Here is a 55232-nt window from a genome sequence, read left to right on the forward strand (position 1 = left end):
AGGTTGAACCGCGCGGCCCCATCGAGACCGAAGCAGCCCGCCGCCTCGCCGACGACCTCAAGAACCAGTAATCATCCGATTACCCAACACTTTCTCAGGCGGCCCGGTACACCGTGCGGCCGCGGACCACCGTGCGCAGGCAGGTGGGCAGCGGACGGCCGGGGGTGAGGTCCGGCAGGCCGGGGGTGCCGGAGCGCGGGTCGGTGGACCAGCCCGCCACCCGGCTGTCCGGGGCCTGGACGACCAGCTCCTCGGCCGCCCAGATCGCGTAGCTGGCCACCGCGCCGGGCACCAGCACGCCGTCCTGGTCGCGGCCCAGCGCCCGCCAGCCGCCGCGGGTGTGCGCGGTGAACGCGGCCCGGACCGAGATCCGGTGCTCGGGGGTGCGGTGGAAGGCGGCGGCCCGGACGGTGCCCCAGGGGTCGAGCGGGGTGACCGGGGCGTCGGAGCCGAAGGCGAGCGGCACACCGGCCCGCAGCAGCGCGGCGAACGGGTTGAGCCCGGCGGCCCGCCCGGCGCCGAGGCGCTGGACGTACATGCCGTCGGGGCCGCCCCAGGTGGCGTCGAAGGCGGGCTGCACGGAGGCGGTCAGGCCCAGCTCGGCGAAGGCCGCGATGGCCTTGTCGTCCATCGCCTCGGCGTGCTCGACCCGGTGGCGCAGCGCCCGTACCCGGGCCGCGCCGACCCGCTCCCCCGCCGCCCGGACGCCCTCGATCACGGCGGTCACGGCGGCGTCGCCGATCGCGTGGAACCCGGCCTGCAGCCCGGCCTCGGTGCAGGCGGCCACGTGGTCGGCGATCTGCTCGGCGCTCAGGTAGGAGGTGCCGGTGTGGTCGGCGTCGGCGTACGGGGCGTGCAGGCAGGCGGTGTGCGAGCCGATCGCGCCGTCGACGAACAGGTCACCGCCGGCGCCGACCGCGCCGAGCCGGGCGGCGGTCTCCGTGCCGGTGCGCCCGGCGCCACCCGACTCGCCCCAGTAGCCGAAGACTTCGGGCAGGTCGCCGTCGGCGGCGAGGTCCAGCAGGGCGGCCAGATCCTGCTCGGAGGAGATCTCGGGGCCGGCGCACTCGTGGACGGAGCCGATGCCCAGCTCGGCGGCCCGGACCAGGGCGGCGCGCTGGGCGCGGCGGCGCTGCTCGGGGGTGAGCCCGGCGAGCGCGGTCCTGCGCACCGCGTGGTGGGCGTCGCGGGACAGCGGGCCCTCGGGGTGGAAGCCGGGCCGGTCGGCGAGGCCCTCGGTGAGGGCGCGCAGCGCGCTGGTGGCGAGCGCGGAGTGCACATCGGTGCGGGACAGGTACAGCGCGGCGCCGCGGGCGGCCCCGTCCAGCTCGGCGAGGGTGGGCGGACGGCCCTCGGGCCAGCCGGTCTGGTCCCAGCCGTGGCCGATGAGGACGCCGCCGGGCTCCTGGGCGTCGACGAAGGCGGTGATCCGGGCCAGGGTGTCGGCGAGGGAGGGGCTGCCGGTGAGGTCCAGACCGGTGAGCGCCAGCCCGGTGGAGGTGGCGTGCACGTGGGCGTCCACGAAGGCGGGGGTGACCAGCGCGCCGTCCAGCTCGACGATCTCGTCCGCGACGCCGGTGTACGCCTCGGCGGCGCCGTCACTGCCGACCCAGGCGACGTGCTCGCCCTCGACGAGCATGGCGGTGGCGAACGGGTCGGCGGGGCTGTAGACGTCGCCGCCGCGCAGCAGCACGGTGCGGGGGCCCCTCCTGTCCGAGGGCGGGCAAGGAGGGAAGGTGCGTTCGGTCATGGCGACTAGTCTGCACCCCCGGCGGCTCGCGTCCGCACCCCCGTCGGTCGTGGTCAGAGCTTCGGGGGGCGGGCTTCGTACGGGGTGGAGAGGACGACGGTGGTGCGGGTGGAGACTCCGGCGGCGCTGCGGATGCGGGCGAGGAGGTCCTCCAGGTCGCCGGGGGCGCCGACCCGGACCTTGAGGATGTAGTTCTCGTCGCCGGCGACGCTGTGGCAGGCCTCGATCTCGGGCAGGCCGGCCAGGCGCTCGGGGGTGTCGTCGGGTGCGCTGGGGTCGAAGGGCTTGACCGAGATGAACGCGGTCAGCGCCAGGTCGACCGCGTCCGGGTCGATGATGGCGGTGTAGCCGCGGATCACCCCGCGCTGCTCCAGGCGCCGCACCCGCTGGTGCACCGCCGAGGTGGACAGGCCGGTGGCCTTGCCCAGGTCCGTGTAGCTCATCCGCCCGTCCTCTAGGAGCAGCTGGACGATGCGCTGGTCGAGATCCTCCACAAGGCGCAAACCTACCCGGTCGGGGGCGCACCTCGGCACGCGCGCGGGGTGAACGGCGCCCGGCGGGCATGTGCCCGGGGCAATGTGGCGAAGGACACACCCCGTGCATCACGGTACGGCGGAGCGCAGGGTTATGTATCCGCAGTTCAGGGAAGTGCTGGTTGTGGCCCTGGCCGACCCGGCCGGGCCCGATCCGAGGGGGATCACCATGCCTGCTACTGACCGGCGTTCGCTGAGCGCCGACGACGTTCACGATACGGCCGACCGCGAGGACCTCGCGGTCGCCCACGACCGGCTGCCGGGGGTCGACCCCGGCGAGGCCGACACCTGGGAGATCGTCCGGGTGCACTGCCCCGCCTGCCGCCGTCCGATCGCCCTGGTGGGCGACGAGGAGCGGCTGCCGCAGCACGCGGTGCTGCGCACCGCCTGGCACCCCTTCTCCCCCACCGTCTGCCCGGGCTCCGGCGCGCCGACCGACGACCTCACCGAGGTGGACCTCCCGGACGACGCCGACGCCCCCGGCCTGGAGGCGCTGCTCGCGCTGCCGGCCGAACTCGACTGGCGCACCCAGCCGTTCTCCCACGCGGTGGCGCACCGCCCGGTCCGGGCGACGCCCGCCGCGGCGCTCCCCGTCGTGCCGGAGCAGCGCTCCCGGGCCCGGCTGGCCCGCCGCTGACCCGTCCGCGAACGCGAACCGCCGGGCGTCACTCCGCACCCTGGAGTGACGCCCGGCGGTGGTTCCCGGGGCCGCGGCCCGACCGTGGCCGGCCGGTGGCCGGCGGTCAGCCCTTGGTGAGGTGACGGCCGATCACCAGGCGCTGGATCTGGTTGGTTCCCTCGACGATCTGCAGCACCTTGGCCTCGCGCATGTAGCGCTCGGCCGGGAAGTCCTGGGTGTAGCCGTAGCCGCCGAGGACCTGGACGGCGTCGGTGGTGACCTTCATCGCGGTGTCCGTGCAGAACAGCTTGGCCATCGCCGCCTCCTTGGAGAACGACAGCCCGGCGTCGCGGCGGCGGGCGGCGGCCAGGTAGAGCGCGCGGCCGGCCTCGATCTGGGTGGCCATGTCGGCGAGCATGAAGGACAGGCCCTGGAAGTCGGCGATCGGCCGGCCGAACTGGCGGCGGGTGCCGGCGTACTCCACGGCGAGGTCCAGCGCGGCCTGGGCGACGCCGATCGCGCAGGCGGCGATGCCGAGGCGGCCGGAGTCGAGGGCGCCGAGGGCGATCTGGAAGCCCTGGCCCTCGCTGCCGATCAGCCGCTCGCGGGGGACCCGGGCGCCGTCGAAGTGCAGCTGGGCGGTCGGCGAGGAGCGCATGCCCATCTTGTGCTCCGGCGGGGCGGCCGACAGGCCGGCCTGGTCGCCGGGCACCAGCAGGCAGCTGATGCCGCGCGCGCCGTCCTCGCCGGTGCGCACCAGGGCGCTGTAGAAGTCGGCCTGCCCGCCGTGGGTGATCCAGGCCTTGGTGCCGCTGACGACGTAGTCCTCGCCGTCCAGGTCGGCGCGGGTGCGCAGGGCGGCGGCGTCGGAGCCGGACTGCGGCTCGGAGAGGCAGTACGCGCCGAGCTGGTCGCCGGAGAGCATGCCGGGCAGCCAGCGGTCGCGCTGCTCGTCGGTGCCGTAGGTGGCGAGCGCGTGGCAGGACAGGGTGTGCACGGAGACGCCGAGGCCGACCGCGAGCCAGCCGCCGGCGAGCTCCTCCAGGACCTGCAGGTAGACCTCGTAGGGCTGCTCGCCGCCGCCGTGCTTCTCGTCGTACGGGAGGGACAGCAGGCCGGCCTGGCCGAGGGTGCGGAAGGCCTCGCGGGGGAAGCGGCCGGCGGCCTCGTCCTCGGCCGCGCGGGGCTGGAGCTCGCGCTGGACGAGGTCCCGGGTCAGGCTCAGGAGTTCCCGGGCCTCCTCGCTCGGCAGCTGGCGGTCCACGGCTTTCGCGGGTGCGGGAGTCATGGCGGCTGGTCGCCTCTCGATCGGGCGCCGGGCCCCGGTGTGGCGGGCGCGGCGCGGCTGTGGCAGGTCGGCCCGACCGGCACCGGATTGCGGTGAACGGCCGTTCACAGGCGTGGCGAAGTGAGTATGCCCGATCGGGGCGCGTCCGTCACGACCTGCGGGGAATCACTGTCCGTAGTGGAGTGCGCGCCCCCGTACAGTGGCCGGTGTGGCTGCTTCCCCTTCGCCGTACGAGCACTCCGGCTTCCCCGACGGGTCCGGGCCCGGGTACGGGTCCGCCGTCGGGTCCCGCGACGGGTACTCCCGGGGGCGTTCCGGCGACCGTCCGGCCGTGGCCCTGAGCCGGCTGGCCGGGGAGCTGCGGGCCCTGGCGCCGTCCTGCGGGCCGGTGCGGCTGGTCGCGGTGGACGGGCACGCGGGCTCGGGCAAGACCACCTTCGCGGGCCGGCTGGCGGCCGCGCTCGGGGGCGCCCCGGTCGTGCACCTGGACGACCTGGCGACCCACGCCGAGCCCTTCGACTGGACGGGGCGCCTGCGCTCCCAGGTGCTGGAGCCGCTGGCGGCCGGGCGGGACGCCGAGTACCGGGTCTACGACTGGACGCGGCGGCGGTTCGACGCGTCCGCGCCGGTGCCGGCGGCGCCGGTGGTGCTGGTGGAGGGCGTCGGGGCGGGACGGCGGGCGGTGCGGCCGTGGCTGGCGCGGCTGATCTGGATGGAGCTCGGCGCCGAGGACGCCCGGCGGCGCGGCGAGGAGCGGGACGGGCCGGAGCTGGCCGAGTTCTGGGAGGGCTGGGCGCGGGCGGAGGCGGCGCACTTCGCGGCCGACCCGAGCCGTCCGTACGCCGTCACCCGGGTCGACGGGGTGACCGGACGGATCGCCTCCGGTACCGTCGGTGAACCTTCAACAAGCCCTTGACCTGCAGTATCGACACGAATTAGGTTTACCTGCGTTGCCGGATCGTTTGATCCCGCAACCATTGACGCGGCACCTCCGGCTTGTTCCCCCGTGAGCCGGAGGTGCCGCCTCTCCTCCCCCGCGCCCCCGCGCACGGCCGCGCCGGATCGGCACGACGACTCCGCGACGCCCGACCGGCTCCTCCGCGAGGCCGGCCGCGGTACCCGGCGGTAGCCCAACCACCGTGCGCCGGATCGGATTTGACCTGGCGCTGCACCCTTCCGGATCAGCCTCGCCCCGGTACGATTCCTCGCAGGCGCATCTGCGCCCGGGGGGCTCTCGACCATCGGCCGGCTCCGTACGGACCCCTGGTCCCGGCAGAGTGGCCGCGGGCGGGCCCCGATGCACACCGCGGGGGGCGTGAGTGACGACGGTGGACGGTTCCGACAGCGACGACGCGGGCGGCCAGAGCATCAACCGGCTCGCCGACCGCGCCTGGCTGCGCGCCATGGACGCCTACACGGCGGGGGCGTACGCCCGCGCCGAGGAGGAGTTCCGCGCGGCCGTCCGGCTGGACCCGGGGATGGCCGACGCCTGGCTCGGCCTGCACGCGCTGCGCAGCGACACCTCGGGCGCGCTGCTCGCGATGCACCGCCACCAGAAACGTTTCGGCGAGCAGCGCAGACGTCACCGACGGCCCCTCAGCTCCTGGTACTGGCTGGGCTGGTGGGTGCAGCCGGTGCTGGAGGACTCCCGCGACCTCGCCCTGGCGCACGCCTCGCACTGGCTGGACGGGCGCCACCTGACCGAGCTCGACCAGGCCCTCCAGCAGTGCCCGCCGCCCGCCGAGGACCCCTCGGTACGCTTCCTGCACGCCTGCCGCTCCTACCTGGTCAAGGACTGGGAGCAGCTGATCCGGGACACCGACCGGCTGCTCGACGACCCGCTGCTGGGCATCGAGGCCGGGCTGTTCGCCGGAATGGCCCGGGTCCGGCTCGACATGTGCGCCCAGGCCCAGGCCCCGCTGGCCGCCTCGCTGGCCCGCTGCCGCTCCGAGCAGCCGCAGCGCAAGGAGCTGCGCTACTGGCTGGCCCGTGCCTACGAGGGCGCCGGACGCAGCGCCGCCGCGCTGCCGCTGTACCGGGCGGTGCACCGGGCCGACCCGCAGTTCATGGACACCGCGGCGCGGCTGGCCGCGATCTCCGCCGAGGACGCCCTCGGGGACGCCCTGCTGGACCTCTCCGCGGGCGGCCGCGAGGGCGCCGGGCCGGCGGGCGGGCCGGACGACCTGCTGGACGACGCCTACGACGTGGCCGGCCCGGGGGCGTACCCGCTCGACCCCGCGCCGTACCCGCAGCCGCTGGCCGAGGCCCTGGAGACCACCGAGACCCTGGAGGCCGTCGAGGTGCTCGGGACCGCCGAGGTGCTCGGGACCGCCGAGAGCGCGCCCGGCGACGGCGCGGAGGAGGCCCTGGAGGGGACGGCCCCGCAGAGCGCCGGCGAGCGCACCGGCACCGGCACCGCCGCCAAACCGGCCGGCGCCCTGCCGCTGCCGGTGGCCTTACGGGCCGAGGCGGCCGCCGGGGCGCTGCCCGCACCGACGGCCGGATCACCGCTCGGGCAGCGCGAGCTGGACGCGGCGCTGGCCGAGCTCTCGCTGATGGTGGGCCTGGAGCCGGTGAAGCGGCAGGTGCGGGCGCTCTCCGCGCAGCTGCGGATGTCCCGACTACGGGCCGAGCAGGGCCTGCCGGTGCAACCGCCCAAGCGCCACTTCGTCTTCTCCGGGCCCTCCGGGACCGGCAAGACCACCGTGGCCCGGATCCTCGGCCGGGTCTTCCACGCCCTCGGACTGCTCTCCGGCGACCACCTGGTCGAGGCGCAGCGCGCCGACCTGGTGGGCGAGTTCCTCGGCCAGACCGCGGTGAAGGCCAACGAGCTGATCGACTCCGCGCTGGACGGCGTACTCTTCATCGACGAGGCGTACAGCCTCTCCAACTCCGGCTACAGCAAGGGCGACGCCTACGGCGACGAGGCCCTGCAGGTGCTGCTGAAACGCGCCGAGGACAACCGGGACCGGCTGGTGGTGATCCTGGCCGGCTACCCCGAGGGCATGAACCGGCTGCTCGCGACCAACCCCGGCCTCAACTCCCGCTTCACCACCCGGGTGGACTTCCCCAGCTACCGGCCCGGCGAGCTGACCGCGATCGGCGCGGCCCTCGCCGGGCGCGACGGCGACGGCTGGGACGAGGACGCGGCCGAGGAGCTGGCCAGCATCTGCACCCACGTGGTCCGCGAGGGCTGGATCGACGAGCTCGGCAACGGCCGCTTCATCCGCACCCTGTACGAGAAGTCCTGCGCCTACCGCGACCTGCGGCTCTCGCTGCTGCGCCAGCCGCCGGGCCGCGAGGACCTGGCCACCCTGCGGCTGCCGGACCTGGTCCAGGCGTACGGCGAGCTGATCGACGGCCGGGGCTGAGCGCGGGGCCCGTGGTCGGACACGCTGGAGGGGTCGCTCAGGCCGCGGCCGGGCGGTGGTCGGGGTCGTGCACCTCGCCGACCAGCTCCTCCACCACGTCCTCCAGCATGGCCACGCCCAGTGTGCGGCCCTCCGGGTCGAGCACGGCGGCCAGGTGGCAGGCGGCCCCGCGCATCGCGCCCAGGGCGTCGTCCAGCGGCAGGGTGCCGCGCAGCACGGTGATCGGCCGCCACAGCCGCGCCGGGACCGGCTCGGCCCGGTCCTCGACGTCCAGGATGTCCTTGAGGTGCAGGTAGCCCAGGTAGCCGTGGACGGCCGGGTCGCCGTCGGTGACCGGGAACCGCGAGAAGCCGGTGCGCAGGGCCAGTTCCTCGATCTGCGCGGCGGTGACCGAGGTGTCCACGGTGACCAGTTGCTCGGGGCGCAGCAGCACGTCGGTGACCGGGCGGCGGCCGAGCTCCAGGGCGTCCTCCAGGCGTTCCTGGCGCCCCTCGTCCAGCAGCCCGGCGTCGCGCGAGTCGGCGAGCAGGTACATCAGCTGCTCGGTGGTGGCGACCGACTCCACCTCGTCCCTGCTCTCGACCTTGAACAGTCTCAGCACGCCGTTGGCGGAGGCGTTCAGCAGCCGGATCGCCGGCGCCAGCCGGCGGGCCAGCCGGTCCAGCGGCGGGCCCAGCCAGAGCGCGGCCTTCTCCGGGCCGGCCAGGGCCATGTTCTTGGGCACCATCTCGCCCATCACCATGTGCAGGAAGACCACCACGGCCAGCGCGATCCCGTACGACAGCGGGTGCATCAGGCCGGCGGGCACGCCGAGCGCGTGGAACGGGCCCTCCAGCAGGTCGGCGATGGTCGGCTCGGCGAGCGCGCCCAGGCCCAGCGAGCAGACGGTGATGCCGAGCTGGGCGGCGGCGAGCATCGCGGAGACGTTGGTCAGCGCGTGCAGCACCGTCCGGGCGCGGCGGTTGCCGGCCTCGGCGAGCGGCTCGATCTGACTGCGCCGCACCGAGACGACGGCGAACTCGGCACCGACGAAGAAGGCGTTGCCGAGCAGCAGCAGGATCGCGGCGGCCAGCTGGAGCACGGTGGTCATCGGGCCCCGCCCCCCTCACGGCCGCTCCGGTCGCGGCGGCTCCGCGCACGACCGGCCCGCTCACGGCCGGTACGGTCACGGCCGGCGCGGTCGCCGTCGCTCCGGTCGCCGCCGGTGCGCTCGACGCGGACCCGGCTGGTGCGGTGGCGTTCGACCGCCTCCACGGTGAACCGCCAGCCGGGCAGCTCCGCCTGCTCGCCGGGGGCCGGCAGCCTTCCGAGCAGGCCGGCGACCAGCCCGGCCAGGGTCTCGTACGGGCCGTCGGGGGCGTGCAGGCCGATGCTCTCCAGCTGGTCGGTGCGGGCCCGGCCGTCGGCCGCCCAGACCGGGCGGCCGTCCACCGGCGGCAGCGGCACCAGCTCCGGGGTGTCGGCCGGGTCGTGCTCGTCCTGCACCTCGCCGACGATCTCCTCGACGATGTCCTCCAGGGTGACCACGCCGGCCGTTCCGCCGTACTCGTCGACCACGACGGCCATCGGCTGCTCGCGGCGCAGCCGTTCCAGCAGCACCTCGGCGGGCAGCGTCCCGGGCACCAGCAGCGGCGGTACGACGAGGTCGGCGACCCGGACCCGCGGGCGGCGCTCGGCCGGGACGGCCAGGGCGTCCTTGAGGGCGACGGTGCCGGTGACCTCGTCCAGGTTGCCGGCGTAGACGGGGAACCGGGACAGGCCGGTGGCCCGGGTCAGGTTGAGCACGTCGGCGGCGCTGGCGTCGCGCTGGAGCGCGGCGACGTCCACCCGCGGGGTCATCACGGACTCGGCGGTCAGCTCGCCCAGGCCCAGGGTGCCGACGAAGAGCCGGGCCGACTCCTCGTCCATCACGCCGGCCCTGGCCGAGTGCCGGGCCAGCGAGACCAGCTCGGCGGGCGTGCGGGCGTGGCCCAGCTCCTCCTGCGGCTCGACGCCGAAGGCCCGTACGGTGCGCTCGGCGGAGCCGTTCAGGAAGCGGATCAGCGGCCGGCAGACCAGCGAGAACGCCATGTGCGGGGCGGCCACCGCGCGGGCCACCTGGAGCGGACGGGAGATCGCCCAGTTCTTCGGGACCAGCTCGCCGATCACCATCTGCACCACCGTGGCGAGCAGTATGCCGATCACCACGGCGGCACCGCGGGCGGCACCGTCGGGCAGCCCGAGCCCGGTCAGCACCGGTTTCAGCAGGACGGAGAGCGCCGGCTCGGCGAGCATGCCGACCACCAGCGAGGTGACGGTGATGCCGAGCTGGGCACCGGACAGTTCGAAGGACAGGTGCCGTACGGCCCGGGAGACCCGGCCGGCCCGGGTGTCACCCGCCCCGGCGGCGCGCTCCACCTCGCCGCGTTCCACGGTCACGAAGGCGAACTCGGCGGCCACGAAGAGGCCGTTGGCGAGGATGAGCAGGAGGGCCGCGAGGAGCAGCAGCCAGGCGGTGGTCACGGCGCCGCCTGCCTTCCGGCGGCCGGAAGCGGGGCGGCGCGGGTACTACCGGACGGACCGTCCATCGAGGGGTGGGTCACTCCTCAGGTCGCTCTCGGGCAGCCCGATGCTTCTGCCCTGATCCCAGCCTAGACGAAATCCCCGCGACGGTCGGGGGCGCGTCCTGGCCGTCCCGCGCCCCCGTGGAGGGCGGCCGGAGGACGGACCCTCGGCCGGACAGGGCCTAACGGTCGGCGGCGGCGTGCCCGTCGACCAGGTCGCGCAGCGCGCGGGCGGCGGAGATCGCGTCGTCCTTGCCCACCCCGCGCTGGATGCCGACGACGGCCAGCGAGGTGCCGTCGGCGAGGTCCACGGTGACCCACGGGTCGCCCTGGCGGAAGTTCACCTTGACGATCTCCGCCCAGGCCAGCCGGCGACGGCGGACGAAGTTGACCACCGTGACGCCCTCGGCGTCCGCGACCACCTGCGGCCGGGCCAGCATCAGACCGACGCCGGCGAAGGCCAGACCGCTGCACACCATCATGATCCGGTCGTTGAGCTGCCAGTTCGAGGGGAGCGCGACGGCGATCACGGCGAACAGCACGACCATGACCGCGCAGGACGCCAGCAGCACGGCCCGGGTGCGGCGCGGGGCCCAGGTGACGGGGAGCTCGACGGGGGTGGACACGTGGGTACTCCAGGGAACGGGGCGGGGACGCACCGTGCGTCCCCGCCCCCTATTGAACCTTCGCTCACCTCGGCGCCGTACGCCGGGGTCCCCCGGTCGGCGGGCGCCCGGCGCCTCGGCGCGCGCCCCGCGGCGCAGGTCGCCGCGCGGGCGGCGGGTGCTCCAGGGGCGCGGCCCGTCGCGCGGGCGGCGGGTGCCTCAGAGGCGGCAGGCGTGGATGTTGGTGACCAGGATGGCCCGGGCGCCGATGCCCCACAGGTCGTCCATGATCCGCTGCGCCTCCTTGCGGAGCACCATCGAGCGGACGGCCACCCAGCCCTCGGTGTGCAGCGGGGAGACGGTCGGCGACTCCAGGCCCGGGGTGAGCGCGACGGCGGCGCCGACGTTCTCGGCGCGGATGTCGTAGTCCATCAGCACGTAGCGGCGGGCCACCAGCACGCCCTGGAGACGGCGCAGGAACTGGTCCACGGCCGCGTCCTCACCGGCGCCCTTGGGGCGGATCACCACGGCGTCGGAGATCAGGATCGGCTCGCCGAACACCTCCAGTCCGGCGTTGCGCAGGCTGGTGCCGGTCTCCACCACGTCGGCGATCACATCGGCGACGCCCAGCTGCACGGCGGTCTCCACGGCGCCGTCCAGCTTGGTGACGGTGGCCTTGACCCCGTGGTCGGACAGGTGCTGCTCGACCAGGCCGGTGTAGGAGGTCGCGATCCGCAGGCCCTCCAGGCCCTTCACGTCGTCGACGTCCACGCCCTCGGGGCGGGCGAACCGGAAGGTGGAGCCGCCGAAGCCGAGCGCCAGCACCTCCTCCGCGTTGGAGTGCGAGTCCAGCAGCAGGTCGCGGCCGGTGATGCCGACGTCGAGGCGGCCGGAGCCGACGTACACGGCGATGTCGCGCGGGCGCAGGAAGAAGAACTCGACCTGGTTGTCCGGGTCGACGAGGACGAGTTCCTTGGCGTCCTTGCGCTGGCGGTAGCCGGCCTCATGGAGCATCTCCGCCGCGGGACCCGAGAGAGAACCCTTGTTGGGGACGGCGATGCGCAGCATGGGAGGTCAGTTCCTTACCTGTCGGGGTGGGTGTGCTGGGGTCGGGACCGGTCGGAGGTGGGTCGGTCAGAGGTACTCGTAGACGTCGTCGAGCGTCAACCCGCGGGCGATCATCATCACCTGCAGGTGGTAGAGGAGCTGCGAGATCTCCTCGGCGGTCTGCTCGTCCGACTGGAACTCGGCGGCCATCCAGACTTCGGCGGCCTCCTCGACGACCTTCTTGCCGATCGCATGGACGCCCTGCTGGACGAGTTGCGCGGTACGGGAGGACGAGGGGTCGCCGGTGGCGGCCTTCTGCTGGAGCTCGGTGAAGAGCTCCTCGAATGTCTTCGAAGCCATGATGGACTCACCTTAAGGCGTGCGGGCTGACAGGCGGTAAACGATTCCGGACCGTGGACAGTCCGGTGGACGTCCACGGTCCGGAGGGGTGCCGCGGGGTTCCGCGCGGGGCGGCTCGGAGCAGGCGCGGGCCTCGGCCCGGAGCAGGCACGGGCCTCGACTCAGAGCACGCACGGGCCTCGGGTCAGAGCGCGCGCAGGGTGACGGCGGTGGCGACGGCCGCGGTCACGGCCTCGTGGCCCTTGTCCTCGGCGGAGCCCGGCAGGCCCGCGCGGTCCAGCGCCTGCTGCTCGTCGTCGCAGGTCAGCACGCCGAAGCCGACCGGCACCCCGGTGTCGACGCTGACCTGGGTGAGGCCGGAGGTGGCGGCCTGGCAGACGTAGTCGAAGTGCGGGGTGCCGCCGCGGATGACCACGCCGAGGGCGATCACCGCGTCGAAGCCCTTGTCGGCGAGGCGCTTGGCCGCGACCGGCAGCTCGAAGGTGCCGGGCACCCGGAGCACGGTGGGCGCGTCCACGCCCAGCTCCTTCAGGGCCCGGTGGGCGCCGTCCAGCAGGCCGTTCATCACCTGGTCGTGCCACTGGGCGGCGACGACCGCGACCTTGAGGCCGGCGGCGCCGTCGATGGTCAGCTGGGGTGCTCCGTGGCCGCTCATGTGCTGGTCCCTTTCGGTGGTGCTTCGGTGGTGCTTCGGGGATGGTTCGGGTGGCGGGGTGGCGTGCGGGTCGGTCAGGGCGTGCGGGGTCGGTCAGGAACCGAGGCCTGGCAGCTCGTGGCCCATCCGGTCGCGCTTGGTGCGCAGGTAGCGCAGGTTGTGCTCGCCGGCCGGGGTCTCGACCGGCTCGCGGCCCTTGACCTTGAGCCCGTGCTCGGTGAGCGCGGTGAGCTTCTGCGGGTTGTTGGTGAGCAGGGTCAGCGAACGCACCCCGAGGTCGCACAGCATCTGGGCGCCGATGCTGTAGTCGCGGGCGTCGGCGGGCAGGCCGAGGTCCAGGTTGGCGTCCACGGTGTCGCGCCCCTGCTCCTGCAGCTCGTACGCGCGCAGCTTGTGGGCCAGGCCGATGCCCCGGCCCTCGTGGCCGCGCAGGTAGAGGACGACGCCGCGGCCGGCGGCGGCGACCTTCTCCAGCGAGGCCTGCAGCTGGGGGCCGCAGTCGCAGCGCAGCGAGCCGAACACGTCGCCGGTCAGGCACTCGGAGTGCACCCGCACCAGGACGTCCTCGCCGTCGGGCAGCCGGCCCTCGGCGTCCAGGCCGCCGGCGACCAGCGCGATGTGCTCGACGCCGTCGATGGTGCCCCGGTAGCCGACCGCGGTGAACTCCCCGTACGCGGTGGGCAGCGCGGTGACGGCGGCCCGGTCGACGTGCAGCTCGGTGCGGCGGCGGTAGGCGATCAGGTCCTCGATGGAGACGATCGCCAGGCCGTGCTCGCGGGCGAAGGCGACCAGCTCGGGCAGCCGGGCCATGCTGCCGTCGTCGTTGACCACCTCGGCGATGGCGCCGGCCGGGTGCAGGCCGGCCAGCCGGGCGAGGTCCACGGCCGCCTCGGTGTGGCCGGGGCGGACCAGCACGCCGCCCTCGACGGCGCGCAGCGGGAACACGTGGCCGGGGCGGGTGAGGTCGCCCGCGTCGGTGCCCGGGGAGGACAGCAGCCGGACGGTACGGGCCCGGTCGGCGGCCGAGATGCCGGTGGAGACCCCCTCGCGGGCGTCCACCGAGACGGTGTACGCGGTGCCCTTGCGGTCCTCGTTGACCTGGGTCATCGGGGGCAGCTTGAGCCGGTCGAGGTCCTCACCGATCATCGGCGCGCAGATGACGCCGGAGCTGTAGCGGATGGTGAAGGCCAGCAGCTCGGGGGTGGCCGCGGAGGCGGCGAAGACGATGTCGCCCTCGTTCTCGCGGTCCTCGTCGTCCACCACGATCACCGCCCGGCCGAGGGCGATGTCGGCGATGGCGCGCTCGATCGGGTCGAGGACCAGGTCGAGGGGCTGCTCGGCGGACGGCTCGACGCTCTGGTCGGCGGTCGGGCCGGGCTGGTCGGCCGTCGGGGACTGGTCGGCGGTCGGGCCGGACTGGTTGGCGGTCATGCCGTGACTCCCTGGGGGACGGAGGCGGACGCGGTGCGCGGCTCGCGGGTGCTCAGCCACCAGGAGCGGAGGCCCAGCAGCACCAGGACGAAGTAGATGGAGTAGGTGAGGCCGGAGAAGGCGTAGCCGCTGCTGAAGGCGAACGGGACGCCGACCAGGTCGACGGCGACCCAGGCGAACCAGAACTCGACCCAGCCGCGGGCCTGGGCGAACATCGCCGCCAGCGTGCCGGTGAAGATGTAGGCGTCCGCCCAGGGGCTCCAGGACAGGCTCGGGTTGGCCAGGAACAGCCAGGCCAGCGCTCCGGTGGCGGCGGCGGTGCCGGCCACCAGGGCGGCCCGCTCGGGCCAGGTGGCGAACCGGACGTCGATCCGGCCGCTCTCGCCGCGGCCGCGCTGCCACTGCGTCCAGCCCCAGGCCGCCGCGACGATCACGATCAGCTGCTTGCCGATCAGGCCGGGCACGTGGCCGTTCAGGTAGGCGGCGATCAGGACGACGCCGGAGAGCAGCTGGACCGGCCAGCTCCACACCGAGCGCCGCCAGCCGAGCGCGAGGGCGCCCAGGCCGAGCAGGTTGCCGATCATGTCGGCCCACTTCACCTGCTCGCCGAAGGCGGTGAAGGCGACACCGGTGAGCGCGTTCACCGGTCCTCCCCGGCGATGGTGTCGGGCAGGGTGCGGGAGTCCAGGAGGCGCTCGACGTACTTCGCGAGGACGTCCACCTCCAGGTTGACCGGCTCGCCGACGGCCTTGGCACCGAGCGTGGTCAGTTCGAGCGTGGCCGGGATCAGCGAGACGGTGAACGAGTCGATCGCCGCCTCGACCACGGTGAGGCTGACGCCGTCCACGGTGATCGAGCCCTTATCCACCAGGTAGCGGGTGATGGACCGCGGGAGGCTGAACCGCAGCACCTCCCAGCGCGGTCGGCCGTCGGCGTCGAGGTCCCCGGGCTCGCGGGAGAGCAGGGTGCCGGTCGCGTCGACATGGCCCTGGACGAGGTGCCCGCCGAGCCGGGCGCCGAGCGCCATCGCCCGTTCCAGGTTGACCCGGGAGCCCGTCCCCAGCGCGCCGAGGCTGGAGCGGTGCAGCGTCTCGGCCATCACGTCGGCGCTGAACTCGCCGGTGCCGGCGGCCAGTTCCTCGGGGCTGTCGACGACGGTCAGGCAGACGCCGTTGACCGCGATGGAGTCGCCGTGGCGGGCGTCCTGACAGACCACCGGGCCACGCAGGCGGATACGCGAGGAGTCGCCGATCTCCTCGATCGACACGACCTCGCCGAGCTCTTCGATGATGCCGGTGAACACCCGGGTTCTCCTCGCGCTTGGGGCGCGGACTCCGGGGCGGCACTGGGAGAGGACACGGACGGGCACCGGCGCGTCGGGGCAGGCGCGCACCCGGCGTTCCACGTCCTGCCGGCCGGTTCGGACCGGCCCGACGGGGAAGGCGAGAGCTCTCCTGTCGTACACACCGTCTCCCGGGGTCCGACGAGGGACCACGGGTACTGCTCTTCGTCCGCCGCGCACGCCTCCCATCCGGACTTTAACCGTCGGTCCAGGAATTTCACCTGGTCAACCGGCCGCTGGCTGCGGACGGGTCGCGGACTGTAACCGCCGGTTCGGATTTTCACCGACCCCGGAGTGCGCTGAACGTCACTGCTACTTCTGCCGTCATTCTGCCATGATCCGCGAGGGGTCAGGGAGAGGGTTCCGCTGTGGCCTGTTTCACGCGGGGGCCGGGAATGCGCGGGGCGGCTCCGCGGGTGCGGGAGGGCGCGCGGGTGCTGGGGTGCGCGGGGCGCTGCCGGTCGTGCGTACGGAGGGATCACGTCGCGCCGGGGCGGGTTCACGTCGCGCCGGGGATCGGGGTGAAGTGGGTGACCTCCGGCGGATGCGCGAGGTAGCGCAGCTCGCCCTCGGACCACACCGGGCGGATCCGCCACATCGGCCCGGCGTACCCGCGCAGCGAGTCCTCGTCCCGCCAGCGGCTCACCACCAGGACCCGGTGGCCGTCGCCGGTCATCGAGCGCAGCAGCTCGCCGCCCAGGCACCCGTCCGTCCGCCCGAGCTGTGGGATGACCTGTGAGGTGAGGACGGCACAGAACTCCTCGATGTGCCCGGCCATGACCTGCGCGGTCCAGATCCTGACGATCACGGCGACCACCTCCCACGGAAGCCCCTGGCCCCATTATGGGCGGGAAACCGCTGGTGGGGAGGGGTCCGGGGACAATGTTCGTGAGCGCCGTACGACGCTGGACTAGATTGCCGGTATGACCATCAGCTCGGAGTCCACGGTTCCGTCAACCACCGATCAGGGCACGCCCGGCGGCCTCTTCGCGTCCCTCGCCGCCGACGCCCTGCGGGAGCCCGCCCAGCTCCGCGAGATCTACGAGCAGCCGGGCGAGGCCGCGCGGCGCAAGCAGGTCGACCACCTCCACGAGGTGGCCCGCCGGCTGATCGCCTGCTCCTCGCTGGTCCTCATCGCCTCCACCGACGCCGCCGGGAACTGCGACGTCTCGCCGCGCGGTGGACCGGCCGGCCTGGTGTCCGTCCTGGACGACCACACCCTGGCCATCCCGGACGCCACCGGCAACAAGCGGCTCGACACCCTGCACAACGTCCTGGAGACCGGCCGGGTCGGGCTGATCTTCATCGTCCCCGGCCGCGACACCACGCTCCGGGTCAACGGCCGCGCCTGCGTCTCCACCGACCCCCGGCTGCTGGAGCAGCTGACCGCCGTCGGCAAGCCGCCGCGCAGCGCGATCGTGGTCGGCGTCGAGGAGGTGTACGGGCACTGCCCGAAGGCGTTCCTGCGCGGCAACGCCTGGAAGCCGGAGAACTGGCTGGCCCCGGACGCCCAGCCCAGCTCCGCCGAGGTCACCCTCTCCCACCTGCGGGACCCCTCGCTCACCATCGAGATGATCGAGCAGGCCGAGCGGGAGGCGCTGCTGTACCGGTACGAGTGAGCCGGCGCGGCGGGTGTGCCGGTGCGGCGGGTGTTCCCCCTGCGGTCCCGGGATGCAGCGGGGACGTCCGCCGTTTTGAATGGGCGGGTGGAGTGTGTCTTCTGCGCCGTGGTCGCGGGTGAGGAGCCCGCGCACCGGGTGCTCACGGACGAGACCGCGGTGGCCTTCCTGGACCGCCGGCCGCTGTTCCCCGGGCACGTGCTGGTGGTGCCCCGGGCCCACCACCGCACACTGGCGGACCTGCCGGCGGCGGAGGTGGGCCCCTTCTTCCTACGGGTGCAGCGGGTTGCCGCCGCCGTGGAGCGGGGGTTGGGCGCCGCCGGCAGCTTCGTCGCGGCGAACAACCGGATCAGCCAGTCGGTGCCGCACCTGCACGTCCACGTGGTGCCGCGCAACCCGAAGGACGGGCTGCGCGGCTTCTTCTGGCCGCGTGGCCACTACCCGGACGAGGCCGAGGCGGCCGAGGTGGCCCGGCGGCTGCGCGAGGCGCTGGACGACTGACCGCAGGCCCCCGGGTGCCCGCCGGGCACGGCCGTTCGGGCGCCGTCACTCGGGCAGCGTCGTTCGGGCACCGCTGTTCGGGCAGCGCCACTTGGGCAGTGTCACTTCGGCAGCGTCGTTCGGGCAGCGTCGTTCGGGCGCGGTCAGGAGACGCGCACGTTGTCGAGCACCCAGTACCAGTTGTTGCTTCCGGTGTAGCGGAAGCGCAGGCGCAGCCCGGTGGCGCCGGCGGGGACGGCCAGGGTCAGCGTCTGCGGGCCGTTGACCTCGGCGTCGTAGCTCTTGACGAGCACCGGGGCGCCGCCGTCCCAGACCGCCAGCACCTGGGCGGTCTGGGCGCCCTCCTGCTGGTAGTAGGTGGTGTAGCGGACCGTCACGGTGCCCCGGCCGGCCACCGGGTAGCTCGGGCTGACCAGGGTCGAGTCGTAGGTCCCCTTGAAGCTCTTGTCGGCCCACTCGTCGGAGTCCGCGACGGCGAAGACGTTGCGCGAGCGGACGTTGAGCTCGCGGTACTGGTCCCGCTGGGCCTTGGTCCAGAACTCGTCGGTGGTGAACGACCAGCCGCGCCACTCGGTGACGCCGCCCGTGCCCATCGCGGAGTTGTCGACCGACCAGCCGCTCGGCGGGGTGTGGGTGAAGCCGAGGACGCCGGCGGCGATGCCGGTCTCGTCCACCCGCCCGGTGAGCAGCGGGCGCAGCGCGTCGAAGTCGTCCGGGACGAGCGAGCCGATCGGGACGCCGTCCAGGTTCCAGGCCGGGTCGATCGCGATGCCGAGGTGGGCCAGGGCGGTCGGCGCGATGTCGACCATCCGGACGTCGTGGCGCACCGAGCCGGCCGCGAAGCCGCCGCCGTTGGCGATCACGAAGGTCTGCCGCTCGCTCCAGGTGGAGCCGCCGCGCCCGCCGGTGTCGGTGTGCCCGTGGTCGGCCGTCACCATGATCAGCCAGTCCTCCTGGGCGTAGCCCGCCCGGCCGCGGACGGCCGCCACCAGCTGGCCGACCTGCCCGTCCACGCCCTTGATCGCGTCCAGGTAGGCCTGGCTGGCGGCGCCGCCGGAGTGGCCGGCGTGGTCGACGTTGTCGAGCTGGACGAAGACCGCGTCCGGGTTCGCGTCGCGCAGCCGGGCCACCGCCCGGGAGGTTGTACCGGCGTCGTACTCGGCGCCCGGGGTGGCGACCCGGGTGTCCACCGCTCCGCCGTAGACGGTGTCGGCGATCGGCGCCCAGGAGGCGACCACGTACGTGGCGAGCGCGGGGGCGGCCGTCTCCACCCGGGTGAGGAAGTCCGGGTAGGTCGCGAAGGCGGGGGCGGTGAAGTCGTTGTCGCGCACGTTGTGCTTGTCCGGCCAGACACCGGTGGCGATGGTGGACCAGCCCGGGCCCGAGGAGGTGCCCGCCATCGGGCTCGCGTAGAGGCTGCTGGCGGCGGTGAGTCCGCCGGCCATCAGGGCGTCCAGGTTGGGCGCGTCCGCGTCCTTGATACGGGTGAGCATGGCGCCGTCCAGGCCGATGACCAGGACCTTCGGGGTACGGGCGGCCGCGGTGGTCCCGGCGGTCGCGGCCCGGGCCGGGCGGGCGAGGGGGACGGCCGCCGCGGTGGCCGCGCCGGCCAGGGCGGCGGCGGTGCCGAGGAGCAGGCTGCGCCGGGGGATTCCTGCAGTCACGTCGCTCTCCTGTTGCTGCGTCATGGAGGGGGTCGGTGCGTCGGTGTGGAGCGGTGACCACGGTCGGAGCGGCGGGTGGACGCAGCGCGCCGGGACCGGGGCCCGGGCGTGAACAGCTCTGGAATTCGGTCCAGACCCGTTATCGTTTTGTGACTGTTGAGGCGGGAGGGGGTGGGGAGGACGGGGGCGGGCGGGAGGGGCGCGGAGGGGCCGCCGGGGCGGCGCTCCGGGCTCAGTCGGCCGCGTCGAGGCGGGTGGTGAAGCTGAAGCGGTCCCCGCGGTAGAGCGAGCGGACCCGCTCCAGCGGCACGCCGGCGGAGTCCCTGGTCAGACGATGCAGCAGCAGCATCGGCAGGGCCGGGGGCGTACCGATGAGCAGCGCCTCGCGCGGGGTCGCCAGCACCGTCTCGATCCGCTCCTCGGCGGCGCCCAGCTCGATGCCGCCCACCTCGCGCAGGAACGCGTAGAAGGAGCCGCCCGGGTCGAACTCCCGGTCCAGCGCCGGCACCCGGGCCACCGCCAGGTACGTGCTCTCCAGGCCGATCCGCTCGCCGTCCGCCAGCAGGACCCGTTCCAGGTGCCAGGCCGGCACCCCCTCCGCGATGCCCAGCTGGCGGGCCAGCACCGGATCGGCGGGCAGCCGCTCCAGCCCGATCAGGTCGCGGCCCGGCAGGTGCCCCTGGCGCCGCACGCCCTCGGTGTAGCTGGCCAGCGAGAGCGGCTGCTCCAGCTTCGGCCCGGCGACCACCGTGCTGCGCCCGCGCCGGCGGACCCGGCCCTGGAGCAGCAGTTCGCGCAGCGCCTGCCGCAGCGTCTCGCGCGCCACCTCGAAGCGGGCGGCCAGCTCGCGCTCGGTGGGCAGCACCCCACCCTCGCCGAGTTCGTCGAGCAGGGCCTCCAACTGGCCCTTCACCGCGTAGTACTTGGGCACCCGGCCGTGCTCCGGGATGCCGGAGCGGATCGCCTCGCCGGGGCCGCCGCGACCACTGCCGTGCTCCGGCGCCGCGCCGGGGGTGTCGACCATCCGGCCATCCTTCCAGACGGGGCGGCGGTGGGGCCGTGCGGGTACGGCGGGTGCGGGTGAGGCGAGGCGGGCGCGACAGGTGTGGTGGGGCGGGCTCCGTGAGGCGGGTGCGGCAGGTGCGGCGGGGCAGGGCGGACGGGGATCGTCGCCCGCCGCCGGCGGCCGGGATGGGCAGGAACGGGGCGGGTCACGTGTGCATTCCGGGCCCGTATGCACCAAAGCGGGCGAAGCCCCTTGACAGGTATAGACCACTCCGCTTGAGTCTTCGTCAACCCCCCGTACCGGCGCGTAGCCCGGCCGGCCCGCTCCCCACGCAGGGCCCCAGGGGGTCGCGGCCCTCCCTGTCGCCTGGTCCGAGTCCCACTACCGTGCGGCCCCACACCGCACAAGGGGTGATGAAGTGTCAGTCAAGCGCATAGTCGCGTTGCTCTCCGCCGTCGTCACGGCGCTGGCGGTCGCCATGCTGCTGCCGTCCACCTCGGTCGGCGCCAGCGCGTGCGCCACGCCGTGGAGCGCCAACGCCGTGTACAACGGCGGCGCGTCCGTCTCGTACAACGGGCACAACTGGACGGCCCGTTGGTGGACCCAGAACGAGACCCCGACGACCTCGGGATCCGGCGTCTGGAACGACCAGGGCGTCTGCGGCGGCGGCTCCAGCCCCTCGCCCACCGCCAGCCCGACCGCCCCCGACGGCTGCCTGTTCCCCGACTGGGTCGCCGGGCGGACGTACACCGAGGGCACCGTCGTCCGCTACACCAACGGCCTCTACTACCGGGCGCTGCACGACAACCCGGGCTACGACCCGGTCATCAGCACCTGGTACTGGGCACCCCACCAGTGCACGCCGTACCCGACGCCCACCGGCTCGACCTCGCCGACGCAGACCGCCAACCCGGGCGGATTCCCGGTCAGTGAGGCGCAGTTCAACCAGATGTTCCCGAACCGCAACCCCTTCTACACCTACCGCGGCCTGCTCGACGCCCTCGCCGCCTACCCGGCGTTCGCGGCCACCGGCACCGACACCGTCCGCAAGCAGGAGGCCGCCGCCTTCCTCGCCAACGTCAACCACGAGACCGGCGGCCTGTACTACGTGGTGGAGCAGAACACCGCCAACTACCCGCACTACTGCGACACCACGCGCCCGTACGGCTGCCCCGCCGGCCAGGCCGCGTACTACGGCCGCGGGCCGATCCAGCTCAGCTGGAACTTCAACTACAAGGCGGCCGGCGACGCCCTCGGCATCGACCTGCTGAACAACCCCAACCTGGTGCAGAACGACCCGGCCGTCGCCTGGAAGACCGCGCTCTGGTACTGGAACACCCAGACCGGCCCCGGCACCATGACCCCGCACAACGCCATGGTCAACGGCCGCGGCTTCGGTGAGACGATCCGCAGCATCAACGGCTCCCTGGAGTGCAACGGCGGCAACCCCGCCCAGGTCCAGAGCCGGATCAACTCCTACCAGAGCTTCACCCAGATCCTCGGTACCGTCCCGGGCTCCAACCTGAGCTGCTGAGCGGTCCGGGCCGCTGAGCGGTCGACCGCCCTCCGCCGTGCCCCCGCCACCGTCCTTAGGTGCCGGGGGCACGGTGCTGCCCGGGGCGTGCGCAGCAGTGCGTTGCGTAGCGGGGCGGGGCCGGTTGGCAGGGCGGGGCCGGTTGGCAGGGCGGGCCCGGTTGGCGGGGCGTACCAGCGAGGATGGGCAGGTACGTACGCGTCGAGGAGGATCGGCGGGGGTCGGAATCATCGCGACGGGGGACGACGGGCCACTCCGGCGGCCCCTAGGCTCGCGGACATGAGCGATCTTGGCAGCCTGGTCCAGCGCACCGCCGACGGACTCGTCGGACCGCACGTGGGGGTGGTCGTCGCCGCCCTCGCCGGCGACGACGTGGAGATACGCGGCGCGGGCCGCGCCGGCGCCGCGCCCGACGCGACCCTCGGACGCGGCGAAGTCCCCGGCGCCGACACGCTGTTCGAGATCGGCTCGGTGACCAAGGTGTTCACCGGTCTCACGCTCGCCCGGCTCGCCCTGGCCGGCTCGGTCACCCTCGACGAGCCGCTCGCCGACCTGGTCGCCGACGCCATGCCGGCCGGTACCGCCGTCCCCGTCAAGGGCGGCGAGTCGATCGCCCTGCGGCACCTGGCCACCCACACCTCCGGACTGCCGCGACTGCCCGCCGGCATGCTGCTGCCCGCCCTCATCAACCCGCGCAAGCCCGACCCGTACGCACGGTGCACCAGCGACCGGCTGCTCGCCGGGCTCGGCCGCACCCGCCTGCGCGCCAGACCCGGGCGCAGCTTCCGGTACTCCAACCTCGGCTCCGGACTGCTCGGCCTGGCGCTCGCCCGGCGGGCGGGCCTCGGGTACGAGGAGCTGATCACCCGGGAGGTGTGCAAGCCGCTCGGCCTGGCCGACACCGTGGTGACGGTGGACGAGGATCAGGCCGCCCGGCTCGCCCGGGGCCACTCGCCGGGGCGCCGGCCGGTCCCGGCCTGGCACCTCGCCGACCTGGCCGGGGCCGGGGCGCTGAGGTCCACGGCCGCCGATCTGGTCGTCCTGCTGCGCGCCCAGCTCGCGGCCGACGGGACCACCGGAGAGGCCGGGGCCGCCGAGGAGGGCGGGAGCGCCGGGAAGGCCGGGCGCGCCGGGGAGGGCGGGCGCGCCGGGGAGGGCGGGTCGCTGGCGGAGGCGATCACGCTGACCCGCGAGGTCAAGCACCGGGTGAACCCGTTCGCCTGGGCGCACCTCGGCTGGCTCGGCCACCGGCTCCACCCCCGCCAGGGCGGCCACCTGCAGATCTGGCACAACGGCGGGACGGGCGGCTTCGCCTCCTTCGTGGCCTTCGACCCGGAGAGGCGGGTCGGGGTCATCGCGCTGGCGAACTCGCGCCGCTCGGTCGACCCGGCCGGGACCAAGCTGCTGCGGGTGCTGCAGAAGGAGTACGCCACGGCGTCCTGAATCGCCCGGGCGGGGCTTCCGGGGCCGGCCCGATCAGCGCGGCTCAGGGAGGGCCCGGCCGCCGCGCCCCCCCTCTGCGCGGGTGAGCTTGCTGCGACGCCGGTCGGCCTGGGCTTGCCCAGGCGACCCAGGCATCCTGGGTCGCCCGGATGCCCCGCTCCTCGCCGAGGCCGCCGGGGTGGCGGGCCGGTCGGCCACCGGACCGCCGGGTCAGCCAGCCACCGGACCGCCAACGTCGCCGAGCCGCCCGGACGCCCGGCCCGCGCAGAATATGTAGACCGGTCTACCTTCCGTGGCCGCCCCGCCAAAATATGTAGACCGGTCCACCTCCCACACCCACTCCCGCCGAAATATGTAGACCGGTCTACATGCCCTGAAAAATATGCAGACCGGTCTACAGAACCCTTCACCGCGCGAGCGTCCCGTAGGGACCGCGTGGGAAGATGGCAGGGCTGGTAGACGATCTCCGGGCGGTTCCCTGGCCATGGCGGACGAGCATCAGAAGACCGGCGCACACCACGGCGACTCGCCGGGCGGCGGCATCACGTACGGCACCGGTGCGGGCGGGTTCCGCGCGGAGCGCCGCAGTGATCCGCGCCCGGCCGCACGGAGGGACCCGTTGCTGATGGTCCCGATTGCGACCGCGCTGATCGAGGCGGACGGCCGGATCCTGCACTGGAGCAACGACGCCGAGGCGCTGCTCGGCTACACCGCCGAGGAGGCGATCGGGGCGAAGGCCGCGCAGCTGCTGGCCTCGGACGATCAGCGCTCCGGCGTGGTGGAGCTGTTCCAGGAGATCGTGGACGGCCGCGGCTGGTCCGGAGTGTTCCCCGTGAAGCACCGCGACGGGCACCACGTGAACCTGGAGTTCCGCACCCACCCGATCGCCGGCCCGGGCGGGCAGCCGCTGGTGCTGGCGGTCGCCTCGGACGTGACGACGCTGCGCCGGATCCAGGCCGACCTGGCGGTGCTGGACGGGTTCTTCACCCAGTCGCCGGTGGGGATGGCGGTGTACGACTCCGATCTGCGCTTCGTCCGCCTGAACGACGCGCTCGCGCGGGTGAACGGCCTGTCGGTCGAGGAGCACCTCGGACGCCGGCTCGCCGAGTTGCTGCCGGGGATCAACGGCGAGGAGTCCGAGGCGGTGATGCGCGAGGTGCTGGAGAGCGGCATCCCGGTGCTGGACACCCGTTCGCACGGCCGCACGCCCAGCGACCCTGACCACGACCATGCCTGGTCCGCCTCCTACTTCCGGCTGGAGGAGCCGGGCGGGCGGGTGCTCGGGGTGAGTTCGACGCTGGTCGACATCACCGAGCGGTTCCGCGCGGACGCCCGGGCGGCGCGTGCCCAGGAGCGGCTGGCGCTGCTGGTGGACGCGACCGCCTCGATCGGCACCACGCTCGATCTGCGGCAGACCGCACGGGAGTTGGCGGACGCCATGGTGCCGCGGGTGGCGGACATCAGCGGGGTGTTCGCGCTGGAGGCGCTGGTGGCCGGGCGCAGCGTGGAGCCGCTGGACCCGTCGTCCCCGCAGCAGGTGCGCCGGCTGGCCCTGGCGACGACCGACCGGGAGTACCCGGCGGAGGCGCTGCCGGTGGACGCGGTGTACGAGGTGGCGCCGGACTCCCCGTACGCGCGGGCCATGTCGAGCGGGCGGACGGTGGTGGTGCCGTCCTGGGAGCTGCCGCCGCTGAGCGAGACGATCAACGAGAGCCGCAAGCAGGCGTTCGTGGGCGACCGCCCGCGCTCGGTGCGGATCACGCCGCTGGTGGCGCGCGGCACCACGCTGGGCATGGTGGTGTACTCACGGCGCGGTGACCGGGAGTCCTTCGCGGCGGCGGACATCACGCTCGGGGACGAGCTGATCTCGCGGGCCGCGGTCGCGATCGACAACGCCCGGCTGTACCTGCGCCAGCACCAGACCGTGCTGGCCCGCCAGCAGGCGCTGCGGGAGGCCAAGGCCGCGCAGGAGCGCCTGGCACTGGTGAACGTGGCCTCCACCCGGATCGGCACCACCCTCGATCTGGCTCAGACGGCAAGGGAGTTGGCGGAGGTGGCGACGCCGAGGCTGGCCGACGCGGTGGTGGTGGAGGTGCTGGACGACCTGGTGCGCGGCGAGCGCGAGGCCCGGACCTCGGCGGACGGTTCGGCGGTGCTGCGCCGGATGGCGTTCCACTCGGCGGAGCGTTCGACGCTGCAGCCGATCGCGCGGGTCGGCGGGGTGCAGCGGTTCGTGCCGGGCTCGCCGTACGCATGGAGCCTGGCGAACCGCAAGCCGCTGCTGGTGCCGCGGATGGACGAGGAGGGGATGGCCTGGTTCTCGGACGATCCGGTGCGCACCCTGGCGGTGCGGGAGCAGGGGGTGCGTTCCTTCATGGTGGTGCCGCTGATCGCCCGGGGCGCGCCGGTCGGGGTGGCGGGCTTCTACCGGACGATCGTGGACCGCCCGTACGAGGAGGACGACCTCGCGCTGGCCGGGGAGTTGGCGGTGCGGGCGGCGGTGTCGATCGACAACGCGCTGCTGTTCACCCGCGAACGGGACGCGGCCGCCGCCCGGCAGCGCGCGCTGGACGAGGCCTGGGCCGCGCAGCAGCGGCTGTCGCTGCTGAACGAGGCGAGCACCAGGATCGGCACCACGCTCGACCTGCACCGCACCGCCGAGGAGTTGGTGGAGGTGGTGATCCCGCGCTTCGCCGACTTCGTCACCGTGGACCTGCGGGACACGGTGCTGAGCGGCGAGGAGCCCGGGCCGGTGCCGGCCGACGGTTCGGTGCTGATGCGCGCGGTCGCGGTGGGCGAGGTGGGCCCGGAGGGCACCATGGCGGCGGCCGCCGACCAGATCGGCGAGACCTCGATGTCCGCCAAGATCTACGCGGAGAGCCTGCGGACCGGCCGCGCGATCCTGGTCTCGGAGGTGGACGAACCCGCGCTGACGCGGATCGTGGCCTCCCCCGACCGGGTGCAGCCGGGGCTGGACGCGGGCGTGCACTCGTACCTGATGGTGCCGCTGCTGGCGCGCGGACTGGTGCTGGGCGGCGCGGAGTTCATCCGGATGGGCAATCCGGTGCCGTTCGGTCCGGCGGACCGCGCGCTGGCCGAGGAGCTGGCGGCGCGCACCGCGCTGGCGATGGACAACGGGCGGCTGTACCGGCGGGAGCGGGACACCGCGCTGACCCTGCAGCGCAGTCTGCTGCCGCAGGAGATCCACCGCTCGCTGGGCCTGGAGATCGCCTACCGCTACCAGCCGAGCAGCGTGGTCAGCGAGGTGGGCGGCGACTGGTTCGACGTGGTGCCGCTCTCCTCCGGACGGGTCGCGCTGATCGTCGGCGATGTGATGGGCCACGGCATCCGGGCCGCCGCCACCATGGGCCAACTCCGCACGGTCGCACGGACCTTGATCACCCTGGACATGGACCCGGCGCGGGTGCTGCAGCGGCTGGACGAGGCGACCTCGGCGATCGGCGAGGGCCAGTTCGCGACCTGCGTCTGCGCGGTGTACGACCCGATGGACCGCAGCTGCACGGCCTCCTGCGCCGGCCACCTGCCCCCGGTGGTGACCGACGCCGACGGCGACGCCCGGCTGCTGGAGCTACCGCCCGGCGTGCCGCTGGGGGTGGGCGGGGTCACCTTCGAGAGCGTGGAGTTCACGCTGCCCGAGGACGGCATCCTGGCGCTGTACACCGACGGGCTGGTGGAGCGCCGGGGCCGGGACCTGGACGAGGGCCTGCGGTTGCTGTGCCGCACCATCGCCGACCGGCGGCGTTCGCTGGAGCAGACCTGCGACGCCGTCCTGGCCGAACTCACCGGCCGGACCAGCGAGGACGACATCGCCGTGATCATGGCGCAGGTGCGGCCGGTCGGTTCGGAGCGGATCGCCACGCTGTCGCTGACCGGCGACCACGCGATGGTCGCGCACTCGCGCCGCTTCACCCGGGAGACGCTGGCGGGCTGGGGGCTGGGCGCGCTCTCCGACTGGGCCGAGCTGCTCACCAGCGAGCTGATCACCAATGCCCTGGTGCACGCCGGATCGCCCACCCAGCTGCGGCTGTTCTGCAACCGGCTGCTGACCGTGGAGGTGGCCGACGAGGACACCCACGCGCCCCGGATGCGCCGCGCCCGCGAGGAGGACGAGGGCGGGCGCGGCATGCACCTGGTCAACGAGTTGGCACACCGCTGGGGCAGCCGCTCGACCCGCAACGGCAAGGTGGTCTGGTTCGAGCTGGAGCTGCCCCCGGGGACGGCCGCCACCGGCTGAGCCGGCGGGCCGTCACCCGACGCCCGGTCGGCCGGCGTCCGGTCGGCTGGCTTCCGGCCGACCAGCCGTCATCGTCCCGGATTCCCGTGCGGCAGCAGCAGGTTGACGTCGCCGAACTCGTGCCACAGGTAGCGGTGACGCAGCGCCTCGGCATAGCAGCGCTCCAGCAGCGGCCGGCCGGCCACGGCGGCGAGCATCAGCAGGTGGGAGGCGCGCGGTTCGTGCCAGCCGGTGAGCAGACCGTCCACCGCACGGACCCCGCGCCCCGGGGTGATCACCAACTCGGTCCAGCCCTCGGCCTCGTGGACCGTGCCGTCCGGACCGGCGGCCGATTCCAGCGCCCGGACGACGGTGGTGCCCACCGCGATCACCCGGCCGCCGCCGGCGCGGACGTGCCCGACCAGCGCGGCCGTGGCGGCGGGAACGTGGAACCACTCGGCGTACGGCGGCTCGTGCGCCTCCGGCGAGGCGACGCCGGTGTGCAGGGTGACCGGCGCGACCAGCACGCCCCGCCCGGCCAGCCGGGCCACCACCTCGGCACTGAACGGCCTTGCGGCGCTGGGCATCTCGCTGCTGCCGGGGACGGTGGCGAAGACCGAGCGGTACGCCCCGATCGGCCAGTCACGGTCCACGTAGCCGTACCGGATGGCCTTGCCGTGGCGCTCCAGGTACGCCAACGGCTCCTCGGGAAGCAGGAGTTCGGCGTGCCACAGGCGCGGGGTGAACAGGGCGGAGAGCCGCGCGCGGCCACCCGCGGGCAGCGCCACCCGCAGTCCCGGGCGGGCCGGTGACTCCTCCGGCGGGTACATCTCGGCGGCCGCTCCCCCGCCCGGGAGCCGGCGCAGCTCCACCAGGAAGGCGCCCCGCCGGTCCGGCCGGGCGGAGGAGAGGTGCACCGCGACCGGAGTGCCGTCGGGCAGCCGGCCGGACAGCGCGGCGGGAACGGTGGCGGAGTTGTTGACCACCAGCAGGTCGCCGGGGCGCAGCACCTCGGGCAGCTCGGTGAAGCGGCGGTGCTCGACCCGGATCCGACCGGACCCGCCTTCTCCGTCCCCTCCGCCGGACGCGTCGGCGCCGCCGTGGCCGCCGACCCCGCCGTGGCCGACCAGCATCCGGACGCCGTCGCGGGAGGCGCCGCGGGCCTCCGCCGGTGCCCGGGCGGAGAGTTCGGGCGGGACGGTGAAGTCCGGGCCGGCCGCTCCCCCGTACGCCGGGTCCGGTTCGTGACCCGGCGCCCCGCTGCGGCCCGGGCCCGCGTCGTGGCGCCCCGGACCGGTGTCGTGATCCGGTGCCCCGCCCGGACCCGGTCCGGTGTCGCGGTCCGGTTCGAGGAGGGTGGCCATCACCCACCCACCGGAGCGGCGAGCAGGTCGGCGGCCCGGTAGCGGCCCGAGGCCGGACGGTCGTGGAGCAGCGCGAGCAGGGCGGGGACGACGGCCTCCGGCGGCTGGGTGGCGGAGAGGTCCTCGCCCGGGGAGGCCTCCTCCAGCATCCGGGTGCGCATGTCCCCCGGCTCGAACGACCACACCCGCAGCCCGGTCTCCTCGCGGCCGAGGACGGCGGAGGCCTGGTCGAGCGCGGCCTTCGAGGCGCCGTACACGCCCCAGCCGGTGTACGGGACGACGGCGGCGTCGGAGCTGATGTTGAGGACGGTGCCGGCCCGTTCGCGCAGTTGCGGCAGCAGCAGCTGGGTGAGGGCGAGCGGGGCGAGCACATTGACCTCGAAGGTCTCCAGCACGCCGGGCAGCGGGTGGTCGGCCAGCCGCGGCATCGGGCCGCCCGCGAGGTCGTGACCGGCCAGCGTGCCGGCGTTGTTGACCAGCAGGTCGGCCCCGCCGAGCGCGGCGGCGGCCGAGGCGAGACGGGCGCGGTGGCCGTCGTCCACCACCGAGCCGGCCAGCGCGGTGACCTTGGTGACGGCGGCCAGTTCCGCCTCCACGGCGGAGAGTTCGGCCCGGTCACGCGCTGTGATCACCAGCTGCCGGCCCTCGGCGGCGAGCGCCCGGGCCAGGGCCCGGCCGAGACCGCGCGAGGCGCCGGTGACCACGGCGACGGAGGTGCTGTAGTACTGCGGCGATGCGTTCATGGCCTCACGATCCCTCCGGCACGGCCCCGGCCGGATCGGCCGCCGGGCCGGAGGAGGACCGGACCTTGGGACTACTCCGGGTGACCTAGGGCCCCGGCACGTTCCGCACCCCCGGCCCCGGCCTGCCCCGGGCGGTCGGCCGCCCAGGCCGCCGGGTCGGACCACGCGGCGAGCGTGCGACGGCTCTCGAAGCGACGCTCGGCGCCCGTCAGCGGATCGGTGAACTCGACCACCGAGGCGAGCAGTTGCAGCGGACGGCGGAAGTCGTCCGGGGCCGTCTCGGGCAGCACCACCGGGTAGACCGGGTCCCCGAGGATCGGCAGCCCCAGGCCGCTCATGTGCAGCCGCAGCTGGTGGGTGCGCCCGCTCAGCGGCCGCAGCCGGTAGCGGCCGAGCCCGCCGCGCCGTTCGACCAGCTCGATCCGGCTCTCGCTGTTCGGCGGGGCGTCGACCTCCCGGGCGGCGATCACCCCGCGCTCCTTGACGATGTGGCTGCGCACCGTGCGCGGCAGGCCGACCGCCGGGTCGTACCCGGCCACGGCCTGGTACTCCTTGCGGACCAGCCGGTCGCGGAAGAGCGTCTGGTAGGCGCCGCGGTCCTCCGGCCGCACCACGAACATGGCCAGGCCCGCGGTCAGCCGGTCCAGCCGGTGCGCGGGGCTGAGCGCGGGCAGGCCGAGCGTGTGGCGCAGCCGGGAGAGCGCCGTCTCGACGACGTGCCGGCCGCGGGGGGTGGTGGCGAGGAAGTGCGGTTTGTCGACCACCACGAGGTGCTCGTCGTGGTGCAGCACGTCCAGCTCGAACGGGACGCGCACCTCGTCCGGCAGGTCCCGGTAGAGCCACAGGTGGCCGCCGGGCCGGAACGGCTCGTCGTACCCGAGGGGGCCGTCCGTGCCGACGATCTCGCCGCCGCGCAGCAGGGCGTCGATCCTGGCCGGGTCGACCGTGGGCAGCCGGTGGCCGAGGTAGGCGCGGACGGTGGGCCAGGGGCCCTCGACGGGCAGGCGCAGGTGCACCGGGTCGACCCCGTTGCGCTGCGGGAGGGGCGCGGGCGGCCTCGTACTCTTGCGTCTCATCTCCCGGCCAGCCTACGCGGGCCGGCCTACGCGGTGGCCCGCGCCCGCCCGCCGGCCGCACCCCCTGGGCGCGGGCGCTCCCGAGGTGCCGACGGCGGTGCCCCCGGTGGAGAGTGGACGGTGAAGCCGCCCGCCCCCGCAGGAGCCGCCCGTGTCCGGAGACCGCCGCCAGGACGGTGCCGCCGCACGGCAGCGGACGGCCCGGCAGGGCGGCCGTGCCGAGCGGCGGGACGCCCGGCGGCAGGACACCGCGCGGGAGGGGCCGCCTCCGCTGCACCTGCCCCGGCGGGCCCGGCTGCTGCTGGCCTGCTCGGTCCTGCTGCTGGTGGCGGCCGCCGTGGCGGACCTGCTCTCGGGCCCCGAGACCACGGTCTCCCCCGCCCTCGCCGCCGTGCCCATCCTGTCCGGCGCGACCAGCCGGCGGGCCCGGGTGCCGCTGCTGGCCGGTGGGGCCGCGCTGATCGGGGTGGCGCTGCTGGAGCTCAACAACCGCGGGCTGCCGGAGTCCGTCCACGTCACCGCCGTGGTCGCGGTGGTGGCCGCCACGCTGGCGAGCACCGCGAACGTCGTCCTGGTGGCGGCCCGGGAGCGCGAGCTGTACCAGGTGCGGACGGTCGCCGAGGCGGCGCAGCGGGCCCTGCTGCGCCCGCCGCCGGAGCGGGTGGGGCCGCTGCGGGTGGCCGTGCGGTACGCGGCGGCGGCGGCCGAGGCGCGGATCGGCGGCGACCTGTACGAGGTGGTGGAGACCCCGTACGGGATCCGGGTGCTGCTCGGGGACGTGCAGGGCAACGGCCTGCCGGCGGTGGAGACGGCGGCGGACGTGCTGGGCGCGTTCCGCACGGCCGCGTCCGCCGAGCCGGACCTCGCCCGGCTCGCGGAGCGGCTGGACGCGGTGCTGGGCGCACCGGGCAAGGAGCGGTTCGCCACGGCGGTGCTGCTGAACGTGCCGCCCGCGCACGGCGACGACGGGCTCCCGGCGGCCGAGGTGGTCAACTGCGGGCATCCCCATCCGCTGCTGCGCCGGGACGGGCGGGTGAGCGAGCTGGAGCCGCCCGAGCACGCACCGCCGCTGGCGCTGCTGGGCCTGACCGGGTTCGACCACTACCGGACGGGCGGGTTCCGGCCGCGCGGCGGGGACCTGCTGCTGCTCTACACGGACGGGGTGTCCGAGGCCCGGGACGCCGCCGGCCGCTTCTACCCGCTGGCCGAACGGCTGGCCGAGCTGACCTCGCACGACCCGGACGCGCTGCTGGACCGGCTGCTGGCGGACGTGCGCGGCTACGTGGCCGGCGGGCTGGACGACGACGCGGCACTGCTCGCACTGCGCTGGGACCACTGAGCACGGGACCACTGCGCTGGGACCACCGAGCGCGCCGGACACCGAACAGCCGGCACCCACCCCCGCCCCCGCCCGTGGCCGACGCCGGTTGTACCAGCGTCGATGTCAGTGCCCCGTGCGAGGCTGTCCGGCAGCCGGTCGGCCGCCCGTACGGGGGGTCGCCGGAGCGGTCGGGATCATCGTCGAGGGGAGCACGTCATGGGCACCACGGTGAGCGGGGCGTTCGAGGTCACGTCGTGGGATCCGCAGGAGACGGACGAGCGGCCGGGGGCCACCCTCGGCCGGGTCCTGCTGGGCAAGACCTTCACCGGGCCGCTGGCCGGGACGAGCACGGTGCAGATGCTGTCCGTGATGGACGGCACGGGCGCGCCGGCCGCCTACGTCGCGGTGGAGCACTTCACCGGGGAGCTGGATCGCCGCAAGGGCTCCTTCGTGCTCCAGCACAGCGCGCCGGGCAGCCACGGAGAGCGGCTGGCCGTCCGGGTGGTGGCGGGGACGGGCACGGAGGAGCTGGCCGGGCTGACGGGCTCGCTGGAGATCGTCGTGGACGAGACGGGCGGGCACACCTACGCACTGGAGTACGACCTGGGCTGATCATCACACCGAAGGCCGATGCGAGCGCCGGGCCCAGAACCGGGCCGCGGGCCAGAACGGGGCCGAGAACCGGGCCCCGGGCCGAACGATCGCCCCGGACACGACCGGGACACGATCCGGGCGCGGTACCCGCGCGACCCGCCCCCGCGCTGACACGATGGTGCGATCAGTAGACCATCGGATGCGGAGGGTGAGCGATGGGTCCCATGACGGCCACGGACGGCGTCCCCACGGTGGATCAGGTGATCGAGCGGCTGCGGGAGATCGGGGCCGGGGCACCGCCGGCGGACGGCGTCACGGTGTTCAACCGGATGTACCTCACCGTGACCGAGCTGGTCGGCGCCTGCCTCGGCCAGGGGTACTTCGTGGACCCGGACGCCATGGCGGTGCTGGACGCGGTGTTCGCCGAGCGGTACCTGCTGGCCGTCGACGCCCTGGCCGCCGGGCAACGGGTGCCCGCCTGCTGGCGACCGCTGTTCGAGCTGCGCGCCCACCCGGGCGTCCACCCGCTGCAGTTCGCGCTGGCCGGGATGAACGCCCACATCGAGCACGACCTGCCGCTCGCCGTGGTGGACACCTGCCGGCTGCTGGGCCGCGCGCCGGCCGACCTGGCGGAGGACTACGACCGGATCAACGCCCTGCTGGCGCGCGCGGAGGCCGAGGTCCGGGAGCAGCTGATGCCCGGCCCGGACGCGCTGGAGTCGGCCGGCGCGCTCACCCACCTGGTGAGCGCCTGGTCGATCGACGCGGCCCGGGACGCGGCCTGGGCGAGCGCGCTGGCGCTCTGGGAGCTGAGGCGGGTGCCGTTCGCCGCGTCCGCGCTGGCCGCCGCCCTGGACGGCTCGGTCGGCCTGGTCGGCCGTGCCCTGCTGACCCCGCTCGACCCCGCGGACGCCGCCGACATCGCCGACACCGAGAACACCGCGGACACCGAGGACACCGAGGACGCCGCCCCGAGCACCCCGGTCACCGGCCCGGCCGGCCGGCTCCCCCTCGCGAGGAGCCGGCCTGCCGTGGCCTCCTAGCGACCCTCGGGGCCGCCGGGAGGGGCCGCCGGAAAGGGCCCGCCGGGAGGGGCCGGATCAGGCCCAGCTGGAGTGCAGCGGCTTGCCCTCGGCGTACCCGGCGGCGCTCTGGATGCCGACCACGGCCTTCTCGTGGAACTCCTCCAGGCTGGAGGCGCCCGCGTAGGTGCAGGAGCTGCGGACGCCCGCGACGATCGAGTCGATCAGGTCCTCCACGCCCGGGCGGGCCGGGTCGATGAACATCCGCGAGTGCGAGATGCCCTCCTCGAACAGCGCCTTGCGGGCCCGGTCGTACGCGGAGTCCTGGGCCGTGCGGTTGCTGACCGCGCGGGCCGAGGCCATGCCGAAGCTCTCCTTGTACTGGCGGCCGTCGGCGGTGGTCTGCAGGTCGCCGGGCGACTCGTAGGTGCCGGCGAACCACGAGCCGATCATCACATTGGACGCGCCCGCGGCCAGCGCCATGGCGACGTCACGCGGGTGGCGCACACCGCCGTCCGCCCAGACGTGCTTGCCGAGCCGGCGCGCCTCGGCGGCGCACTCCAGCACGGCCGAGAACTGCGGGCGGCCGACGCCGGTCATCATCCGGGTGGTGCACATGGCGCCCGGGCCGACTCCGACCTTGAGGATGTCGGCGCCCGCCTCGACCAGGTCGCGGACACCGGCGGCGGAGACCACGTTGCCGGCCACGATCGGCACCTGCGGGTCCAGGCCGCGCACCGCGCGCAGCGCGTTGATCATGGACTCCTGGTGGCCGTGCGCGGTGTCGACCACCAGCACGTCGGCACCGGCCTCGATCAGCGACTTGGCCTTGCCGGCCACGTCGCCGTTGATGCCGACGGTAACGGCGATCCGCAGCCGGCCGCCGTCGTCCACGGCGGGCGTGTAGAGGGTGGCGCGCAGCGCGTTCCTGCGGGTGAGGATGCCGACCAGGCGGCCCTCGCCGTCGACGACCGGGGCGAGCTTGCGGTGGCCCTCGTTGAGCCGGTCGAAGGCGGTGCGCGGGTCGATGCCCGCGTCGAGCAGCAGCAGGTCGCGGGACATCACGTCGGCGAGGCTGGTGAAGCGGTCCACGCCCTGGCAGTCGGAGTCGGTGACGACGCCGACCGGCCGGCCGTCCTCGACCACGACGAGCGCGCCGTGGGCCCGCTTGTGCAGCAGGGACAGCGCCTCGGCGACGGTGGCGCCGGGCTCCAGGGTGATGGCGGTGTCGTGCACCAGGTGGCGCTGCTTGACCCAGCCGATCACCTCGGCGATGACCTCGGTCGGGATGTCCTGCGGGATGGCCACCAGGCCGCCGCGGCGGGCCACGGTCTCGGCCATCCGGCGGCCGGCGATCGCGGTCATGTTGGCGACGACCAGCGGGATGGTGGTGCCGGTGCCGTCGTTCGAGGAGAGGTCGACGGCCTGCCGGGAGCCCACGGCGGAACGGCTCGGGACCATGAAGACGTCGTCGTACGTCAAGTCGTACGAGGGCTGCAGGTCGTTCAGGAAGCGCATCGGAAGTCTCCGTCTCCGGCTGTGGTGATTTCGCCCACGGGGTGGGCTGGGCCGGGAACGGGCGGACGCACTTGGCTCCCTTGACCCGTGCACCAATGCTCGCTCAAGCACGGGGGCAAACGCCAGTTCGGCGGACAGTCCTGAAGGTCCGCACGAGGTCCGGTCCGCGAGGAGCCTCCCCACTTGTACGAACCTACAGGAACGTCGTGGGCGGGCCCCCGAGGACGGCTCTTCGCCCCCGCGGGGCGCGCTCCCGTAGCATTCACGCGGTGAACGGTGTGGCGGAGACGGAGAGCGCGGCAGGCATGACGGCGGGTACGGCGGGTACGGACATCCAGGAGCCGGTCCGGGAGCGGATCGAGGAGCAGGACGGCACGGAGGAGATCGACTTCGGTCCGGGCCTCGACCCCGAGCGGCTGCGGCTGTGCCTGGAGGTGCTCGCCGAGCTCGACGAACTGCACGTCGACCACCCGGACGCGATCACCGTCCGCCAGGCGGTCGGCGGCATATTCCGTACGCTCAAGCAGCGTCGGCGCCAGGAGACCCGGGCGCGCAAGACCGCCAACGACCGGGCCGTCACCGCCCGTACGGCCACCGGCGCGCCGACCCGGATCGACGACGAGACCGCGGGCGCGTTCGGCCTGACCACCGTCACGACCACCGAGATCGCCGGAATCCTGGAGCGGCCGCGGTCCTGCTACACCTGCAAGGGCCGGTACGTCGAGGTCGACGCGTTCTACCACAACCTCTGCCAGCCCTGCGCGGCCAAGAACCGGGCCCGCCGGGACGCCCGGGCCGACCTCACCGGCAAGCGGGCACTGCTGACCGGCGGGCGCGCCAAGATCGGCATGTACATCGCGCTGATGCTGCTGCGCGACGGCGCCCACACCACGATCACCACGCGCTTCCCCAACGACGCCATCCGCCGCTTCACCGCGATGCCGGACAGCGCCGAGTGGCTGCACCGACTGAAGATCATCGGGATCGACCTGCGCGACCCGGCACAGGTCCTGGCGCTGGCCGACGAGGTCGCCGCGGACGGCCCGCTGGACATCCTGATCAACAACGCGGCGCAGACCGTGCGCCGCCCGCCGGAGTCCTACCGCGAGCTGCTGGCCGCCGAGTCCGCGCCGCTGCCGGCCGGCGAACTGCCCGCCTCCACCACCATCGGCCGCTTCGGCAGCGGCAGCGTCGACCTGCCCGCGCTGCCCGCGCAGGCGGACGGCGGACAGCGGATCTCCGCCGAGGACGTCACCTCGCTCGCGCTGGTCACCGGCTCGGCGACGCCCGCCCGGATCGAGGCCGGCACCGCGATCGACGCCGGCGGCCTGGTGCCCGACCTGGCGCCGACCAACAGCTGGGTGCAGACCGTCAACGAGGTCGGCCCGGTGGAGTTGCTGGAGGTCCAGCTCTGCAACTCCACCGCGCCGTTCATCCTGATCAGCCGGCTGCGCCCGGCGATGGCCGCCTCCGCCTCGCGCCGCAAGTACGTGGTCAACGTCTCGGCGATGGAGGGCGTGTTCGCCCGCGGCTACAAGGGCGCCGGCCATCCGCACACCAACATGGCCAAGGCCGCGCTCAACATGCTCACCCGCACCAGCGCGGAGGAGATGTTCCGGACCGACGGCATCCTGATGACCGCCGTCGACACCGGCTGGATCACCGACGAGCGCCCGCACCCGGACAAGATGCGGCTGGCCGACGAGGGCTTCCACGCCCCGCTGGACCTGGTCGACGGGGCCGCCCGGGTCTACGACCCGATCGTCCGCGGAGAGCAGGGCGAGGACCTGTACGGCTGCTTCCTGAAGGACTTCGAGCGCGGCCAGTGGTGACGGCCGCGCCGGTGACGGCGCGGTGACGACGGTGACGACGGTGACGACGGTGACGACGGAGGGGGACCGGATGGGCGTGGCACCGATGCTCGGCGCGGGAGTGATCGTGCCGACCGGCGACGGGCGGGTGCTGATCGGCCGCCGCACCACGGCCGGGGAGCCGCCCACCTGGAGCCTGCCCGGCGGCAAGGTGGACCACCCGGGCGAGTCCTTCGAGCAGGCCGCCGCCCGGGAGCTCGCCGAGGAGACCGGCATCGTGCTGCCGGCCTCCGCGATGCGCGTCCTGGCGGTGCTGCTCGACCACGAGCTGGGCCGCCCCCGGCTGACCGCGGCCGTCCTGGCCCCGGCCAGCCTCGCCCCCGCCGAGGTCACCGAGCCGCACGCCTGCGCCGGCTGGGAGCGGGTCCCGGTGGACGCGCTGCCGGAGCCGATGTTCTACCCGTCCGGCCTGGTGCTCGGCAGCTGGCTGGGCCGCGGCACCCCGCCGCGCGACGGCACGTACGTCTACCCGGTGACCGGGTAGGCGTACGGCTCGCGCGGGCCCGGGCCCTGGACGGCTCGGCCGCGGCCGTCTCAGCCGTAAGGACCCGGCGGGCCCCGCGGGCTCAGCCGCTGCGGGCGGCCTCGGGGCCGGTCAGGCGGCGCAGCAGCGGGAGCGTCGAGGCGATGATCCCGAGCGAGGCGGCCAGCCCCAGGCCCACCAGCGCGAAGTAGACCGCGCCCGGGGTGACCAGCTCGTAGTTCATCTGCGCCTTCAGGAACAGGTGCGCCGTCAGCAGGCCCGTCCCGGTGGCGAGGAGGGACACCACCAGCAGCGGCACCGCGGTCTCCAGCCCCACCACCCGGCGCAGCAGGCCGAGCGGCACGCCCGTCAGCCGCAGCAGGGCGAACGGCCGGCGGCGGTCGGCGAGCCCGGCGACCACGCTGACCGCGAGGCTGCAGCCGGCGATCGGCAGGGTGGTGAGCATGACGACGTTGGCGAGCTGGCGCCAGCCGGCGAGCTCGCGCTGGCTGGTGGAGGCCCAGTCGCCGACGGTCCGGGAGCGGTGTTCCGGGTAGGCGCGGGTCAGCAGGGTGCGGACGCGTTCCTTGGCCGCCGTGGAGCCGTCGGTGGTGGTGTAGAGCATCTGGACCGGACGGCGGGCGAGCTCGTCGGCGGTGAGCGGGACGGCCTTCCACTCCTTGCCGCCGTTGCTCTCCAGGTCGGAGAAGACCCAGACCGGTACGGCGACCACCTCGGCGCCGGCCGGGCAGCGGCCGGCCACCGGGACCTTGGCGAGGTCCGCGCAGGAGACCAGGTGGGAGAGCATCCGGGGGTCGGCGGGGTTGGCCCCCAGCCGGTCCTGGTCCGGGTGGACCACGGCCGTGCCCCGCACCCCGGGCAGCGCGGCCAGGTCGGCGAGCAGCCGCTCGGGCAGCCGCTGCGTCATCGGCGGGTCGTCGAACAGCGCGCCGTGCACGATGGCGGCCCGGGTCTCGACGTCGCCGCTGAGCTCACCCCGGTGCTCGTTGATGGTGCCGATGATGCCCACCGTGGCGCTGGTGACGAACAGCGCCAGGACCAGCCCGCTGACCGAGCGGAAGGCTCCCCTCGGGTCGTCGGCCATCCGCCGGACCGCGATCAGCGCGGCCGGACGGCCGATCCGGCCCGCCATCGCCCGGGCGGCGACCATGGTCAGCCAGGGGCCGGCGACCACCAGGCCGATCATCACCAGGAAGAAGCCGGTCAGGTACGCGACGGTCTGCGCGTCCGTGGACTCCGGCCGGCGCCCGACGAACCAGGCGAGCTCGCCCAGCCCGGCCGCCAGAGGGCCCAGCCGCCAGGCCCGCGGCGGCGGCGGCGTGACCCGGCGGCTGACGCCCAGCGGCGAGATGGTCACCCGGCGCAGGGCCAGCCAGGCGGCGGCCGTCGCAGCGACCGGCACCCCGAGCGCGACCGCGAGGACCTGCGGGACCGTCAGCGTGAGGTCCTCCACGAAGAACCGGTCACCGGTGAACGGCACGGTCGCCACCAGCGGACGCAGCACCAGGAACAGGACGAACCCGGCGGCCGTCCCCGCGACCGCGGCGAGCGTGGACTCCACCGCGGAGATCACCGCGACCTGGCCCGGGGTGGCGCCGACCAGGCGCATCGCCGCGTAGCGCTGCTCGCGACGGGCGGCCGCGAGACGGGTGGCCGTGCCGATGAAGACGGTCACCGGGAAGATCAGCGCGGCGGCGACCACGGAGAGGGTCAGGGTCATGGCGTCGCCGCGCACGCCCAGCCCCGGGCAGTCCTGGCACTCCTCGGGGAGCGAGGTGGCGATCGCGGTGACCGGCTTGGCGCCCGGCCTGGCCGAGACCTTCTCGACGGTGCCGCCGACGACCGCGACCAGCGAGTCCGGGGACTGCAGGGCGGCGTCGCCGAGTTCGCCGGCCAGGGTGCCGGGGAAGCGGTCGCCGAGCTGGTCGGCCGGCAGCTCCCGGACCAGCTTCGCCAGCGCGGGCGAGGCGTAGTACTCGCCGGGGGCGGGGAGCTTCGTCAGGCCGGGCGGCACGGGCGCGGTCGGCCCGGTCGGGGCGACCTCGAAGAGCCGCAGCTCACGCCCGTCGTGGTAGTCGGAGCGCTGGGCCCACCAGAGCGGGTCCACCGCGGCCGTCTCGGTGGCGCTCACCGAGCCGGAGTTGTACCAGAACAGGCGGTCGTTGGCCTTGTCGACGGCGTTGATGCTGGAGAGGGTCGACAGCAGCAGGCCGACGCCGATCGACACGGCCGCCCCGATGATCAGCAGCCGGGTGAGCGCCTCCTTCCCGCCGCTGAGGGCCAGGCGCAGGGCGAAGGGGATCACGAGGCGACCCGATCCGCCGGGCGCAGAGCGGTGGCCCGGCCGTCGCGGACGACGGCCTCCCGGTCGGCGTAGGCGGCGACCCGGGCCTCGTGGGTGACCACGATGACGGTGGTGCCCTGTTCACGGGCGGAGCCGACCATGAGGTCCATGACCTGCTCGCCGGTGAGCGAGTCCAGGGCGCCGGTCGGCTCGTCCGCGAAGAGCACCTGCGGGCGGGCCACCAGACCGCGGGCGAGCGCGACGCGCTGGGCCTGGCCGCCGGACAGCTCGCCGGAACGGCGGCGCTCCAGCCCGTCCAGGCCGAGCCGGGCGAACCACGGGCGGGCCTCCGCCAGCGCGGCCGACCGCCGCTTGCCGCCCAGCAGCAGCGGCAGCGCGACGTTCTCCTCGGCGGTCAACTCGGGCACCAGCTGGCCGAACTGGAAGACGAAGCCGAAGGAGTCCCGGCGCAGGGCGCTGCGCCCGGTCTCGCCGAGGTCGTCGATCCGGCGGCCGTTGAAGTGCACCTCCCCCGAGCCGGGGGTCAGGATGCCCGCCAGGCAGTGCAGTAACGTCGACTTGCCGGAGCCGCTGGGCCCCATGATGGCGAGGACCTCGCCGGCGTCGACCGCGAGCGAGGCCCCGCGCAGCGCGGGCGTCTCGCCGAAGGACAGCGTGATGTCACGGGCTTCGAGCAGCGGGGCGGTCATCGGCGCACCGCCTCGGCGAGGGCGTCCAGGCGGGCGGTGGTGAGGTCGATCCAGCGCAGGTCCGCCTCCAGGTGGAACAGCCCGTGGTCGGCCAGCAGGGCGTCCAGCATCTCGCCGCTGCGGCGCAGTTGGGTCAGCTCGCGCATCCGCTGGAGGTGCGCGGCACGCTGGGTGTCGAGGTACTCCTCGGCGCTGCGGCCGAGCATCAGCGCCAGCACCACCTTGGTGAACAGGGTGGTCTGCAGGTGCGGCTCGGGCGCGATCGGTTCGGTCAGCCAGGTCTCGAACTCGGTCACCCCGGCCTCGGTGATGACGTAGCGCTTGCGGTCCGGCCCGTCCCCGGGCTCGGCGTCGGCGGCCACCACCTTCCCGTCCCGCGCGAGCCGGCCGAGGGTCGAGTAGACCTGGCCGTACGGAAGGGGCTTGCCGCGACCGAACAGCTGGTCGTAGTCGCGCTTGAGGTCGTAGCCGTGGCTGGGCTCGCGTTCGAGCAGCCCGAGAAGGGTCAGTGGAACACTCATGGGAAGACCATACACCGAGGGTATACCTCCGGTGTATACATCCGGGTGACTCTTCTCGGACCGGGTGACCGGGGCCGCCGACTGCCGGCGCTTGCGCCTGCCCCTGGGGGAGGGGACAGAGTGGCCGGGTGCACGACGACTTGATCACCATCGGGGAGCTCTCGGCGCGGACCAGGCTGAGTCCCAAGGCGCTGCGGCTGTACGGGGACCGGGGGCTGCTGGCCCCCGCCCGGACCGATCCGCGGACGGGGGTCCGCCGGTACGGGCCGGAGCAGGTGGAGCGGGCCCGGCGGATCGCGCTGCTGCGCGGGGCCGGGATGCCGTTGGCGGACGTCGCCGCGGTGCTCGATCCCGGGGGTGAGGAGTCGGTGCGGCTGTTGGACGCGTACTGGCGGCGGGAGGAGAACGCCCACGCCGCGCGCCGGGAGATGGCGCGGTACGCACGAACCGTTCTGAGCGGAGAGGAACCGACCGTGCAGCAGAGCACGTACACGATCGCCGAGCGAGACGTCCCGGAGCAGCAGGTGGTGTCCATCCAGGGGCACGCCGACGCCGCCAGGCTTCCGGACTTCCTGGCGGAGGCCACCGAGGAGCTCTTCGCCCATCTGCGGGCGGTGGGAGCCTGCCTGTCCGGACCGGTCTTCGCGATCTACCACGGGCATGTGGACCAGGACTCCGACGGCCCGGTGGAGGTCTGCGCGCCGACCGCCAACGCGGTCGCGCCGGCGGGGCGGGTCGGCGTGCGCATCGAACCGGCCCGCCACGAGGCGTTCCTCGAACTGCCCCGGGAGGCCGGAGGGTTCGCGGGGATGCTGGCCGCCCACAACGCCGTCCAGGACTGGCTGACCGCCCGGGGGCTCGGCCACTGCGCCTCACCCCGGGAGGTCTACCACCCGAACCGGGCCACCGCGGCGCACGACGAGCACGCGCTCGACGTCGCGTACCCGTTCATCCCCTCCGCGTAGGGTCCGTCAGGCGGGCGGGACCTTCCACTGCTGGGCCTTGTTGCCGGGGGTGCAGGTGACCATGGTCACCGGGTTGCCGGCACCGTTGTCGGTCAGGCAGGTGGAGCCCATGTAGTCCTTGAGGTAGAAGGCGCCCGAGGTCGGCGCCGGGGACACCGTCCAGTTGGTCATGAAGCTGAAGCCCGGCGACAGCATCACCTTGTTGCTGCCGGTGTCCTGGACGAGGACCGGGCCGCCCAGGTTGCAGGCGTTGAACTGGTGCCAGCTGCTCGGGACGGTGTGGACCCAGCCGTAGCTGCTCGCGCCGCCCATGACCAGGACGTTGCCGCCGCTCAGGTCGGACTGGGCAAGGCCGGCCCGCAGACCGTCGCCGACGTTCACCAGGTAGCCCCAGTTGGTGCCGCCGCAGCCCTGCGGGACGGTTTCGGTCACCGGCGGGGGTGTCTGGGCGGGCGGGGCACTGGGGGCGGGGGGCTGAGCGGGCACCGCCGGCGGGTTGGCCGGGGCGGTGGCGCCGGGGCGCGGGGCGGAACCGCCCTGCCCGCCGGCAGCGGCTCCGCCACCCGACCCCGAACCGCCGACGGCCCCGGCGCCCGTACCGCCGGCCGCGCCACCGACCACTGCGCCGGCGCCGGCACCGCCGGCCGGGTTCGGGTTGACGGGCTGGCCGGGGACGGCGGCGGCGGGGTCGGTCGGGACGGGCGTGGCCCCGGGTGTCACCGGGGTGCCGGTGGGCGGCGGCGTGGCGGCGTCCGTCGCGGCGGAGGCGGTGACGCCGGGGGTCGTCCCGGCGACCGCGGCGGGCGGCTGCCCGCCGGCCCGGCCCGCCTCGGAGCGGAAGGGCGCCAGGTCGACGATCATCGCGGTGCCGGCGCTCACCGTGATGATCACCGGGATCACCACGGGGACGAACAGCCGGCGCCGGGTCCGGGCGGCCGCGGTGTCGGCCTCGGGGCGCGCGGCGGGCCTGCCCTTGCCGCCCTCTTCGCCCCCGGTGGCCTTGCCCTTGCTGCCCTCCTCGCCCTCGGCGGCCTTGCCCTTGCCGCCCTTCTCCCCCGCCGGGGCCTCGGCTCGGGGAGCTTTCGGAGCATCGGCCGGCGGCACCACCGCGGCGGCCGGCGGCGCGTCCGACACCGCGACCGGGGCCGCGCCGATCGCCGCCCGCGCCGCGGCCGCCATCGCCGCGGCGTCGGCGAACCGGTCCTCCGGCTGCTTGGCGAGTGCGGTGGTGAGGAAGTCCCGGACGGGCCCGGGCAGGGTGTCCGGCAGTTCGGGGAGGGGTTCGCGGATGTGCTTGAGCGCCACCTCCAGCACGCTCTCCCCGCTGAACGGCGTCTCGCCGATGAGGAGTTCGTAGCCGACCACGCCGATCGAGTAGAGGTCGCCGGCCGGGGCGGCGGCGACCTTGCCCTCGGCCTGCTCGGGGGCCATGTACAGGGCGGTGCCGAGGACGGTGTGGGAGGCGGTGATCTTGGTGCTGGCGATGGCCCGGGCGATGCCGAAGTCGGTCACCGTGATCTCGTCGCCGGCCCGGACCATCAGGTTGGACGGTTTGATGTCCCGGTGCACGATGTCCTGCCGGTGCGCGGTGTGCAGCGCGTCGAGCGCCCGGGCCAGCAGGCCGAGCGCCCGCTCGGGCGACATCGGACCGCTCTCGGCGAGGACGGCGTCCAGCGGCCGGCCGTCGACGAGCTCCATGACGATGTACGCGGCGCGCTCCGCGCCGTCCTCGTCCCCGGCATCCCCTCCGCCGAAAACGCCCCCGGTCTCGCCGTAGTCGTGGACGTCCACGATGCCGGGGTGGTTGAGCGCGGCGAGCAGTTGGGCCTCGCGCCGGAAGCGCATGGCGAAGGTGCCGTCCTCGAACAGCGCCTGGTGCAGGAGCTTGACGGCGACCTGCCGTTCCAGCACCTCGTCCTCGGCGCGCCAGACGGAGCCCATCCCTCCGCCGCCGATGCGCTCGGTCAGCCTGTAGCGCCCGCCGAGCACGGTCCCCCGACCGCTCATCCTGTGTTCGCCTCCTGTCGTTCCCCGACCGGTTCCGTCCGATGTGCGGACAGTCTGCCAGAGGCCGTCGAGGCCGACACCGTTGCCACCGCCCCAGCTGAGCACCCATCAGGAACCAGGCCCGCACCCGCCCCTCCCGCACCACCCCCGTCCGGAAGTTGGATCACTGTTAACCCTGCCGCGACCTGCCGATTCCCGCCCGTCCGCGCGCCCGGGGGTGCAATGATCACGGACCCCGCCCGGCCGCCCGCGGACCTCGCCCCGCCCCTCGACCGGCGTGAATAATGGTCTATACCAATGAGGTACTGTGGCGCCCGGAGCTGTCAGAAACACGGCTGTGGGGGCCTCATGACCGTCCATCACCTTCCGCTTCCTCCTTCCGATCAGGAGCTCTACTGGTACTTCGGACCACAGCGCCGCTGGGTGCTGGTCTGCACCTCCCTCGCCTTCGCCTTCACCGCGGCGACCATGTTCACCTTCTCGCTGCGCACCCCCGCCCTCTGGGTCTTCCTCGCGGTCCTCGCGCTCAACGTCGTCGCGCTCGCGCTGTCGTCCGTCAACAGCCTGCGAGGGCGCCGGCTGACCCGGCAGTCGCACGAGGTCCTGGTCAACGCCTGGAACCCGGCCGAACTGCCCACCGTCGACCTCTACCTGCCGACCTGCGGCGAGCCGCTCGACGTACTCGACAACGCCTACCGGGCGGTCCGCGCACTCGACTGGCCGGACGCGCTCACCGTCTGGGTGCTCGACGACGGCGACCGGCCCGAGGTGGCCGAACTGGCGGCCGCGTACGGCTACGCGTACGTCGTGCGGCCCGACCGCGGGCACCTCAAGAAGGCCGGCAACCTCAACCACGCGCTCACCCTGAGCACCGGCGAGTACATCGCCATCCTGGACGCCGACTTCGCGCCCCGGCCGGACTTCCTGCGCCACCTGGTGCCGTACCTCGCCGACCCGCGGATCGGCATCGTGCAGAGCCCGCAGTGCTTCGACACCGACGGCTCGATGGACTGGATCCAGCGCGCCGCCGGCTCGGCGCAGGAGTGGTTCTTCCGCTGGATCCAGCCCTCCCGGGACGCCAGCGACGCGGCCATCTGCTGCGGGAGCAACGCCGTCTACCGGCGGGCGGCGGTCGACGCGGCCGGCGGCTTCGCCCGGCTCGACCACAGCGAGGACCTGTTCACCGGGCTCGCCCTGTACGAACGCGGCTACCGCACCCTGTACGTCCCGGTGCTGGTCGCCAAGGGCACCTCGCCCGACAACCTCGCCAGCTTCGTCAACCAGCAGTACCGCTGGGCGATGGGCAACCTGCACCTGCTCGGCTCGCCGGTGCTCAGGCGGATCGGCGCGCCCTGGCGGATGCGGCTCTGCTTCCACGAGGGCGTCGTCGGCTACCTGGCCGCGACCGTGAACGTGTTCGTCGCGCCGCTGCCGCCGCTGGTCATGATGTTCTGGTACCCGGAGCAGATCCGGCCGTGGCACGTGCTGCCGCTGCTGGCCCCGCTCTGGCTCTGGCACGTGCTGCTGCCCCGGGTCAGCCGCACCCGCTGGCGGATCGAGGTGATCCGCTCCAACGTGCTGATGAGCGTCGCCGCCGGGGCCGCCTTCTGGCACACCCTGCGCGGCCGCAGCGCCGCCTGGGTGCCCACCGGAGCCGGCCGCGCCCGGCCCGGCGGACTGGCCCGCCGGGTGGTGCAGGTCTCGCTGCTGTGGCTCTGCGCCTCGCTCGGCGCGGCCGCCGTCGGCCTCGCGCTGGCCGTGGTCCGCAACGGCTGGGAGCCCACCTGGGGGCTCGCGCTGTACCTGGCCGTGCAGTGCCAGATCGGCCTGCCGCTGATCCGCGACCTGGTCGCCGAACTGCGGCCCGCCCGTGCCGACGGCCCCCGCGCCGCCGGGCCGGCCCGCGCCGGGAACGCCCTGGTCGGGCGGCCCGCGCTCCGCCTCCCGTCCTTCCGGACGTCCACCGCCACAGGAACGACCCCGGCGGCGACCCCGGCCACCGGGCAGCCGGCCGGGGCGGCGGCCGGCGGGATGCTGCCGCGACGCTGGCCCGAGGCGCTGGCCACCACCGTCACCCTCGTCCTCACCGCTCTGCTCGCCTCCGGCTGGGTCAGCCCGATGCTGCCCTGGCTCGGGTGAAAGGCCGTCACGCCGATGTCCGAGAACCTGGTCCCGGAGCTCCGTCCGGAGTCCTACACCATCCCCGGCCCGCCGCCCGGCGACCCCGGCACCCGGAGCTCCGACACTCCGGGCGCCGGGCCGCACGCGGCCGGCTTCCGCCCTGACATCGAGGGCCTGCGCGCGGTCGCGGTCCTCGCCGTCCTCGCCTTCCACGCCTCCGTCCCCGGCCTCGCCGGCGGCTTCGTCGGCGTGGACGTCTTCTTCGTCATCTCCGGCTACCTGATCACCGGCCTGCTGCTGCGCGAGGCCGTCACCACCGGCCGGATCCGGCTGGGCGAGTTCTTCTCCCGCCGGGCCCGCCGACTGCTGCCCTCGGCCGCCGTCGTCCTCGCCGCGGTGGCGGTGGCCGGCGCCTGGCTCACCGTCCCGCTGCGCCGCGCCGACCTGGAGCACGACGTGCTCGGCGCGGCGCTCTCGGTCGCCAACTGGCGCTTCGTGGCGCAGCGGACCGACTACCTGGCGGCCTCCCGGGACGAGAGCCCGCTGCTGCACTTCTGGTCGCTGGCGGTGGAGGAGCAGTTCTACCTGGGGTGGGCGCCGCTGCTCGCGCTGCTGGTGTCCCCGGCGGTGCGCGCCGCCCGCCGCGGTACGGCCGTACGGGCCCTGGCGGTCGCGGCGGCGGTGCTGCTGACGGCGGGCTCGTTCGCCCTGGCGCTGCGCTGGACGCACGACTCGGTCTCGCTCGCGTACCTCGGAACGCCGTCCCGGGTCTGGCAGTTCGGCGTCGGCGCGCTGCTCGCCCTGCTGCCCTGGCACCGGTTCACCCGGCGAACCCCGCGGTTCCTGCGACCGTTGGCCGGATGGGCCGGGGCGGGGGCCGTGGTCTGGTGCGTCCTCGCGTACGACGCCACAACCCCCTACCCGGGGTACGCCGCGCTCGTCCCGACCCTGGGCACCGCCGCGGTCATCCTCGCCGGCGTGCCCGGCACACCCGGAGCGTCCGGACCGAGCCCCCTCGGGGTGGACCGGCTGCTTGCCACCCGGGTGCCGAGGGCGATCGGCCGGCTCTCCTACAACCTCTACCTGTGGCACTGGCCGGTCCTGGTGCTGGCCGCGGCCCGCTTCGGCCCGCTGGGCTGGCCGGCCAAGGTGGCGCTGACGGCGGCCTCGGCACTGCCCGCGGCGGCGGTGCTGCGCTGGGTCGAGCGGCCGCTGCGGCGCAGCCGTACGGTCTCCGAACTACCCAGGCGCGGGCTGTCGTTGGGGCTTTCGGCGGTGGTGGTCCCGGTGGTGCTGGCGCTGGTCGTCGGCACCGGGACGCTGCGCCAGCTCGGCCCGGCCGGGCCGGTCGACCTGCTCGGTCTGCCGCCCGGTTCACCGGACGGCACCTCCCTGCTGGTGCGGACCGCGAACGCGGCCAAGGGCGGCCCGATCGTCCCCGACCCGGTGCAGGCCCGGAAGGACTTCCCGCCGGACGGCGCCTGCGAGGTGGACCCGGCCGCGACCAGCAGCCCGGCCTGCCTGTTCGGCGTCCCCGACAGCCCGGACCGGATCGTGCTGCTCGGCGACTCGCACGCCGGGCAGTGGTTCTCCCCGATGCTGGCGCTCGCAGGCCAACGGCACTGGGCACTGGAGGAGTTGGTGAAGCAGGGCTGCCCGCTGCCGGAGATCCCGGTGGTCAACCCGCAGCTGGGCCGCGCCTACCGCGAGTGCGACACCTGGCGGGCCGAGAGCCTGGCCCGGATCCAGCGCGGGCCCAAACCCCGCCTGATCGTGGTCGGTTCGCTCAACCGGTACACCGACGACCGTGAACTCCTGCTGCGCGGCTGGGAGAAGACCCTGGCGCCGCTGCGCGAGCTCGGCGTGCCGATCGTCTACGTCCAGGACACCCCGGTGCCCGGGACGGACGTCCCGGCCTGCGTCTCCGGCCACACCGACGACCCGGCCGCCTGCGAGTTCCAGCGGTCCGCGGCGCAGTGGCCCGACCCGCTGGCCGAGGCGATCGCGGCCGGCCGACTGCCGGGGATGCGCACCGTCCAGGTGAACTCGGTCATCTGCCCCGGCTCGGGCCGCAGTTGCCCGGCGGTGCTGGAACGCGTCCTGCTGTACCGCGACGACTCGCACCTCACCAATGCGGCGGCCGTGCTGCTCACACCGCGACTGGAACGGCTGATGGTGGAGGCCGGGGCACTCCCCGCCGTCACCACCGGGGCCGGAGGCGTCACCGGGGCCGGAGGCGTCGGAGGCGGCGGCACCGCCGCTCCCGGGCCGGACGGCTGGACCCGGGTCTTCCGGGACGACTTCGACGGCCCGGCCGGCAGCCGCCCCTCGGCCGCCGACTGGCAGTACGACCTCGGCACCTGCTACCCCGGCTGCCCCGCGCCGCAGTGGGGCACCGGCGAGATCGAGACGATGACCGACTCCACGGCCAATGTCCGGCTGGACGGCGGCGGCCACCTGGAGATCGTGCCCACCCTGGAGAACGGCCGGTGGAGCTCCGGCCGGATCGAGTCCCGGCGCGCGGACTTCGCGCCGCCGCCGGGCGGGGTGCTGCGCATCGAGGCCTCGCTCGCCCTGCCGGACGTCACCGGCCCGGCCGCGGCCGGCTACTGGCCCGCCTTCTGGACGCTCGGCGCCGAACTGCGCCAGGGGTACACCGGCTGGCCGGCGATCGGGGAGCTGGACGTGATGGAGTCGGTCAACGGCCGGGACGCGGTCTTCGGCACCATGCACTGCGGCGTCCTGGACGGCGGCCCCTGCCGGGAGCCGAAGGGGCTGGGCTCGGGCGAGGTCCCGTGTGCCGGCTGCCGTTCGGCCTTCCACACCTACGCGGTGGAGGTCGACCTCACCCCGGGCGCGGAGCAGGTGCGCTGGTACCTCGACGGCCGGGAGTACCACCGGGTGGCGGCCGCCGGGATGGACCGGGCCACCTGGGACCGCGCGGTGGACCACGGGCTGTTCCTGATCCTCAACGTGGCCGTGGGCGGCAACCTGCCGGCCGCCATGGGCGCCGCACCCGGGCCCGCCACCGAGCCGGGCCACGCCCTGCGGGTCGACCACGTCACCGTGTCGGCCCGGGCGGGCGCCCGTCCGTGAGCCGGGGCACCGCAGTGAGCCGGGGCACCCGTCCGTGAACCAGGGCGCCAGCACGTGAGGCACGCCGGGCCCGGCCGCACACCCGTCACAGGGTGCGCGGCCGGGCCCGGGCGCGCTCAGGGCACCGCGTCGTACGTGTAGAGCGCGGAGGCGTCCAACACGCTCGCGGGCGTGGCCGAGGGGCCGATCGGGGAGACGATCGGGTCCGAGAGCCGGTGCCCGAGCAGCAGGTCCGGCTCGTCGTCACCGGGGAGGTAGCTGCGGCCGTGGCGGGCCATCCAGCCCTCCCAGAGCCGGTCCACGTTGCAGTGGTGCAGGTGGAACACCGGGTCGTTGGGCGAGGCGGCCACGCCCATGTCCCGGCCGACCCAGCCGTGCACCTGGTTGTGCAGGCCGCCGGGCGGCCGGAAGCCCTCCAGCCGGTTGCGGAACCCCCTCGACCTGCGGTCCCAGGGGGCCTTGTCGTACGTGGCGAGGTCCGGGTCGGCCATGGTGTCGAAGAGCGCCGTCACCTGGGCGGGCGTGGGCAGCGCGGTGCCGTTCGCGGCGAGCGCCCGGTTGAGCCCGCGGTTCGTCCGGATCAGGGTGAGGGCCGAGTCGGTGGCGATCCTGACCCGGAAGCCCGCCGGGTCGGCGGGGTCGAAGCGGAACGGCCCGTCGGTGACCGGCTGTCCGCTGCCGCCCAGGCAGTCCGGCTTCCACAGGGCGCTGTCGGCCGGGCGGCCCGGCGCCGCGTCCGCCGTCCAGTCCCAGTACGGCAGGCCGAAGCCCGGATCGCCCAGCACCCGCTGCAGGTTGACCTCCAGCAGGATCAGCATGACGCGGTGCCAGGGCAGGAAGATCGGCCCGCGGTGGGCCGCGTTGCGCAGGTTCGGGTCACCGCCGGGCGGCACGGCGGTGCGCATCGCCATCACGTGCCAGATCACGAACAGGTCGTAGGTGCTCACCGGGGACGGTGTGCCGCCGATCCCGAAATCGCTGGTGGTGCGGGTGGAGTCCTCCCGCTTCAGCCGCAGCACGCCCTCGGTGTACGCGTCCCGGACGGCGGGGTCGCTCAGGATGTTCCTCCGCTGGACGGCCACCTCAGCCACCCCCGTGCCCGGGGCCGCCGTGCCCGCCACCGCCGTGACCTCCGGGGCCGCCACCATGACCGCCGTCCCCGTGCCCGCCGTGCCCCCCGTGCCCGCCGTGCCCGCCTGGGCCGACCGTGCCGGGGAACTCGTCGGGGTAGTGGTCCACCAGTGCCCGCACCGCGTCCAGCGCCGAGAGGAACTGGTAGGTGGGCAGCGCGTGGCAGTGCACCTCGCCGTCGTCGTCCACCCCGAGGTGGGCCGCCACCGGCCGCCCGTCCACGGTGATCTCGTAGGTGGTGGTCACGACGATCCGGTGGCCCTCGTACAGATCCGTGCGGACCGTGGTGGCCGGGCCGGGGTGATGGGCCGTCGGCGGCTGCGGCAGTCCGCTCAGGTACTCGCCCAGCCGGGCCGGTTCCGCGGCGGCCCTCAGGTCGTCCAGATCCATCGCTCTCCTCGTGTGCCCATTGCGCCTCCTCGCACGACCGCGGCGACGCCTCGGGTGACCGCCGCATCCGCTCGCGTGACCGGGCAACGACTCGGGTGACCGCCGCAGCGCCTCGCGTGACCGCCGCAGCGCCTCGCGTGACCGCTCCGGACCACCGTGCCGCAGAACCCCGGGCCCCGCAGCTCGGCGAAATTCCCTGCTCGCCCGGGCGGCCCGCTGGCATGCTGGTGCCGTGGACGGACCGGAGATCTGGATCGACTTCGCCCCCGAGCTGCGCCCCTTCGTCGGTGTGCGCCGCCGCGAGGGCCGCACGGCGGTGCGCACCGACGGCGCCGCGACGCTCGGCCATGTGGTCGAGTCGCTCGGCGTGCCGCTCACCGAGGTGGGCACCCTGCTCGCCGGCGGCGGGCCGGTCGGGGCCTCGCACGTGCCCCGGGCCGGCGAGGAGATCGAGGTGCTCGGGGTGCGCCGGCCGCAGCCGCTGCCCGGCCCGCCCCGGTTCCTGCTGGACGTGCACCTCGGCACGCTGGCCCGCCGGCTGCGGCTGCTGGGCGTGGACGCCGCCTACGAGAGCGTGGACATCGGCGACCCGGCCCTGGCCGCCCGTTCGGCCGCCGAGCGCCGGGTGCTGCTCTCCCGCGACCGCGGTCTGCTGCACCGGCGCGAGCTCTGGGCCGGCGCGTACGTCTACAGCCACCGCCCGGCGGAGCAGCTGCGCGACGTGCTGTCCCGCTTCGCTCCCCCGCTGGCCCCCTGGACCAGGTGCACGGCCTGCAACGGCACGCTGCGCGCCGCCGCCAAGGAGTCGGTGCAGGGCCGTCTGGAGGACGGCACCGAGCGCTCGTACGACGTCTTCGCCCAGTGCGCCGACTGCGCGCAGGTGTACTGGCGGGGCGCGCACCACGCCCGGCTGAGCGGGATCGTGGCGGAGGCGGTGGCCGAGTTCGGCGGGCCGGACGCGGACGGGGCCGCCGGCGGGCCCGGCCCGGACGGCGCTGCCGGGACTGCCGGGACTGCCGTGGGGAGTGCCGCCGAGGACGCCGGCGAGGGCGCCCTCACCCCTTGAGCACCCCGAGCGGCACCAGCCGGGCCACCGTCCGGCCCAGCCCGTTGCGCTCGCCCGCCGTGACCACCGCGTCCACGTCCTTGTAGGCCTCCGGGGCCTCCTCGGTCGCGCCGCGCCAGGAGGTCGGGCGGGCCGAGACCCCGGCGGCGGCCAGCTCGGAGCGCAGGTGGCGGATGTCGATCTCACGCTGCGCCCGGTGCCGGCTCCAGACCCGGCCGGCGCCGTGGCAGGTGGAGTCGAAGGCCTCGTTGCCCCGCACCCCGACCAGCACGTACGAGGCGGTGCCCATGGTGCCGGGCACGAACACCGGCTGCCCGGTGCCCGCGAGGTCGGCGGGCAGCCCGGGGTGGCCCGGCGGCAGGGCGCGGGTGGCGCCCTTGCGGTGCACACAGAGCAGCCTGGTGTGTCCGTCCACCCGGTGCCGTTCCAGTTTGGCCAGGTTGTGCGACACGTCGTACAGCAGGTCCAGGTCGGCGCCGGTGGTCTCGCGGAACGCGGCCCGGGCGGCGGCGGCCAGCAGGTGCCGGTTGGCACGGGCGTAGTTGGCGGCGGCGGCCATGGCGCCGAGGTAGCCGCGGGCCTCCGCGGAGTCCACGGGGGCGCAGGCGAGCTGCTTGTCCGGGACGGAGATGCCGTGGCGGTGCATCACCGCGCCCATCCGCTGGACGTGGTCGGTGCAGATCTGGTGGCCGAGGCCGCGCGAACCGCAGTGGATCATCACGCACACCTGCCCGGTGCGCAGGCCGAAGGCGCGGGCGCTCTCCTCGTCGTAGATCCGGTCGACGGCCTGCACCTCCAGGAAGTGGTTGGCCGAGCCGAGGCTGCCGACCTGGCCGCCGCCGCGTTCCAGGGCGCGCTCGCCGACCTGGGTGACGTCGGCGTCGTCCACCGCCCCGCCGTCCTCGCAGCGGTCCAGGTCGCGCGGCACGCCGTGGCCGCGTTCCACCAGGTAGCGGGCGCCGCCGCGGAGCACCTCCTGCAGCGGGCGCCGGCCGCCGGGTCGCCAGAGGCAGCCGCGGCCCAGGCCGCGCGGGATCAGCGGGTCCAGCCGGTCCAGCAGCGCGGGCAGCACCGCGCGGACGGCGTCGCGCTCCAGCTCGCTGGTGAGCAGCCGCACCCCGCAGGAGATGTCGAAGCCGACGCCGCCGGGCGAGATCACCCCGCCCGCGGCCACGTCGGTGGCGGCCACCCCGCCGATCGGGAAGCCGTAGCCCCAGTGGATGTCGGGCATCGCGTACGAGGCCCGGACGATGCCCGGCAGGGTGGCCACGTTCGCCACCTGTTCGAGCGCCCGGTCGCCCTCGTCCAGCGGCAGCAGCTCGTGCGGGGCGAACACCACCCCGGGCACCCGCATCGCGCCGACCCGTTCGACGCGGTGGCGCCACGGGGTCTCCTCGACCAGTCGGACCTCCATGCCCGCCGTCCTTTCCCTTCCGGGCCCCGGGCCCGTCCGACAGGCCCTCGCGCCGCCCGGTCACACGTCGAGGGTGACGTGGCAGCGCCAGCCCTCGGGTCCACGGGTCATCCGCAGGCCGTGCAGGGCCACCGCCTTGGGCACCGCGCCGACCTGTTCGACCAGGTCGCTGTCGACCACGGCCAGCCGCAGCAGGGCGCCGTCGGCGGTGGGCAGCAGCGTCACCTCGGCCGGCAGTTCGCCGGCCGTCTCGGCGCGGAAGATCATCTCCTCCAGCGCGGCGACCAGCAGCCGCTCGTCGTCGTCGGCGCGCAGCTCGTACGCACGCGGGACGCTCGGCAACCGCGGCGGGATCCGCGCGAAGCCCTCGACCGCGCCACGCACCGCCTCGGCCACGCACTCCTCCCGCCCCGGGGCCCACGCCTCGACGGCGAGGTCCCCGGTGTGCGGCACGCTGCGGTGCCCCGTCGGGCCGGCCGGTCCGCTCACCCTTCCAGTGTGGCCCCGGCGCACGCCCTCCGGCCCGGTGCCCGGCCCCTGAGACGGCCCGGGGTCAGAGAACGGCCCGGGGTCAGAGGCCGGCCGCGGCGCGGATGGTGCGGGCGGTGGCCTCCGGGTCCGGGTCGGTGACGGCGAGGCGGACGAAGGGGGCGGGCCGGCGCAGGTCCACGCAGACCACCGGCCGCCGGGGCCGGACGGCCGCGAAGTCCTGCCCCTCCGGCTGCGGCCGGCTCCCGAGGCTGAGCGCGCCGGGGATCCAGGTGCCCCGCCCCCGGACGCCGCGCAGGGCGCGCCACCAGTCGCGCTCCACGGTCACCCGGACGACGGCCGTCAGCGGGACCCGGACACCGCCACGGCCCGCCGCGAGCCGCTCCCACCGGGCGAGCCGCACCACGAGCTCCTCGCCCTCGACCACCAGCCGTGCCATCGGCCCTCCGTTCCGCTGCCCGGCCGGCGGGGCCGGTACGTCGCGACAGCCCAGTACAGCGGCCGTCCCCGGCCCGGTCCAGGCGGCGCGCGCGGCCGCCGCCGAGGGTGGGGCCGGCCGCGCTACCCAAACAACTCCCGCACCGCACGGATCTTTCCCTCCGCCGGCCGGGCCGCCCACGGACGGCCGCTATCGTGAGCGCCCCGCTCAGGAGAGGACGCCGTGACCACACCCCGCCGCGCCGAGCCAGCACCCCTCCCCACGTCGGCCCGCGCGGTCGCGGCGCTGCTCGCGGCGGCGCCCGCCGTGGTGGTGGTCACCGGGCCGGCCGGGGCCGGGCGCAGCACGCTGGTGGCCGAGCTGGCCCGGCTGCCGTTCGAGGGCGGGCGGCCGGTCCTGGTGGGGCGGTGCGCCGATGACGGGGCGGGGGCGTTCCCGCTGGGCGCCGTGGTGGAGGCGCTGGCGGGGGCGGGCCCGCTGCTGCCGGGGGCGTCCGCGCTGGCGGCGGTGACCGGGGTGCTGCGCGGCCTGCTGCCCGAACTGGCCGACCGGCTGCCGCCCGCGCCGCCGGACCTGCCGGACCTGCCGAACCTGCCGGACCTGCCGGGCGTACCGGAGTTGCCGGACCTGCCGGAGCCCTCCGGGGCCTCGCCGGCGGGCGGGGCGTCGCACCGGGAGTTCCGGGCCCTGTGCGCGCTGATCGAGGTGGTGCGGCCGGTCCTGGTGCTGGAGGACGTGCACGCGGCGGACCCGCTGACGGTCCGCTTCCTGCGCCATCTGGTGGCCCGGATGCCCGGGCGGGCGTCCCTGGTGCTGACCGCGCGGTCCTCGGCGGCGGCCGGGCCGCTCCTCGACCGGGTGCTCGCCGCGGCCGCGCCCGAGGTGGCCGTGACGGAGCTGGAGCTCGCCCCGCTGGACGCCGGGGAGGTCGCGGCGCTGGCCCGGCGGCTGCTCGGCACGGACGGGGTGAGCCCGGCCTTCGCCGCCGAGGTGCGACGGCGCACGGGTGGCCTGCCGGGCCTGGCGGCCGCCCTGATCGCCGTGGCCGGCCGCCGCGCGGC

At 74.8% G+C, this 55232-nt stretch carries 46 protein-coding genes and 1 riboswitch; of the genes, 18 read left to right on the forward strand and 28 right to left on the reverse strand.

Annotation, left to right across the window (positions count from 1 at the left end; genetic code table 11):
- Window positions 1–94 precede the first annotated feature (94 nt).
- Window positions 95–1750 carry an amidohydrolase gene (locus ACWEQL_RS12715; protein ID WP_452150232.1) on the reverse strand — a complete coding sequence of 552 codons (1656 nt, stop codon included), beginning with the start codon at window positions 1748–1750 and terminating at the stop codon, window positions 95–97.
- A 53-nt stretch (window positions 1751–1803) separates the two neighbouring features.
- Window positions 1804–2244, reverse strand: coding sequence for an Lrp/AsnC family transcriptional regulator (locus ACWEQL_RS12720; protein WP_045694655.1), 441 nt, complete (start codon window positions 2242–2244; stop codon window positions 1804–1806).
- Window positions 2245–2452: 208 nt separating this feature from the next.
- On the opposite strand from ACWEQL_RS12720, the gene ACWEQL_RS12725 reads away from it, so the two are divergent.
- Window positions 2453–2920, forward strand: coding sequence for a hypothetical protein (locus ACWEQL_RS12725; RefSeq protein WP_452150233.1), 468 nt, complete (start codon window positions 2453–2455; stop codon window positions 2918–2920).
- A gap of 106 nt (window positions 2921–3026) precedes the next feature.
- Here ACWEQL_RS12725 and ACWEQL_RS12730 read toward each other — a convergent pair whose 3' ends face one another.
- On the reverse strand, window positions 3027–4190 hold the full coding sequence (locus ACWEQL_RS12730; protein ID WP_452150234.1) for an acyl-CoA dehydrogenase family protein: 1164 nt from the start codon (window positions 4188–4190) through the stop codon (window positions 3027–3029).
- A 331-nt stretch (window positions 4191–4521) separates the two neighbouring features.
- Here ACWEQL_RS12730 and ACWEQL_RS12735 point away from each other — a divergent pair, with 331 nt between their 5' ends.
- Both ACWEQL_RS12735 and ACWEQL_RS12740 read left to right on the forward strand, forming a co-directional pair.
- Window positions 4522–5106, forward strand: coding sequence for a uridine kinase family protein (locus ACWEQL_RS12735; RefSeq protein ID WP_452150273.1), 585 nt, complete (start codon window positions 4522–4524; stop codon window positions 5104–5106).
- Between the two features lie 487 nt (window positions 5107–5593).
- Window positions 5594–7561, forward strand: a complete 1968-nt coding sequence (locus ACWEQL_RS12740; protein ID WP_452150274.1) for an AAA family ATPase — start codon at window positions 5594–5596, stop codon at window positions 7559–7561.
- A 37-nt stretch (window positions 7562–7598) separates the two neighbouring features.
- Here the strand turns inward: ACWEQL_RS12740 and ACWEQL_RS12745 are convergent, their stop codons facing one another.
- The 10 genes from ACWEQL_RS12745 to ACWEQL_RS12790 all read right to left on the reverse strand — a co-directional run bounded on the left by ACWEQL_RS12745 (window position 7599) and on the right by ACWEQL_RS12790 (window position 16352).
- A complete protein-coding gene (locus ACWEQL_RS12745; RefSeq protein ID WP_452150235.1) occupies window positions 7599–8651 on the reverse strand; it encodes a hemolysin family protein in 1053 nt (350 codons plus the stop codon).
- Window positions 8648–10063, reverse strand: a complete 1416-nt coding sequence (locus tag ACWEQL_RS12750; RefSeq protein WP_452150236.1) for a CNNM domain-containing protein — start codon at window positions 10061–10063, stop codon at window positions 8648–8650. The genes ACWEQL_RS12745 and ACWEQL_RS12750 overlap by 4 nt, the downstream gene beginning before the upstream one ends.
- A gap of 223 nt (window positions 10064–10286) precedes the next feature.
- Window positions 10287–10730: a PH domain-containing protein gene (locus tag ACWEQL_RS12755; protein ID WP_452150237.1), complete on the reverse strand. Its 444-nt coding sequence runs from the start codon at window positions 10728–10730 to the stop codon at window positions 10287–10289.
- A gap of 198 nt (window positions 10731–10928) precedes the next feature.
- Window positions 10929–11777 carry an ATP phosphoribosyltransferase gene (gene hisG / locus ACWEQL_RS12760; protein WP_452150238.1) on the reverse strand — a complete coding sequence of 283 codons (849 nt, stop codon included), beginning with the start codon at window positions 11775–11777 and terminating at the stop codon, window positions 10929–10931.
- 66 nt (window positions 11778–11843) lie between these two features.
- Entirely contained in the window at window positions 11844–12116 is a 273-nt protein-coding gene (locus ACWEQL_RS12765) for a phosphoribosyl-ATP diphosphatase (protein ID WP_452150239.1), read from the reverse strand.
- Between the two features lie 184 nt (window positions 12117–12300).
- On the reverse strand, window positions 12301–12771 hold the full coding sequence (gene ribH / locus ACWEQL_RS12770) for a 6,7-dimethyl-8-ribityllumazine synthase (RefSeq protein ID WP_452150240.1): 471 nt from the start codon (window positions 12769–12771) through the stop codon (window positions 12301–12303).
- 93 nt (window positions 12772–12864) lie between these two features.
- Window positions 12865–14202 (reverse strand): bifunctional 3,4-dihydroxy-2-butanone-4-phosphate synthase/GTP cyclohydrolase II, encoded by a 1338-nt coding sequence (locus ACWEQL_RS12775; protein ID WP_452150241.1) that lies wholly within the window; start codon window positions 14200–14202, stop codon window positions 12865–12867.
- The gene (locus ACWEQL_RS12780) at window positions 14199–14786 is read right to left on the reverse strand and encodes a nicotinamide mononucleotide transporter family protein (protein WP_452150275.1); all 588 of its coding nucleotides are present in this window, start codon (window positions 14784–14786) and stop codon (window positions 14199–14201) included. Before ACWEQL_RS12780 ends, ACWEQL_RS12775 begins: the two co-directional genes overlap by 4 nt.
- Window positions 14787–14842: 56 nt before the next feature.
- Window positions 14843–15505 carry a riboflavin synthase gene (locus ACWEQL_RS12785; protein WP_452150242.1) on the reverse strand — a complete coding sequence of 221 codons (663 nt, stop codon included), beginning with the start codon at window positions 15503–15505 and terminating at the stop codon, window positions 14843–14845.
- Between the two features lie 212 nt (window positions 15506–15717).
- A riboswitch (FMN riboswitch) is annotated at window positions 15718–15845 on the reverse strand.
- A gap of 198 nt (window positions 15846–16043) precedes the next feature.
- Complete coding sequence (locus ACWEQL_RS12790) at window positions 16044–16352, reverse strand: antibiotic biosynthesis monooxygenase family protein (RefSeq protein ID WP_452150243.1); 309 nt, start codon at window positions 16350–16352, stop codon at window positions 16044–16046.
- A gap of 115 nt (window positions 16353–16467) precedes the next feature.
- Between ACWEQL_RS12790 and ACWEQL_RS12795 the strand changes: the two genes are divergently transcribed.
- Complete coding sequence (locus ACWEQL_RS12795) at window positions 16468–17163, forward strand: MSMEG_1061 family FMN-dependent PPOX-type flavoprotein (protein ID WP_452150244.1); 696 nt, start codon at window positions 16468–16470, stop codon at window positions 17161–17163.
- An 87-nt stretch (window positions 17164–17250) separates the two neighbouring features.
- Window positions 17251–17664: an HIT family protein gene (locus tag ACWEQL_RS12800; RefSeq protein WP_452150245.1), complete on the forward strand. Its 414-nt coding sequence runs from the start codon at window positions 17251–17253 to the stop codon at window positions 17662–17664.
- 143 nt (window positions 17665–17807) lie between these two features.
- Here ACWEQL_RS12800 and ACWEQL_RS12805 read toward each other — a convergent pair whose 3' ends face one another.
- Window positions 17808–19352 carry an alkaline phosphatase family protein gene (locus ACWEQL_RS12805; RefSeq protein WP_452150246.1) on the reverse strand — a complete coding sequence of 515 codons (1545 nt, stop codon included), beginning with the start codon at window positions 19350–19352 and terminating at the stop codon, window positions 17808–17810.
- 208 nt (window positions 19353–19560) lie between these two features.
- A complete protein-coding gene (locus ACWEQL_RS12810) occupies window positions 19561–20352 on the reverse strand; it encodes a GntR family transcriptional regulator (RefSeq protein WP_452150247.1) in 792 nt (263 codons plus the stop codon).
- Between the two features lie 400 nt (window positions 20353–20752).
- Between ACWEQL_RS12810 and ACWEQL_RS12815 the strand changes: the two genes are divergently transcribed.
- The 3 genes from ACWEQL_RS12815 (at window position 20753) to ACWEQL_RS12825 (ending at window position 27566) form a co-directional block, all read left to right on the forward strand.
- The gene (locus tag ACWEQL_RS12815) at window positions 20753–21868 is read left to right on the forward strand and encodes a glycoside hydrolase family 19 protein (protein WP_452150248.1); all 1116 of its coding nucleotides are present in this window, start codon (window positions 20753–20755) and stop codon (window positions 21866–21868) included.
- A gap of 279 nt (window positions 21869–22147) precedes the next feature.
- Window positions 22148–23311, forward strand: a complete 1164-nt coding sequence (locus ACWEQL_RS12820; RefSeq protein ID WP_452150249.1) for a serine hydrolase domain-containing protein — start codon at window positions 22148–22150, stop codon at window positions 23309–23311.
- A 484-nt stretch (window positions 23312–23795) separates the two neighbouring features.
- Window positions 23796–27566 carry a SpoIIE family protein phosphatase gene (locus tag ACWEQL_RS12825; protein WP_452150250.1) on the forward strand — a complete coding sequence of 1257 codons (3771 nt, stop codon included), beginning with the start codon at window positions 23796–23798 and terminating at the stop codon, window positions 27564–27566.
- A gap of 68 nt (window positions 27567–27634) precedes the next feature.
- Here ACWEQL_RS12825 and ACWEQL_RS12830 read toward each other — a convergent pair whose 3' ends face one another.
- The 3 genes from ACWEQL_RS12830 to ACWEQL_RS12840 all read right to left on the reverse strand — a co-directional run bounded on the left by ACWEQL_RS12830 (window position 27635) and on the right by ACWEQL_RS12840 (window position 30728).
- Window positions 27635–28912, reverse strand: a complete 1278-nt coding sequence (locus ACWEQL_RS12830) for an S-adenosylmethionine:tRNA ribosyltransferase-isomerase (protein ID WP_452150251.1) — start codon at window positions 28910–28912, stop codon at window positions 27635–27637.
- Window positions 28909–29652 carry an SDR family NAD(P)-dependent oxidoreductase gene (locus ACWEQL_RS12835; RefSeq protein WP_452150252.1) on the reverse strand — a complete coding sequence of 248 codons (744 nt, stop codon included), beginning with the start codon at window positions 29650–29652 and terminating at the stop codon, window positions 28909–28911. Before ACWEQL_RS12835 ends, ACWEQL_RS12830 begins: the two co-directional genes overlap by 4 nt.
- A 71-nt stretch (window positions 29653–29723) precedes the next feature.
- Complete coding sequence (locus ACWEQL_RS12840) at window positions 29724–30728, reverse strand: pseudouridine synthase (protein ID WP_452150253.1); 1005 nt, start codon at window positions 30726–30728, stop codon at window positions 29724–29726.
- A 151-nt stretch (window positions 30729–30879) separates the two neighbouring features.
- On the opposite strand from ACWEQL_RS12840, the gene ACWEQL_RS12845 reads away from it, so the two are divergent.
- The 3 genes from ACWEQL_RS12845 to ACWEQL_RS12855 all read left to right on the forward strand — a co-directional run bounded on the left by ACWEQL_RS12845 (window position 30880) and on the right by ACWEQL_RS12855 (window position 33686).
- Window positions 30880–32067, forward strand: coding sequence for a PP2C family protein-serine/threonine phosphatase (locus ACWEQL_RS12845; RefSeq protein ID WP_452150254.1), 1188 nt, complete (start codon window positions 30880–30882; stop codon window positions 32065–32067).
- A gap of 198 nt (window positions 32068–32265) precedes the next feature.
- Window positions 32266–32661 carry a DUF3224 domain-containing protein gene (locus ACWEQL_RS12850; RefSeq protein WP_452150255.1) on the forward strand — a complete coding sequence of 132 codons (396 nt, stop codon included), beginning with the start codon at window positions 32266–32268 and terminating at the stop codon, window positions 32659–32661.
- 206 nt (window positions 32662–32867) lie between these two features.
- Complete coding sequence (locus tag ACWEQL_RS12855) at window positions 32868–33686, forward strand: DUF5995 family protein (RefSeq protein ID WP_452150256.1); 819 nt, start codon at window positions 32868–32870, stop codon at window positions 33684–33686.
- 57 nt (window positions 33687–33743) lie between these two features.
- Here ACWEQL_RS12855 and ACWEQL_RS12860 read toward each other — a convergent pair whose 3' ends face one another.
- On the reverse strand, window positions 33744–35183 hold the full coding sequence (locus tag ACWEQL_RS12860; RefSeq protein WP_452150257.1) for a GuaB1 family IMP dehydrogenase-related protein: 1440 nt from the start codon (window positions 35181–35183) through the stop codon (window positions 33744–33746).
- Between the two features lie 269 nt (window positions 35184–35452).
- Between ACWEQL_RS12860 and ACWEQL_RS12865 the strand changes: the two genes are divergently transcribed.
- A complete protein-coding gene (locus ACWEQL_RS12865; protein ID WP_452150258.1) occupies window positions 35453–37015 on the forward strand; it encodes an SDR family NAD(P)-dependent oxidoreductase in 1563 nt (520 codons plus the stop codon).
- A 49-nt stretch (window positions 37016–37064) separates the two neighbouring features.
- Window positions 37065–37538: a nucleotide triphosphate diphosphatase NUDT15 gene (locus ACWEQL_RS12870; RefSeq protein ID WP_452150259.1), complete on the forward strand. Its 474-nt coding sequence runs from the start codon at window positions 37065–37067 to the stop codon at window positions 37536–37538.
- 82 nt (window positions 37539–37620) lie between these two features.
- Here ACWEQL_RS12870 and ACWEQL_RS12875 read toward each other — a convergent pair whose 3' ends face one another.
- Genes ACWEQL_RS12875 through ACWEQL_RS12885 form a run of 3 tightly spaced genes read right to left on the reverse strand, consistent with a single transcriptional unit; the run spans window position 37621 to window position 41053 of the window.
- The gene (locus ACWEQL_RS12875) at window positions 37621–39843 is read right to left on the reverse strand and encodes an FtsX-like permease family protein (RefSeq protein WP_452150260.1); all 2223 of its coding nucleotides are present in this window, start codon (window positions 39841–39843) and stop codon (window positions 37621–37623) included.
- Complete coding sequence (locus tag ACWEQL_RS12880; RefSeq protein WP_452150261.1) at window positions 39840–40532, reverse strand: ABC transporter ATP-binding protein; 693 nt, start codon at window positions 40530–40532, stop codon at window positions 39840–39842. Before ACWEQL_RS12880 ends, ACWEQL_RS12875 begins: the two co-directional genes overlap by 4 nt.
- Window positions 40529–41053: a PadR family transcriptional regulator gene (locus ACWEQL_RS12885; RefSeq protein ID WP_452150262.1), complete on the reverse strand. Its 525-nt coding sequence runs from the start codon at window positions 41051–41053 to the stop codon at window positions 40529–40531. The genes ACWEQL_RS12880 and ACWEQL_RS12885 overlap by 4 nt, the downstream gene beginning before the upstream one ends.
- A gap of 128 nt (window positions 41054–41181) precedes the next feature.
- On the opposite strand from ACWEQL_RS12885, the gene ACWEQL_RS12890 reads away from it, so the two are divergent.
- On the forward strand, window positions 41182–42018 hold the full coding sequence (locus ACWEQL_RS12890) for a MerR family transcriptional regulator (RefSeq protein WP_452150263.1): 837 nt from the start codon (window positions 41182–41184) through the stop codon (window positions 42016–42018).
- Between the two features lie 6 nt (window positions 42019–42024).
- Here ACWEQL_RS12890 and ACWEQL_RS12895 read toward each other — a convergent pair whose 3' ends face one another.
- Window positions 42025–44025, reverse strand: coding sequence for a serine/threonine-protein kinase (locus ACWEQL_RS12895; protein ID WP_452150264.1), 2001 nt, complete (start codon window positions 44023–44025; stop codon window positions 42025–42027).
- 348 nt (window positions 44026–44373) lie between these two features.
- Here ACWEQL_RS12895 and ACWEQL_RS12900 point away from each other — a divergent pair, with 348 nt between their 5' ends.
- On the forward strand, window positions 44374–46164 hold the full coding sequence (locus ACWEQL_RS12900) for a glycosyltransferase family 2 protein (protein WP_452150265.1): 1791 nt from the start codon (window positions 44374–44376) through the stop codon (window positions 46162–46164).
- Between the two features lie 15 nt (window positions 46165–46179).
- Window positions 46180–49242 carry an acyltransferase family protein gene (locus ACWEQL_RS12905; RefSeq protein WP_452150266.1) on the forward strand — a complete coding sequence of 1021 codons (3063 nt, stop codon included), beginning with the start codon at window positions 46180–46182 and terminating at the stop codon, window positions 49240–49242.
- 116 nt (window positions 49243–49358) lie between these two features.
- Here ACWEQL_RS12905 and ACWEQL_RS12910 read toward each other — a convergent pair whose 3' ends face one another.
- On the reverse strand, window positions 49359–50324 hold the full coding sequence (locus ACWEQL_RS12910; protein ID WP_452150276.1) for a tyrosinase family protein: 966 nt from the start codon (window positions 50322–50324) through the stop codon (window positions 49359–49361).
- 1 nt (window position 50325) lies between these two features.
- The gene (locus ACWEQL_RS12915) at window positions 50326–50763 is read right to left on the reverse strand and encodes a hypothetical protein (protein ID WP_452150267.1); all 438 of its coding nucleotides are present in this window, start codon (window positions 50761–50763) and stop codon (window positions 50326–50328) included.
- Between the two features lie 232 nt (window positions 50764–50995).
- Between ACWEQL_RS12915 and ACWEQL_RS12920 the strand changes: the two genes are divergently transcribed.
- Window positions 50996–51829, forward strand: a complete 834-nt coding sequence (locus tag ACWEQL_RS12920; protein WP_452150268.1) for a Mut7-C RNAse domain-containing protein — start codon at window positions 50996–50998, stop codon at window positions 51827–51829.
- Here ACWEQL_RS12920 and ACWEQL_RS12925 read toward each other — a convergent pair.
- The 3 genes from ACWEQL_RS12925 to ACWEQL_RS12935 all read right to left on the reverse strand — a co-directional run bounded on the left by ACWEQL_RS12925 (window position 51819) and on the right by ACWEQL_RS12935 (window position 54171).
- Window positions 51819–53243, reverse strand: coding sequence for an RtcB family protein (locus tag ACWEQL_RS12925; RefSeq protein ID WP_452150269.1), 1425 nt, complete (start codon window positions 53241–53243; stop codon window positions 51819–51821). The two genes, ACWEQL_RS12920 and ACWEQL_RS12925, sit on opposite strands and share 11 nt — an antisense overlap.
- Window positions 53244–53303: 60 nt before the next feature.
- Complete coding sequence (locus ACWEQL_RS12930) at window positions 53304–53732, reverse strand: archease (protein ID WP_452150270.1); 429 nt, start codon at window positions 53730–53732, stop codon at window positions 53304–53306.
- Window positions 53733–53814: 82 nt separating this feature from the next.
- Entirely contained in the window at window positions 53815–54171 is a 357-nt protein-coding gene (locus ACWEQL_RS12935) for a hypothetical protein (protein WP_452150271.1), read from the reverse strand.
- Window positions 54172–54393: 222 nt separating this feature from the next.
- Between ACWEQL_RS12935 and ACWEQL_RS12940 the strand changes: the two genes are divergently transcribed.
- Window positions 54394–55232 (forward strand): AAA family ATPase (locus tag ACWEQL_RS12940; RefSeq protein WP_452150272.1); only part of this gene is annotated, 839 nt, incomplete at its 3' end.

The sequence above is a fragment of the Kitasatospora sp. NPDC004240 genome (genome assembly GCF_053603215.1).

What these genes read in the sequence shown, in the direction of transcription:
- ACWEQL_RS12715 (WP_452150232.1), bottom strand. Translation starts at nt 1,750, where the DNA reads ATGACCGAACGCACCTTCCCTCCTTGCCCGCCCTCGGACAGGAGGGGC.
- ACWEQL_RS12725 (WP_452150233.1), top strand. Translation starts at nt 2,453, where the DNA reads ATGCCTGCTACTGACCGGCGTTCGCTGAGCGCCGACGACGTTCACGAT.
- ACWEQL_RS12730 (WP_452150234.1), bottom strand. Translation starts at nt 4,190, where the DNA reads ATGACTCCCGCACCCGCGAAAGCCGTGGACCGCCAGCTGCCGAGCGAG.
- ACWEQL_RS12740 (WP_452150274.1), top strand. Translation starts at nt 5,594, where the DNA reads ATGGACGCCTACACGGCGGGGGCGTACGCCCGCGCCGAGGAGGAGTTC.
- ACWEQL_RS12745 (WP_452150235.1), bottom strand. Translation starts at nt 8,651, where the DNA reads ATGACCACCGTGCTCCAGCTGGCCGCCGCGATCCTGCTGCTGCTCGGC.
- hisG (WP_452150238.1), bottom strand. Translation starts at nt 11,777, where the DNA reads ATGCTGCGCATCGCCGTCCCCAACAAGGGTTCTCTCTCGGGTCCCGCG.
- ACWEQL_RS12765 (WP_452150239.1), bottom strand. Translation starts at nt 12,116, where the DNA reads ATGGCTTCGAAGACATTCGAGGAGCTCTTCACCGAGCTCCAGCAGAAG.
- ribH (WP_452150240.1), bottom strand. Translation starts at nt 12,771, where the DNA reads ATGAGCGGCCACGGAGCACCCCAGCTGACCATCGACGGCGCCGCCGGC.
- ACWEQL_RS12775 (WP_452150241.1), bottom strand. Translation starts at nt 14,202, where the DNA reads ATGACCGCCAACCAGTCCGGCCCGACCGCCGACCAGTCCCCGACGGCC.
- ACWEQL_RS12780 (WP_452150275.1), bottom strand. Translation starts at nt 14,786, where the DNA reads ATGATCGGCAACCTGCTCGGCCTGGGCGCCCTCGCGCTCGGCTGGCGG.
- ACWEQL_RS12795 (WP_452150244.1), top strand. Translation starts at nt 16,468, where the DNA reads ATGACCATCAGCTCGGAGTCCACGGTTCCGTCAACCACCGATCAGGGC.
- ACWEQL_RS12805 (WP_452150246.1), bottom strand. Translation starts at nt 19,352, where the DNA reads ATGACGCAGCAACAGGAGAGCGACGTGACTGCAGGAATCCCCCGGCGC.
- ACWEQL_RS12810 (WP_452150247.1), bottom strand. Translation starts at nt 20,352, where the DNA reads ATGGTCGACACCCCCGGCGCGGCGCCGGAGCACGGCAGTGGTCGCGGC.
- ACWEQL_RS12820 (WP_452150249.1), top strand. Translation starts at nt 22,148, where the DNA reads ATGAGCGATCTTGGCAGCCTGGTCCAGCGCACCGCCGACGGACTCGTC.
- ACWEQL_RS12825 (WP_452150250.1), top strand. Translation starts at nt 23,796, where the DNA reads ATGGCGGACGAGCATCAGAAGACCGGCGCACACCACGGCGACTCGCCG.
- ACWEQL_RS12835 (WP_452150252.1), bottom strand. Translation starts at nt 29,652, where the DNA reads ATGAACGCATCGCCGCAGTACTACAGCACCTCCGTCGCCGTGGTCACC.
- ACWEQL_RS12840 (WP_452150253.1), bottom strand. Translation starts at nt 30,728, where the DNA reads ATGAGACGCAAGAGTACGAGGCCGCCCGCGCCCCTCCCGCAGCGCAAC.
- ACWEQL_RS12850 (WP_452150255.1), top strand. Translation starts at nt 32,266, where the DNA reads ATGGGCACCACGGTGAGCGGGGCGTTCGAGGTCACGTCGTGGGATCCG.
- ACWEQL_RS12855 (WP_452150256.1), top strand. Translation starts at nt 32,868, where the DNA reads ATGACGGCCACGGACGGCGTCCCCACGGTGGATCAGGTGATCGAGCGG.
- ACWEQL_RS12860 (WP_452150257.1), bottom strand. Translation starts at nt 35,183, where the DNA reads ATGCGCTTCCTGAACGACCTGCAGCCCTCGTACGACTTGACGTACGAC.
- ACWEQL_RS12880 (WP_452150261.1), bottom strand. Translation starts at nt 40,532, where the DNA reads ATGACCGCCCCGCTGCTCGAAGCCCGTGACATCACGCTGTCCTTCGGC.
- ACWEQL_RS12885 (WP_452150262.1), bottom strand. Translation starts at nt 41,053, where the DNA reads ATGAGTGTTCCACTGACCCTTCTCGGGCTGCTCGAACGCGAGCCCAGC.
- ACWEQL_RS12895 (WP_452150264.1), bottom strand. Translation starts at nt 44,025, where the DNA reads ATGAGCGGTCGGGGGACCGTGCTCGGCGGGCGCTACAGGCTGACCGAG.
- ACWEQL_RS12900 (WP_452150265.1), top strand. Translation starts at nt 44,374, where the DNA reads ATGACCGTCCATCACCTTCCGCTTCCTCCTTCCGATCAGGAGCTCTAC.
- ACWEQL_RS12905 (WP_452150266.1), top strand. Translation starts at nt 46,180, where the DNA reads ATGTCCGAGAACCTGGTCCCGGAGCTCCGTCCGGAGTCCTACACCATC.
- ACWEQL_RS12915 (WP_452150267.1), bottom strand. Translation starts at nt 50,763, where the DNA reads ATGGATCTGGACGACCTGAGGGCCGCCGCGGAACCGGCCCGGCTGGGC.
- ACWEQL_RS12925 (WP_452150269.1), bottom strand. Translation starts at nt 53,243, where the DNA reads ATGGAGGTCCGACTGGTCGAGGAGACCCCGTGGCGCCACCGCGTCGAA.
- ACWEQL_RS12935 (WP_452150271.1), bottom strand. Translation starts at nt 54,171, where the DNA reads ATGGCACGGCTGGTGGTCGAGGGCGAGGAGCTCGTGGTGCGGCTCGCC.